The 53,537-nt window shown below is 64.2% G+C and carries 70 protein-coding genes, 4 tRNA genes and 3 pseudogenes; 47 read left to right on the top strand and 30 right to left on the bottom strand.

The features are described 5' to 3' along the window. Positions 1-213: 213 nt before the first annotated feature. From ACWDBB_RS29020 to ACWDBB_RS28955, 14 genes are all read left to right on the top strand, one after another. The gene (locus ACWDBB_RS29020) at positions 214-534 is read left to right on the top strand and encodes a hypothetical protein (protein WP_449792412.1); all 321 of its coding nucleotides are present in this window, start codon (positions 214-216) and stop codon (positions 532-534) included. A gap of 27 nt (positions 535-561) precedes the next feature. Beyond that, complete coding sequence (locus ACWDBB_RS29015) at positions 562-789, top strand: hypothetical protein (protein ID WP_449792411.1); 228 nt, start codon at positions 562-564, stop codon at positions 787-789. A 75-nt stretch (positions 790-864) separates the two neighbouring features. Beyond that, positions 865-1,104: a hypothetical protein gene (locus ACWDBB_RS29010; RefSeq protein WP_449792410.1), complete on the top strand. Its 240-nt coding sequence runs from the start codon at positions 865-867 to the stop codon at positions 1,102-1,104. 18 nt (positions 1,105-1,122) lie between these two features. Further along, entirely contained in the window at positions 1,123-1,917 is a 795-nt protein-coding gene (locus ACWDBB_RS29005; protein WP_449792409.1) for a hypothetical protein, read from the top strand. Between the two features lie 19 nt (positions 1,918-1,936). Beyond that, on the top strand, positions 1,937-2,128 hold the full coding sequence (locus ACWDBB_RS29000) for a hypothetical protein (protein WP_449792408.1): 192 nt from the start codon (positions 1,937-1,939) through the stop codon (positions 2,126-2,128). Positions 2,129-2,204: 76 nt separating this feature from the next. Next, a complete protein-coding gene (locus ACWDBB_RS28995; protein ID WP_449792407.1) occupies positions 2,205-2,369 on the top strand; it encodes a hypothetical protein in 165 nt (54 codons plus the stop codon). A gap of 90 nt (positions 2,370-2,459) precedes the next feature. Further along, positions 2,460-2,945: a hypothetical protein gene (locus ACWDBB_RS28990; protein ID WP_449792406.1), complete on the top strand. Its 486-nt coding sequence runs from the start codon at positions 2,460-2,462 to the stop codon at positions 2,943-2,945. Positions 2,946-3,044: 99 nt separating this feature from the next. After that, positions 3,045-3,839: a hypothetical protein gene (locus ACWDBB_RS28985; protein ID WP_449792405.1), complete on the top strand. Its 795-nt coding sequence runs from the start codon at positions 3,045-3,047 to the stop codon at positions 3,837-3,839. Between the two features lie 293 nt (positions 3,840-4,132). Next, positions 4,133-4,468, top strand: a complete 336-nt coding sequence (locus ACWDBB_RS28980; protein WP_449792404.1) for an Lsr2 family DNA-binding protein — start codon at positions 4,133-4,135, stop codon at positions 4,466-4,468. Further along, positions 4,465-4,716, top strand: a complete 252-nt coding sequence (locus ACWDBB_RS28975; protein ID WP_449792403.1) for a hypothetical protein — start codon at positions 4,465-4,467, stop codon at positions 4,714-4,716. The genes ACWDBB_RS28980 and ACWDBB_RS28975 overlap by 4 nt, the downstream gene beginning before the upstream one ends. Before the next feature lie 355 nt (positions 4,717-5,071). Beyond that, complete coding sequence (locus tag ACWDBB_RS28970; protein ID WP_449792402.1) at positions 5,072-5,323, top strand: hypothetical protein; 252 nt, start codon at positions 5,072-5,074, stop codon at positions 5,321-5,323. Between the two features lie 339 nt (positions 5,324-5,662). Then, positions 5,663-5,854, top strand: a complete 192-nt coding sequence (locus tag ACWDBB_RS28965; RefSeq protein WP_449792401.1) for a hypothetical protein — start codon at positions 5,663-5,665, stop codon at positions 5,852-5,854. A 20-nt stretch (positions 5,855-5,874) separates the two neighbouring features. Beyond that, the gene (locus ACWDBB_RS28960) at positions 5,875-7,395 is read left to right on the top strand and encodes a DUF3987 domain-containing protein (RefSeq protein ID WP_449792400.1); all 1,521 of its coding nucleotides are present in this window, start codon (positions 5,875-5,877) and stop codon (positions 7,393-7,395) included. Next, a complete protein-coding gene (locus ACWDBB_RS28955; RefSeq protein ID WP_449792399.1) occupies positions 7,392-8,519 on the top strand; it encodes a hypothetical protein in 1,128 nt (375 codons plus the stop codon). Before ACWDBB_RS28960 ends, ACWDBB_RS28955 begins: the two co-directional genes overlap by 4 nt. A 379-nt stretch (positions 8,520-8,898) precedes the next feature. Here the strand turns inward: ACWDBB_RS28955 and ACWDBB_RS28950 are convergent, their stop codons facing one another. Beyond that, positions 8,899-9,105, bottom strand: a complete 207-nt coding sequence (locus tag ACWDBB_RS28950; protein ID WP_449792398.1) for a DUF397 domain-containing protein — start codon at positions 9,103-9,105, stop codon at positions 8,899-8,901. Further along, the gene (locus ACWDBB_RS28945) at positions 9,062-9,841 is read right to left on the bottom strand and encodes a helix-turn-helix domain-containing protein (protein ID WP_449792397.1); all 780 of its coding nucleotides are present in this window, start codon (positions 9,839-9,841) and stop codon (positions 9,062-9,064) included. The genes ACWDBB_RS28950 and ACWDBB_RS28945 overlap by 44 nt, the downstream gene beginning before the upstream one ends. A 265-nt stretch (positions 9,842-10,106) precedes the next feature. Here ACWDBB_RS28945 and ACWDBB_RS28940 point away from each other — a divergent pair, with 265 nt between their 5' ends. From ACWDBB_RS28940 to ACWDBB_RS28900, 9 genes are all read left to right on the top strand, one after another. After that, positions 10,107-10,367 (top strand): hypothetical protein, encoded by a 261-nt coding sequence (locus ACWDBB_RS28940; protein WP_449792396.1) that lies wholly within the window; start codon positions 10,107-10,109, stop codon positions 10,365-10,367. A gap of 274 nt (positions 10,368-10,641) precedes the next feature. Continuing rightward, positions 10,642-10,854 (top strand): hypothetical protein, encoded by a 213-nt coding sequence (locus ACWDBB_RS28935; RefSeq protein ID WP_449792395.1) that lies wholly within the window; start codon positions 10,642-10,644, stop codon positions 10,852-10,854. Between the two features lie 269 nt (positions 10,855-11,123). Continuing rightward, positions 11,124-11,567: an NUDIX domain-containing protein gene (locus ACWDBB_RS28930; protein ID WP_449792394.1), complete on the top strand. Its 444-nt coding sequence runs from the start codon at positions 11,124-11,126 to the stop codon at positions 11,565-11,567. A 220-nt stretch (positions 11,568-11,787) separates the two neighbouring features. After that, positions 11,788-12,273, top strand: a complete 486-nt coding sequence (locus tag ACWDBB_RS28925; RefSeq protein ID WP_449792393.1) for a DUF6082 family protein — start codon at positions 11,788-11,790, stop codon at positions 12,271-12,273. A gap of 269 nt (positions 12,274-12,542) precedes the next feature. Next, a complete protein-coding gene (locus ACWDBB_RS28920; protein ID WP_449792392.1) occupies positions 12,543-13,541 on the top strand; it encodes a radical SAM protein in 999 nt (332 codons plus the stop codon). Then, positions 13,528-14,313, top strand: a complete 786-nt coding sequence (locus ACWDBB_RS28915; protein ID WP_449792391.1) for a hypothetical protein — start codon at positions 13,528-13,530, stop codon at positions 14,311-14,313. Before ACWDBB_RS28920 ends, ACWDBB_RS28915 begins: the two co-directional genes overlap by 14 nt. A gap of 55 nt (positions 14,314-14,368) precedes the next feature. Next, complete coding sequence (locus ACWDBB_RS28910) at positions 14,369-15,172, top strand: hypothetical protein (protein WP_449792390.1); 804 nt, start codon at positions 14,369-14,371, stop codon at positions 15,170-15,172. Then, positions 15,145-15,756: an AAA family ATPase gene (locus tag ACWDBB_RS28905; RefSeq protein WP_449792389.1), complete on the top strand. Its 612-nt coding sequence runs from the start codon at positions 15,145-15,147 to the stop codon at positions 15,754-15,756. Before ACWDBB_RS28910 ends, ACWDBB_RS28905 begins: the two co-directional genes overlap by 28 nt. A 71-nt stretch (positions 15,757-15,827) precedes the next feature. Further along, positions 15,828-16,232: an NUDIX hydrolase gene (locus ACWDBB_RS28900; protein ID WP_449792388.1), complete on the top strand. Its 405-nt coding sequence runs from the start codon at positions 15,828-15,830 to the stop codon at positions 16,230-16,232. A 58-nt stretch (positions 16,233-16,290) separates the two neighbouring features. Here ACWDBB_RS28900 and ACWDBB_RS28895 read toward each other — a convergent pair whose 3' ends face one another. The 26 genes from ACWDBB_RS28895 to ACWDBB_RS28770 form a co-directional block, all read right to left on the bottom strand. After that, positions 16,291-16,551, bottom strand: coding sequence for a hypothetical protein (locus ACWDBB_RS28895; protein ID WP_449792387.1), 261 nt, complete (start codon positions 16,549-16,551; stop codon positions 16,291-16,293). A 29-nt stretch (positions 16,552-16,580) separates the two neighbouring features. Continuing rightward, positions 16,581-17,885, bottom strand: coding sequence for a peptidoglycan-binding protein (locus ACWDBB_RS28890; RefSeq protein WP_449792386.1), 1,305 nt, complete (start codon positions 17,883-17,885; stop codon positions 16,581-16,583). A 62-nt stretch (positions 17,886-17,947) separates the two neighbouring features. Beyond that, complete coding sequence (locus ACWDBB_RS28885) at positions 17,948-18,208, bottom strand: hypothetical protein (protein ID WP_449792385.1); 261 nt, start codon at positions 18,206-18,208, stop codon at positions 17,948-17,950. Between the two features lie 7 nt (positions 18,209-18,215). After that, complete coding sequence (locus ACWDBB_RS28880) at positions 18,216-18,791, bottom strand: hypothetical protein (protein WP_449792384.1); 576 nt, start codon at positions 18,789-18,791, stop codon at positions 18,216-18,218. Position 18,792: 1 nt separating this feature from the next. After that, complete coding sequence (locus ACWDBB_RS28875) at positions 18,793-19,230, bottom strand: hypothetical protein (protein WP_449792383.1); 438 nt, start codon at positions 19,228-19,230, stop codon at positions 18,793-18,795. A 385-nt stretch (positions 19,231-19,615) separates the two neighbouring features. Further along, positions 19,616-20,263, bottom strand: a complete 648-nt coding sequence (locus ACWDBB_RS28870) for a hypothetical protein (protein ID WP_449792382.1) — start codon at positions 20,261-20,263, stop codon at positions 19,616-19,618. A gap of 126 nt (positions 20,264-20,389) precedes the next feature. Continuing rightward, positions 20,390-21,445: a hypothetical protein gene (locus tag ACWDBB_RS28865; protein ID WP_449792381.1), complete on the bottom strand. Its 1,056-nt coding sequence runs from the start codon at positions 21,443-21,445 to the stop codon at positions 20,390-20,392. Next, positions 21,445-22,674 carry a siphovirus ReqiPepy6 Gp37-like family protein gene (locus tag ACWDBB_RS28860; protein ID WP_449792380.1) on the bottom strand — a complete coding sequence of 410 codons (1,230 nt, stop codon included), beginning with the start codon at positions 22,672-22,674 and terminating at the stop codon, positions 21,445-21,447. The genes ACWDBB_RS28865 and ACWDBB_RS28860 overlap by 1 nt, the downstream gene beginning before the upstream one ends. A gap of 3 nt (positions 22,675-22,677) precedes the next feature. Continuing rightward, positions 22,678-23,676, bottom strand: coding sequence for a phage tail domain-containing protein (locus tag ACWDBB_RS28855; protein WP_449792379.1), 999 nt, complete (start codon positions 23,674-23,676; stop codon positions 22,678-22,680). Positions 23,677-23,691: 15 nt separating this feature from the next. Continuing rightward, positions 23,692-28,368, bottom strand: a complete 4,677-nt coding sequence (locus ACWDBB_RS28850; protein WP_449792378.1) for a transglycosylase SLT domain-containing protein — start codon at positions 28,366-28,368, stop codon at positions 23,692-23,694. 13 nt (positions 28,369-28,381) lie between these two features. Continuing rightward, on the bottom strand, positions 28,382-28,753 hold the full coding sequence (locus ACWDBB_RS28845) for a hypothetical protein (RefSeq protein WP_449792377.1): 372 nt from the start codon (positions 28,751-28,753) through the stop codon (positions 28,382-28,384). 38 nt (positions 28,754-28,791) lie between these two features. Further along, complete coding sequence (locus ACWDBB_RS28840; protein WP_449792376.1) at positions 28,792-29,073, bottom strand: hypothetical protein; 282 nt, start codon at positions 29,071-29,073, stop codon at positions 28,792-28,794. 72 nt (positions 29,074-29,145) lie between these two features. Beyond that, complete coding sequence (locus tag ACWDBB_RS28835; RefSeq protein WP_449792375.1) at positions 29,146-30,066, bottom strand: phage tail tube protein; 921 nt, start codon at positions 30,064-30,066, stop codon at positions 29,146-29,148. A gap of 668 nt (positions 30,067-30,734) precedes the next feature. After that, positions 30,735-31,118: a hypothetical protein gene (locus tag ACWDBB_RS28830; RefSeq protein ID WP_449792374.1), complete on the bottom strand. Its 384-nt coding sequence runs from the start codon at positions 31,116-31,118 to the stop codon at positions 30,735-30,737. Then, the gene (locus ACWDBB_RS28825; protein ID WP_449792373.1) at positions 31,115-31,462 is read right to left on the bottom strand and encodes a hypothetical protein; all 348 of its coding nucleotides are present in this window, start codon (positions 31,460-31,462) and stop codon (positions 31,115-31,117) included. Before ACWDBB_RS28825 ends, ACWDBB_RS28830 begins: the two co-directional genes overlap by 4 nt. Further along, the gene (locus ACWDBB_RS28820; RefSeq protein ID WP_449792372.1) at positions 31,459-31,785 is read right to left on the bottom strand and encodes a hypothetical protein; all 327 of its coding nucleotides are present in this window, start codon (positions 31,783-31,785) and stop codon (positions 31,459-31,461) included. Before ACWDBB_RS28820 ends, ACWDBB_RS28825 begins: the two co-directional genes overlap by 4 nt. 355 nt (positions 31,786-32,140) lie before the next feature. After that, positions 32,141-33,220 carry a hypothetical protein gene (locus ACWDBB_RS28815; RefSeq protein WP_449792371.1) on the bottom strand — a complete coding sequence of 360 codons (1,080 nt, stop codon included), beginning with the start codon at positions 33,218-33,220 and terminating at the stop codon, positions 32,141-32,143. A 16-nt stretch (positions 33,221-33,236) separates the two neighbouring features. Continuing rightward, complete coding sequence (locus ACWDBB_RS28810) at positions 33,237-33,797, bottom strand: hypothetical protein (RefSeq protein WP_449792370.1); 561 nt, start codon at positions 33,795-33,797, stop codon at positions 33,237-33,239. Positions 33,798-33,856: 59 nt separating this feature from the next. Beyond that, positions 33,857-35,311, bottom strand: coding sequence for a phage portal protein (locus tag ACWDBB_RS28805; RefSeq protein WP_449792369.1), 1,455 nt, complete (start codon positions 35,309-35,311; stop codon positions 33,857-33,859). Between the two features lie 25 nt (positions 35,312-35,336). After that, a complete protein-coding gene (locus ACWDBB_RS28800) occupies positions 35,337-36,404 on the bottom strand; it encodes a hypothetical protein (RefSeq protein ID WP_449792368.1) in 1,068 nt (355 codons plus the stop codon). Continuing rightward, entirely contained in the window at positions 36,343-36,948 is a 606-nt protein-coding gene (locus ACWDBB_RS28795; RefSeq protein ID WP_449792367.1) for a hypothetical protein, read from the bottom strand. Before ACWDBB_RS28795 ends, ACWDBB_RS28800 begins: the two co-directional genes overlap by 62 nt. Positions 36,949-36,964: 16 nt before the next feature. Then, a complete protein-coding gene (locus ACWDBB_RS28790) occupies positions 36,965-37,402 on the bottom strand; it encodes a phage terminase small subunit (RefSeq protein WP_449792366.1) in 438 nt (145 codons plus the stop codon). Between the two features lie 51 nt (positions 37,403-37,453). After that, positions 37,454-37,526: transfer RNA gene (locus ACWDBB_RS28785), tRNA-Ala, on the bottom strand. A 59-nt stretch (positions 37,527-37,585) separates the two neighbouring features. Further along, positions 37,586-37,658 (bottom strand) — tRNA-Trp (locus ACWDBB_RS28780). Between the two features lie 28 nt (positions 37,659-37,686). Next, positions 37,687-37,761: transfer RNA gene (locus ACWDBB_RS28775), tRNA-Pro, on the bottom strand. A 10-nt stretch (positions 37,762-37,771) separates the two neighbouring features. Beyond that, entirely contained in the window at positions 37,772-38,089 is a 318-nt protein-coding gene (locus tag ACWDBB_RS28770) for an HNH endonuclease (RefSeq protein ID WP_449792365.1), read from the bottom strand. A gap of 391 nt (positions 38,090-38,480) precedes the next feature. On the opposite strand from ACWDBB_RS28770, the gene ACWDBB_RS28765 reads away from it, so the two are divergent. The 21 genes and pseudogenes from ACWDBB_RS28765 to ACWDBB_RS28665 all read left to right on the top strand — a co-directional run bounded on the left by ACWDBB_RS28765 (position 38,481) and on the right by ACWDBB_RS28665 (position 50,036). Beyond that, complete coding sequence (locus tag ACWDBB_RS28765; RefSeq protein WP_449792364.1) at positions 38,481-38,984, top strand: hypothetical protein; 504 nt, start codon at positions 38,481-38,483, stop codon at positions 38,982-38,984. Between the two features lie 227 nt (positions 38,985-39,211). Continuing rightward, the gene (locus tag ACWDBB_RS28760; RefSeq protein ID WP_449792363.1) at positions 39,212-39,544 is read left to right on the top strand and encodes a hypothetical protein; all 333 of its coding nucleotides are present in this window, start codon (positions 39,212-39,214) and stop codon (positions 39,542-39,544) included. Between the two features lie 22 nt (positions 39,545-39,566). Next, entirely contained in the window at positions 39,567-40,316 is a 750-nt protein-coding gene (locus tag ACWDBB_RS28755; RefSeq protein WP_449792362.1) for a PD-(D/E)XK nuclease family protein, read from the top strand. 100 nt (positions 40,317-40,416) lie between these two features. Next, positions 40,417-41,232 carry an AAA family ATPase gene (locus tag ACWDBB_RS28750; RefSeq protein WP_449792361.1) on the top strand — a complete coding sequence of 272 codons (816 nt, stop codon included), beginning with the start codon at positions 40,417-40,419 and terminating at the stop codon, positions 41,230-41,232. 10 nt (positions 41,233-41,242) lie between these two features. Next, entirely contained in the window at positions 41,243-41,581 is a 339-nt protein-coding gene (locus ACWDBB_RS28745; RefSeq protein WP_449792360.1) for a hypothetical protein, read from the top strand. Between the two features lie 136 nt (positions 41,582-41,717). Continuing rightward, complete coding sequence (locus ACWDBB_RS28740; RefSeq protein ID WP_449792359.1) at positions 41,718-42,014, top strand: endonuclease VII domain-containing protein; 297 nt, start codon at positions 41,718-41,720, stop codon at positions 42,012-42,014. After that, a pseudogene (locus ACWDBB_RS28735) lies at positions 42,011-42,196 on the top strand (CHC2 zinc finger domain-containing protein); the annotation flags it as partial. The gene ACWDBB_RS28740 and the pseudogene ACWDBB_RS28735, both read left to right, overlap by 4 nt. Before the next feature lie 49 nt (positions 42,197-42,245). Then, on the top strand, positions 42,246-42,914 hold the full coding sequence (locus tag ACWDBB_RS28730; protein ID WP_449792358.1) for a topoisomerase: 669 nt from the start codon (positions 42,246-42,248) through the stop codon (positions 42,912-42,914). A 35-nt stretch (positions 42,915-42,949) separates the two neighbouring features. Next, a complete protein-coding gene (locus tag ACWDBB_RS28725; protein ID WP_449792357.1) occupies positions 42,950-43,099 on the top strand; it encodes a hypothetical protein in 150 nt (49 codons plus the stop codon). After that, on the top strand, positions 43,096-43,317 hold the full coding sequence (locus tag ACWDBB_RS28720; protein WP_449792356.1) for a DUF3310 domain-containing protein: 222 nt from the start codon (positions 43,096-43,098) through the stop codon (positions 43,315-43,317). The genes ACWDBB_RS28725 and ACWDBB_RS28720 overlap by 4 nt, the downstream gene beginning before the upstream one ends. Further along, positions 43,302-44,114: a metallophosphoesterase gene (locus tag ACWDBB_RS28715; protein WP_449792355.1), complete on the top strand. Its 813-nt coding sequence runs from the start codon at positions 43,302-43,304 to the stop codon at positions 44,112-44,114. Before ACWDBB_RS28720 ends, ACWDBB_RS28715 begins: the two co-directional genes overlap by 16 nt. Positions 44,115-44,122: 8 nt before the next feature. Then, complete coding sequence (locus tag ACWDBB_RS28710; RefSeq protein ID WP_449792421.1) at positions 44,123-44,677, top strand: hypothetical protein; 555 nt, start codon at positions 44,123-44,125, stop codon at positions 44,675-44,677. Then, positions 44,674-44,883 carry a hypothetical protein gene (locus ACWDBB_RS28705; RefSeq protein ID WP_449792354.1) on the top strand — a complete coding sequence of 70 codons (210 nt, stop codon included), beginning with the start codon at positions 44,674-44,676 and terminating at the stop codon, positions 44,881-44,883. The genes ACWDBB_RS28710 and ACWDBB_RS28705 overlap by 4 nt, the downstream gene beginning before the upstream one ends. A gap of 10 nt (positions 44,884-44,893) precedes the next feature. Beyond that, a complete protein-coding gene (locus ACWDBB_RS28700; protein WP_449792353.1) occupies positions 44,894-45,406 on the top strand; it encodes a hypothetical protein in 513 nt (170 codons plus the stop codon). 70 nt (positions 45,407-45,476) lie between these two features. Further along, a complete protein-coding gene (locus ACWDBB_RS28695) occupies positions 45,477-45,617 on the top strand; it encodes a hypothetical protein (protein ID WP_449792352.1) in 141 nt (46 codons plus the stop codon). Continuing rightward, positions 45,617-45,796 (top strand): hypothetical protein, encoded by a 180-nt coding sequence (locus ACWDBB_RS28690; RefSeq protein ID WP_449792351.1) that lies wholly within the window; start codon positions 45,617-45,619, stop codon positions 45,794-45,796. The genes ACWDBB_RS28695 and ACWDBB_RS28690 overlap by 1 nt, the downstream gene beginning before the upstream one ends. 72 nt (positions 45,797-45,868) lie before the next feature. Next, entirely contained in the window at positions 45,869-47,602 is a 1,734-nt protein-coding gene (locus tag ACWDBB_RS28685) for a DNA polymerase (protein WP_449792350.1), read from the top strand. Positions 47,603-47,729: 127 nt separating this feature from the next. Beyond that, positions 47,730-47,975, top strand: coding sequence for a hypothetical protein (locus ACWDBB_RS28680; protein ID WP_449792349.1), 246 nt, complete (start codon positions 47,730-47,732; stop codon positions 47,973-47,975). Next, entirely contained in the window at positions 47,956-48,138 is a 183-nt protein-coding gene (locus ACWDBB_RS28675) for a helix-turn-helix domain-containing protein (RefSeq protein WP_449792348.1), read from the top strand. Before ACWDBB_RS28680 ends, ACWDBB_RS28675 begins: the two co-directional genes overlap by 20 nt. Before the next feature lie 60 nt (positions 48,139-48,198). Further along, positions 48,199-48,753, top strand: coding sequence for a hypothetical protein (locus ACWDBB_RS28670; RefSeq protein ID WP_449792347.1), 555 nt, complete (start codon positions 48,199-48,201; stop codon positions 48,751-48,753). A 41-nt stretch (positions 48,754-48,794) separates the two neighbouring features. Then, complete coding sequence (locus ACWDBB_RS28665) at positions 48,795-50,036, top strand: tyrosine-type recombinase/integrase (protein WP_449792346.1); 1,242 nt, start codon at positions 48,795-48,797, stop codon at positions 50,034-50,036. An 83-nt stretch (positions 50,037-50,119) separates the two neighbouring features. Here the strand turns inward: ACWDBB_RS28665 and ACWDBB_RS28660 are convergent. Then, positions 50,120-50,207 (bottom strand) — tRNA-Leu (locus tag ACWDBB_RS28660). Between the two features lie 291 nt (positions 50,208-50,498). Between ACWDBB_RS28660 and ACWDBB_RS28655 the strand changes: the two genes are divergently transcribed. The 3 genes and pseudogenes from ACWDBB_RS28655 to ACWDBB_RS28645 form a co-directional block, all read left to right on the top strand. Then, positions 50,499-51,830, top strand: coding sequence for a M20/M25/M40 family metallo-hydrolase (locus ACWDBB_RS28655; RefSeq protein WP_392914098.1), 1,332 nt, complete (start codon positions 50,499-50,501; stop codon positions 51,828-51,830). A 290-nt stretch (positions 51,831-52,120) separates the two neighbouring features. Beyond that, a complete protein-coding gene (locus ACWDBB_RS28650) occupies positions 52,121-52,360 on the top strand; it encodes a chaplin (protein ID WP_449792345.1) in 240 nt (79 codons plus the stop codon). Positions 52,361-52,600: 240 nt separating this feature from the next. Next, positions 52,601-53,227, top strand: a pseudogene (locus ACWDBB_RS28645) (chaplin); the annotation flags it as partial. Between the two features lie 192 nt (positions 53,228-53,419). On the opposite strand, the pseudogene ACWDBB_RS28640 reads toward ACWDBB_RS28645, so the two are convergent. Continuing rightward, positions 53,420-53,537, bottom strand: a pseudogene (locus tag ACWDBB_RS28640) (thiolase family protein); the annotation flags it as partial.

The raw sequence follows: 53,537 nt of genomic DNA, 5'->3' as shown, positions 1-53,537 counted from the left end.
GCACAGTCGACAGCCCTTGCCACTGTAGGGGCTGGCCTCACCGGAACTATGGGCCGGTACCTCTTGCACATGTGGTGCGGGTATATGAGGCAGCGCGGCAGGGAGCGCCAAAACTACCCTGCGGGGCCGTATATGGGTCACACCTATGCGGCTCTCGATGGACCTACGTGTGGTGGGTCCAGATTCAGGCCGGCATCAGACCCAGGGAGAAGTATGTCCGAAACGCTCGTGAAAGCCTCTTGCGGCTGCGTCATTCGAGGCGGATTCCACACGCATGAGTACCGCATCTACACGGTTGAAGTGCAGGACCGGTCCGGCGGTTTCGTTCGGAACTTGGACGTCATTGCGACCGGGGACGATTCGGCGGTCGCTGCGGCACGAGACGGCCTGATCCGGCGCAAGCTCGACCCGGAGCGCAACGGGTGGCAGTTTGAATCCATTGGGTTCCTCACCGCCCGCGCATCGTGCTGCATCACTCGTAATCGCTGCCTTCCTTGCCGGATTAAGGCCAAGCGTCGGTCCGTTTCTGTCTGACCGTCGAGTTGCTTCGAGGAGGACCCAATGCATCAGCTTCAGTATGTCGAGAACCTTCCCGTGGTCGCGTGCATGCGACACGACACATCTCCCACCGCCAAGTCCGTGGTGGTCTGTGAGGAGCGCTACAAGGGCCCTTACGTGGTCTGGGAAGTCGAGGAGTGGGAAGGGCGGCTCAGGGTTGATAGGGGGCATCTCGGCATCGAGACCTACGGCGAAGCGCTGGGGATCGCGGCCACGCTGGCACGGGGATAAGTCCCCCTTTTTTTGCCTCAAAACTTGATTCGAGGATGGCGCCTCGGTCGAGATCTAGCGAAAGGAAGTAAGGCAATGGCTTTGGAGTACGTGGTCTGGAACGAAATCGGGGACCTGTTCGGGGTGCACCGTAAGAGGGAGAGGGCCGAGGAAACAGCCGAGAGGGCGCGTAAGGAATGCGCGAAGCACTGCGGTACTGACGGGGAAGAAGTAACCCCCGGGCGGGGTGACTTCCGGTGCGGTGTGCTGAGCCCGCACGGGATCTCCATTCAGGTGGTCGACGGCGAATACGACGTCACCGGCCACATCTACTAGTCCGAGAGGGAATGAATCATGTCTGGAACCCGCACGCGCCGTATTGCCCGAATCCGGGCCGTCATGCCTTTCGCGGCGAAGCTGGCAGAGCTTTCCGTGGAAGCACACAAGGGGCTTTCGTTCCACGTTGACCGGGACCACTTCACCCGCATGTGGTACGCCACTCCTTTCATGCAAACCCGGGACGCTGACGCGTTGGAGGAGAGTAACTGGGTGGTCATAACCGAGGACCTGGAGAAGAGGTTCCCGGAGTCCGTGGAGGTGCACTCCTTCGCGCACTTCGCTCGCGGCTACTACGAGCGTCTTTACGTCCGCACCGATGACGCGCTGGCAATTCGCGCTGTCCAGGAGTGGACGGGGCGCCTGGAGGCGTATGCAGTGGCGGACGAGGAACGCTATTCGGCTCTGGAGTGGGAGCGCAACCATTCGGACGAATTCAAGTGCGGTTCGGAAGACCCGGATTGCAGCTGTGAGGCGAACACCCATGTCTGCCGTGAACAGCTTTGGGGCACCGTTGAGCAGGCGGGGGCAATCGACCTCCTGGCGGAAAGCTACTGGTGCCGGTACTGCAATGAGCACATTGATATGACGGACGCCGACCGTACGGAAATGCTGCGTCGGCTTTACGGACGTCGGAAGTGGTCCGACTACAGCCGGGCGGATTTCGACCCCCAAGCGGCGGCCAAGTACGCACACGCCCAGGAGCGCTACCGCCGAGAGGTCCGTGCGTGGCAGCAGCGGGGACAGCTTGACCTCTTCTCGGATGAGCCCGCGCCGACCGTGGATGAGTTGATTGAACTGATGGGCCTGTGAGGTCGGAAATGGGGATTCTATGCGTAACTTCCTGGCCCGTGCCGCACTTCTGGGCGCCATGGTGGGCTCGTTCTACATCGGATATCTGGCCGATTGTCCGCCCGCCCCGGATGCGTCTGTGAGCACGTTCAATGTCGGATTCGCCGACTCCAAGCAGGATGACTGCTACCAGGGATTCCAGCCTGCCTGTGACTGGGTTTCCGTTCACTGAGTGACGCGCTTTGGTCCGGCCGGGCTCGGCCCGGCCGTTCCATGGCCTTTCACTCCCTAGCTAAAGGACGGAGCACGTGATCAGCAATTCTGAACTCTCCCTCGAAGCCTTTGCCGCAGAGCATGAGGCACGGCAGGCAATCCGAGACATGTGGAAATACGGATTTCCGCGTTGCCCGCTCACCCGGTACGCGGAGAGCGTCGGGAAGCTTGCGGACGAAATGGCAAAGCAAAACTCCTGACGTGCTTTGGTCGGGGCCGGTAATCCGGCCCCGGGCATGGCCTGTCAGCCGACAGATAACCGCCTCTACCATCTGCCGAAAGGGGCAGTCATGGCCAAGCGAAACCGTCACACCGCCCAACTCCTTAAAGCACAGAGTGAGGGTGCCGCCCTCCAACACTGGGGCTCCAAGGCCCCGATGGAATACAGGCCCAGGAGCACTAACGACGCCTACCCGTGGGCCGTCTTCAATGAATCGTTTAATTGGTACGTCCACATGTCCGCCCGGTACTGCATCGCGGTTTGGCCCGATGGCCGGTGGACCAATTCGACGGGCGACGTCGTAACCCGTGAGAAGCCCTGGTCTCCCTTCACGGTCGTCTTCCGGTGGTCGTGTCGCTACCTCGAAAAGAACTCTGACCCGAACTTCCCAGACCCTAAGGGGGTCGCTTTCCAAGTGTGGGCGAGTGACGGGGATTATGCGTTCGACTTCGCGGAAGCTGAGGCGGCCGTGAGGTTCGGTAAGGAGGCCGATTATCTGGAACACGTCGTGTGCCTCCACGGCCATGCCTATGAGGTCGGCGGAACGGATTTCTGACGTTCGTCTGACCCGCTTTGCTCTAGGCCGCTCCGACCACGGAGCGGCCTTTTGCATGGCCTGTCAGCCGACAGCCAATACCTAGCCGAAGGCGAGAAGATGAGCAACTGGACGGATAGCCGGGACGGCTTCGCCCGGCTCGGGGCCGAGTACACCCCCGACTACAGCGGATACGTGATCAACGTTCGCGATGAGGGCGAGGACTGGTACGTCTACGCGTGGGATGAGCGGAACGGCGTGACCGCCTACCTGGCTCGCGCTGCCACGGAGAATGCGGCCCGGGAAATCCTGGAGATCCACGCGGGCATTCAGCGCTCCGGGTTCCTCTGCGAGGTGTTCGTCAGTGACTCGGTCGGTCACTGCCCGGAGGGTGCCACTGGGGTCCGGTGGACGGACTCCAAGCGGACCGGTGAGCGGGTCCGTGTGCTGCTGTGCCCGCATCACGGCGGGGTGTTCGACGACTGGGCATGGACTCCTATCTCCACGTACCGCGATGAGTGGGGGATCGACCCGACGGACACCGGGATCATCGGCGGTCGACTGGGCCCCATCCGCGACGGTGAGTGCACGTGGGCGGTGGAGGTGGACCACGTCTGCCAGGCCCCCTACGTCAGGAACACGCTTCGCCGGGCCCTGGCCAAGACGGCTCCCACTTGGTCCAGCTCGGACTACGTGAGCGCGGCCCGTGCGCTTGTGAAGACCCTTCCGGGCGAGGGCCCGTGGTACCTGACGCGGGTTGAGCTCCACACCACCCGGATTGCCCTGGAACGACGTCGGGCCCGGTACGTGCAGTGCACGGCCCCCGGCACCTGCGACGCGCACACCGCCATTACGGATCGGATCACCGAGGCGAGCGAGCACGCGATCCGACGTCGTCAGCAGGGGCTCAGCTAGTCGCTTGCGTGACCACCAGATCCGCCGGCCCGGGGAGAAGTCTGCCCTGAGGCCGGCCGCGGGGGCCTGGTGGTGGCGCTGGCCACTAGACGAGAGGAACGGTCAATGCCTTACCCGAATAACTACGAGGGCGGTTGCTCTAACAACTGCGGTCGAGAGGCAACCCATTGGGTCGGAATCGCACGGTTCGGGGAACCATTTTTTGCCAGATATCCGCATTGCGAGCCGTGCGCTGGTGAGATGGTTTCAAACCCGGCTATGGGTGCCACCTCGAAGCCGATTCGGAGGCGGTAATGCCGACGGATGACGAAGTGCGCGCGTTCATGGTGGAGGTCGGATTGCGTGATGCCAATGACACCTCGGAAGTAACACCCCCGGAAGTCCGCTACTTCCACAACTACAAGCCCTCTCACGACGCCCGGAAAGCCAAGGAGACGGCTGCCCGGGAACTGATGGAGGAGGGGTGGAGACAGGCCGATGAGTCGCGCCAGCGCGCGGAACATCACGCCCGCCATATGCGGCTCTGCCGCGAGTGGGGCAACGCGAACGGATTCACGGTGGGAACGCGTGGGGCCATCCCTAAGGCTGTGCGCGTGGCATACAAGGAAGCGACAGGAGTAGAGCTGTGAGCATGATCAAGACTTTCCTTGAGGACACGAATACGTTGCGTGCTGCGGCTACGGAAGTTGCCGCGATGCAGCCCGGCGAGGAGCGCGCAATTGCACTCACCCAGCTTTTCGCATCGTGCGGAGAGCTGTCCTTGACCTATGCCTGCCCCTCCAAGGTAATCGGGCTTCTGGTGGGAGTGGTGTCCGAGGCGTATGGGGCCGAGCGTAAGCGCCTGGGAATCCTGCCAAACTTGGAGGTTGTGGCGTGAGCAGCCGACACCACCCGATGTTCGGTCGGGTAGTCAGTGACCCTGACGGAAGTACGGCGGTGCCGGAGTCGTGGCAGGTATTCCTTCTGGGATTCCTGCCACTTTGCATTGCGGACCTCCGTGGAAGGTCGGAGAACGAGATGGAAGCCTTGCGGCTCGCGGCGGTTGAGCAGATCGCCTCACACGGGGACGTCGCGCAGTTCGGGGGGCCGGGGCGGGCTAAATCGCGGGTTGGTATTGCCCAGGGCCTCGCGGTCCTGGCTTTCGCGGAGGGCGGGGTTACAGCCCTCGGCATGCATGCCTGCGTCGAACCCCACGAAGGGTGCCCTGGAGACATGGAGAAGGAGAGCTAGAGATGACCCGAGCAATTGTTACGTTGCAGATCAACAACGCCTATGAAGATGGCGTTGAGATCAACACCACCGTGATTACGAAGGTCGCTGTTCCGGTGCCCGAAGAAGGGACCGTTGAGAGGGACGAGTGGGAAGACGAATATCTCTACCCGCACACCGGGACGGGGCGGAGTGGGGAGTCGATGAAAACGGTTGAGATCACCGAGTCCAGCGCGTTCGGGTTGGTCGGGATCGTGGCCGAGTTCGGCGGATAACTGCGGTCGCTCTTGGTGATGGCCGGGCCCTGGTGGTCCGGCCTTCGCCATGAACGCTCGCACATTCAGGAAGGTCAGGAGAGTTGCAGATGAGACTGCGTAAGGCATTCGGATTCGTTCAGGCGGACGGCTTCATGTGGACAGGGGACTGTCCGAAGTGGGCGGCCGAAGTCCGCCGTACCAGGCCGGACCTACGAGAGATTCGCGTGATGACCATGGGCAAGTCGGGGTGCCCGGCTTGCTTCCAGGGATTCCACTGACGGTTGATTTTGGCGAGGGCCGGACCTCGAAGAGGCCCGGCCCTCGCTATGAACACCCGCACACACGAAGGAGTGACTAATGGCCACGAAGCGCATCGTGCAGGTCTTTTGCAACGCGTGCTGGAACAAGTCGGGGACGGTGGTCGAGGCCGTGGAACGGCTCACCCTCGGGGACCTGGATTGGGACCTGTGCGAGGAACACCGGGACCGCTTCGGCGGAATGCTGAGCGAGGCCCTGGATATCAACGAGCCCATGACTGTCAGCGCGTAGAGAGAAAGGAATTAAGGGAAATGAGTGCCTTCGAGAGCATGAAGTACGGCCCGATCGGGGAGGCGGTGGCAGCCGCAGTTCCAGAGTCGGAGGCCGATCCGGTCGGTATCTACGCGGCCGTCCTGGCGCTGTACTCCTCCGCCTTGGCGGGGTACGTGGTGATGGAGAACGGTCGGCCGGCGGTGGTCTGGACGGTGCTCGCCGGCCGGTCCTCAGCGGGAAGGAAGGGGTACGCCCTCGGGACGGCGCGGAAGGTGCTGGCGAAGAGCATCGGTGGCTTCCTGGACGCTCGGACGTTCAGCGGGATTTCCTCGGGCCCGTCGTTGGTGAACCAGCTCTTTCAGCTGGAGCTGGAGACGGCGGGCACGGAGACAGGACAGGACGGACGCGCGCTGCTGCTTGAGGAGGAGTGGCCGGTCGTCCTCAAGAGGGCCCGTAGGTGCCCGACGTTCAGCCAGCACCTCCGAACCGCGTGGGACGGGAAGCGCATCAGCAACATCGTCAAGGGCAAGGGCGGGGACGGGGTTCAGGAGGTCGAACGCCCGCTTCTCGGAATGCACGCCCACATCACGCCCGGTGAATGGGCGCGGTACGTGGACGGTACCGATGCCCTCGGGGGCAGCTTCAACCGCATTTTGCCCGTGATGGTGGAGACGTCGAAGCGGCTGCCATGGAACCACCGGGAGCGGATCGAGGAGCACAGGGCGCTGACGGCGGCGTACCGATGGGCTCGACGTGAGCCCCGGGTCATGCAGCTGATGGCAGAGGCCGGCCGTCGGTACGACGAGCTTCGCGACCTGATCGAAGAGCGGTTGGCCGGCCTCCCCGAACGGGTCTCCTGCTACATGGAGCGGTCCGCGGAACAGGTACTTCGGGTAGCTGCCGTCCTTACTGCGGCCGAGATGAAGACCAAGATCAGTCGGAAGGCCATTGAAGCGGCTTGGGCCTTTGTCTCCTACTCGATGAACTCGGTCGAGCGACTGGTAAGTGAGGCCGCCAACGGCGCCGGGTCGCGCGAGGTGAAGGAGCTTCCGGATGTGATCAGGGAGATCCTGGCCCGCTACGACGGTGAGGCCACGGGGACGATGATGCTGCGGGCGCTGGGGGTGAAAGCCAGCGCGGCCCTTCTCAAGGCCACTGTCGAGGGCATGGACGACGTGGTCATGGTTCGGGAACGGCTCGGTGGTCGCGGAGCACCCGCCACGATCTACCGCCTGGTGGAACCGGGACCGGCGGTGGTCGAGCAACCCAAGCCGACCAAGCCCGCGGAGGTGGTGGCGACGGTTGAACCGTCCAAGCCGGTGGTGATTCGAACGGTCGAGTCCGTGGTCGAGCCCAAGACGGTCAAGGCCAAGAAGCCGAAGACGAAGAAGGCCGGGAAGTCGAAGAAGCTGGCGGCGTCCAAGCCCCGACTGTCGGTGGTCGCCGGGGGACCGGAAACGGAGCGGCCGGCCCCCAAGCCGAAGGCGGCCCGGAAGGCTTCCCCGAAGCCCTCGGCGCCTGCTGAGAAGTCGGTTAACCCCTTCCTCGCGCTCCTGTGAAGCACATCCTTCGAGGACGCCCGCAAGGGCACCTGCAATGCACTGAATGCCGGGCCGGCTTCCTGCACAAGGAATCGGCCCGGCGGGCCCAACAGCCCTGCTATGAACAGCCGTTGCCGCACGGACACCGCTACGACCGAGAGCACGTCGTCTACCCGACCTGGTACGACCAGGGCAACGGCCATGGGCCGGATCGGCTGTGCGACGAGCCCGGGTGCATTTGCGTACAGCACACCTGCGATTGCGACGTGTGCACGGAACAGCTCCAGGTGCCCGTACTGAACATCCTTAACGACAGCCAAGAAGGCCAGACCGGAAAGAGAGATGCCATGAGCCACGAGATTGAGACCCACCTGCCCGCCGCACTGCGGAAGTACGTCGTACGGCACCTGGAGTGCGAGACGCAGGGACAGGTCGACCTGATGACCGCCTGCAAAAACCTGGACATGGGGAACTCGAACAACTCCGCCAAGATCCGCCTGACGAATGACGCCCTCGGGGCACTCCTGGACATCTGCCGGGAGTGGAAGGCCAACAGCACCAATGGCGCCGAGGTGATGGCTTGGAAGTCGGTCCTCACGCGCCATGAGCTGGACTACCAGCCCGAGGACCCGCGTCAGCGGCGGCATGAGTTCAAGATGCCTGGCTCGCTTGCCTCGGGTATGCCCGGTCAGTACTGGACGCTGAAGGACAACCCCGAGATCCTGGCGGACCTGGAGGCCTGCACCTGGGCGAAGAACGGGGGCAGTGGTCGGGTCACCTACGCCACGCTTGGATGGCTGCTGGATCGGGCCAAGTCCTACAGCGTTCACGGGACCGGTGCCGCTCAGCGGGCCGGGACGAAGTTCCTGGACACCTACACCGAGGCGTACGAGGAGACCGTGCGCCTGGTGAACGGCTACCTCGAAGCAGCCGACGATGAGCCGGCCGAGGCCGAGGTGATCGAGGACCAGGCGCCGGCCGCCGACGTCGGCCAGGAGTCCGCAGAGGGGGCCGCTCCCGTGCAGGCCGGAAAGTCGGAGGTCGGTCCGGTCCCGGAAAACTTCGTGTGGATGGCGGAGCACGCCGACACCGAGACGGCCCGCGCCTGGTGGGCCCGGAGGGTGGCTTCGTGGGGTCGGTGAGCCCGAACGCCATGCCGTCGAAGCGCCCCCGGTTCGTCCGGGGGCGCTTCGCCTCATTGGTAGCTCGATGGGGTGACGGGGTTTGGCACGAAGCACCGTCCGTGTCGGTGCCAACCGCTACGGTCGGTACGGAAGCCCGTGTGAGCGGGAAGAGGAGTGAGGGCACAGGATGAGCAGGTTCAACCCGGATGGGGGCGCTGAGGTCCTGGGCATCGCCGAAGAGCACTGGTTGACGAGTGACCGGTAGGTGGCCGACTTGGCCCGTCCGACCCGGTTGTGTCGGAGGGGGCGACCTCGTCCCGTTCCGACCGGCTCCGAGTAGCCGAGAGGCCCCCGCCCGGATGGGCGGGGGCCTTCGTGGTGGCCCTGGTGGTGCGGCTCAGACGTTGCCGAACTCGCCAGCCCGGACACCGGCAACGAACGCACTCCAGGCGTCGGCCGGGAAGGCAAGGACAGGGCCGTCCGGGTCTTTCGAGTCACGGACGCGGCCCGGGATGGCGTCATCCACTTCGATGCAGTTTCCGCCGTTTCCGTTGCTAAAACTACTCTTCCGCCACTGGGCGGGGGTGATGTCGGGGGATGGCATCGGTGAATCCTTCCAGTACCGCACTGATCATCGCTTCGGTGTCTCGTGGAGACAGAGCCTGGGCCCTCAGCAGATCGTAGAGTGCCTGGCGGTGCGACACCTCGTTTGCGTCTTCGAAGAGGGTGCCGGATCGGCTGCCCTCCTCGTACGCGGCAACGAAACGGTCGGGCTTGGTCAGGAGAGTGAGCGAGCCGCCCATCTCGGAATGCTGGCCAGCGCTGAACGGCAGTATCTGAATCGTGACGTGTGACAGTTGGCAAACATGCAGCAGCCGCCTGAGCTGGGCTGCCATGGCCTCTGGGCCGCCGATCGGGCGTCGGATGACACCTTCGTCGAGGATGAACCAGTACCGGCAAGGTGCGGGCTGTCGGTTAAGACGGCGCTGGCGACGAAGCCGCTTGGACAGCCAGTCGTCGATCTCCTCTTCCGCGGCAAACGGTTCGCCAGCCTGAAGAACGGCGCGGGCAACATCCTCGGTCTGGAGGAGGCCCGGAACGGTGGTCTCGTAAGCCTCGTGGCAGATGGCCTGCTCGGAGAGCTCCATGAACCGTTTGTACTTGTCGGGGAAGTCTTCCTTGCTGGCCAGCGGATAGAGGCGGAGGAACGAGCCGTCGGTGCCGAACGCGATGTCCAGCGCCTCTGACATACCCTCCGGCACCTTGGAGTCTCCGCCTTCGATCCGGCTGAGGTGGCCCTTCGAGACGTTGAGGATCACCGCCAACCGGTCCAGGGACATGCCGTGGAGCTTCCGGAGTCGTCGAACCTCAGATCCGTAGAGGTCCCTCGCGGACCTCTCAGGGTGTAGCTCCCGCTCAGCCCAGCCCATTCGGACACCTTGCCTTCCATGCTTCCCGCTGGAGAAGCCATGTTTCTTGCGGTCAGCCCCATGTTGCAGGAAAGGAGTTGAAACATGGCGGACCTTCCGATGGTAGGGCGCTGCGGTCCACCATGGCTACACGAAGCGACAACGCGAGAGCGAAGCGCAACCTACGGAGACCCCCATGCCCGAAGTCGCAAGACCGCAGGCCGAGTACCAGCTCCACCAGGTGGTGCTGGATCTGACCCGCACGGAGAACAATCAGCCGCGTGAATTCGTGTTTGTGGGACTGGAGTTCGGACGGGCGGTCCTTCGCCCGTTGGGGTACTCGGCCCCGGAGCACCGGGTTGACCTGGAGTCCGTCCGACCGGTCATCCCGATCGAGATCGCGGCCGGCACGGCGGGGCGGTCGCACCGGCACCGGATTGACGGGATCTCGGCGTGAACGCCGGCGTCGAAGACCTGGTTGCCATCCCGCAGGCCGCGCCCCTCAAGGGTGCGTCGGTCACCGACATGCCGACTCCGGCCCAGTATCGGTTCGGTCAGTGCGTACCCTGCTTGGGTCGTCCGACCCTGGTCGCTCCGGGACTCGGCTACATCCGGGCAGACGGCAAGCTCGTGAGCATCCCCACGTGCGAGGACCATCACAAGGCGCTGGTCAGGTACGTCCACCAGGTAGCCATGAGAGCGGACCTCGCTAACGCGGCGGAGCGGGTCTGATGAGCGCTGACGAGACGGTTTCTAGCGACCTCGACGCCGAGTTCGCCATGATGCTTGACCTCAACGGGGGCGCGTCCGGGTTCGTTCGGAGCGGTCGCCGCGAGCTGCCGTCCAAGCTCGGTCGACAGGTCCCCCGCTTGCCGGACAGCGTCCGGGGGCTCTGGGAGGGCGGCCTGGGAAGCGGGCTGTGGTTCATCGGCCCGCCGGACTGACAAGCTCCCGCCACCGAGGGTCCTGTGATCCCCTCGGTGGCGGGCACCATCCCGGCCCGTCGCCCAGCGGGCCGGTATTCGGCAGGTGTCCCGCATGCCGCCTGCCGGCCGCTCCGGGGTCCACGCCCTGTTGAGCGCCCGCCACTCCTCGCCAACCTCCCCCCTGTTGGCGGGGAGTGGCCCCAAATCGTCAAGTCGCTTCGGTTGGAGGACAGTTGAGCGGCAGCGCGCTTATGCGGAGGCCGCCCGAGCGGCGGTCCGGTCAGCAGGTGTTCATCCTGCGCGAGACCGAGGAGGAGCGCCAGGTGCTTCTGGTCGATCCCGTCTACATGGACGGGTTCGCTCTCCCCGGAGGCAGCGCCGAGAAAGACGAACTGCCGCACCTGGCGGCCCGCCGGCACACGGAGACCGGGACCGGCCTTGTCCTGCCCCTCCGCACCATCCTGACCGTCGACTACATGCCGCGTCTGGAGTACCCGGAGGGTCTGACCCTCGTCTACGCGGGCGGCATGCTCGACGCGCGTCAGATCGAAGTCGTTCGCCGCCACCAGCCGTCGGCGGAGATCCGCGGGTTGCACTGGGTGCCCCGGTCCGAGGTCATGACCGTGATGCAGCCGGGCCAAGCCCTCCGCGTTCTCGACGCGTGGGATGCGTGGGAGAGCGGGCACGGCAGGCCACTTCTCCTGAGGGGAGTGGCCGTTCCGGCCGCCTGATGAGCCCGGTTGAGGAGTCCTGACCTCCTTCAATCGGAACCCCCGCCCCGGGGACGGGAATCGGTCAGACCGGATGCTCGGGGCGGGTCAGACTCCCGGCGCAGGCTTTGGACGGCTGGAGCGTCGGGACAGGGCCGTCTCCCCTACCCCCGTAGGGGAGACGGCGCCCTGTACGTGGTGAATGAAATCGCCCGACTTAATTCACGCAAGGAAGAGGCGCATGAAACTCGGCACCGCCGTTATGGTCCTGGCCGGAGTAGTTGCCGGAGGGGTCATGGTGCACCACTACCAGCACCGTCAGCGCGTAGCGCTGGACCTCGGGTTCGATCACCTGCGGCGCATCGACTGGTCGATGGAACACCCGCAGGTCGACGAGTACCGGCCGTTCGGGGGCGAGGCCGGGACGCAGGAGGAGCAGCTGTCGAACCTTCGGGCCAACAAGACGCTGTCGGCGCTCTTCCTGAAGTTCAACCTGGGCGTGATGACCTACAAGGAGTTGCTGGTCAACTTGCAGAGCCTCGCCAATGTTCCGATCCAGCAGGCCTACTGGCGGCGGTGGGGATGGTTCCGCCTGGAGGAGGCGTCGGCCGGCAACCGGAAGTTGCAGGCCTTCGGCGGGGCGTTGCTGAAGGCCTTCGGCGAGCCCCTGAGGCCGGAGTCGCTCTCGGAGCCGGAGGCGGCGACGCCGCAGTCCACGGCCGCGTGAACGCCTCAGACGGCACACCGCCTCAGGCGTTGACCATCGAGGAGATCTCACAAGGGCTGCAAATGACCCTGGAGATGAACCTTAGGTTCGGCGTGCCCGACCTCAGGGACGCCCTCGAATCGACCGTCCGACGGGACGCCCCGCAAGGGGTGAGGAACAGCACCGACCGCCCTGGCCACGAGGTGGAGCAGGGCGGGCACCATGCACAACGGTTCGTACTCAACCACCAGTTAGCGGTGCATCGCGCACCGCTGCTACAGGAGGACGAAATGACCGATCTCGGCCTGCCGACGATTCCGCCCCGCCGCGACCTGCCGATGGGTGACGGGCTGGCCTTCGCCGCCCACGGGCACCACTTCACCGCCGCCCCGGGGACCGACATCGAGGCCCTGGCCCAGAACTCCACGGGGCCGCTCTCGGTGATCCTCCAGGTCACCAAGCGCTGTGACTTCGACTGCTCGTTCTGCTCCGAGACGCTGCAACTGCCGGACCCGAAGCTGGCGCAGTTGGAGACGATGAGGGACAACCTCAAGGGAACCAAGCGGGTCTTCCTGTCCGGAGGCGAGCCGCTCATGCGCCGCGACTTCGGCGAGATCGTCGACATGTTCGCGGACGAGAACTTCGTCCTGGCCGTCCCGACGAACGCCACTCACGGACTCCAGCACGCGAGGCGGATCGCCGGCAAGGTGGCGTTCGCCAACATCGGCCTGGAGGGGCCCCGCGGGATCACGAACCGCGTGCGCGGGGACTACGACAAGGTGATGCCCGGCATCCGCGCGCTCCAGGACGAGGGGATTCCCATCTCCCTGTCCGCCGTCGTCTACCGCTCCACCCTGGCGGCGCTCCCGTTCACGGTGCAGATCGCCGACGTCCTCGCCGCCGGCAAGGTGAAGCTGATCATGCCGCTCAGGAAGGGCAACGCGCTCAACCTGGACGAGAACGAATTCATCACCGACGAGGAGGCCAACGACACCTTCGGCCGACTCCTGGAGCTGCGGGCCACCATGCAGTGGAGCCCCGCGATCCGCCTCACCACATGGACGCCCGAGAACGAGGGCCACATGATCGTGGTGGAGCCCAACGGTAAGACCAACGCCTGGCCGGTCTACGACCGCAAGGACCTGTTCGAGCCGATCGGGAACCTGTTCGAGGAGCCGATTCAGGAGGTCTGGAAGCGGTACCGGTTCAAGGAGAACCACTACCGCAAGTACCTGGGCGCGTCCATCCGCACGGCAGCCCACTCCGGGGGCGGCCATGCCGCTGCGTGAGTACACCAACCTGGCCTGGCCCCAGACCCCGTACGCGGCGGACAAGCGTCCCTTCGCCAAGCACGTGCGCCTGCTCACTGCGATGAGCATTCAGTGGGCCGACGCGGGTGACAAGGTCGTACCCATCGGCGCCGCGGCCGTGTTCGTGCCTGTGAAGCGGACCGCCCGGCGCGAGATCACGGCCAGCACCGGCCACTTCGGCTACCGCGCTGTGGCCGTCGAGGAAGACAAAGACCCGGTCGACACCGAGATCCTCAAGTTCGTGGACAGCGTGCTCGTCCAGGCACGCCGCGAGGCCGAGATCATCGCGTGGCACTCCTTCCCGGACGACTTCCACGTGCTTCGCCCCCTGCTGACGGCACCCTGCGCGGGCATCGACGCCATGGCGGAGGCGTGGGGCGACCGCTCACGTCGGGAGCGGTCCACGGCGCTGTTGGTCGACACAGCGGATGACGGGATGCAGCTTGACAGTGCGCTTGCTGCGGCGCGCGTCGACTTCGGCCGGGAACTCTGGCAGTTCCGGGCGCCCGCAATCCTCCAGCAGACGTACGAGGACCTGTGGGCGCCGGCCAGCCGGCCGGAAAGCCGGGAGTGGAACACCCAGCACATCGGTGCGGCCGCGGTCATGGAGGCCCTGGCCGTGTCCCTGCTGGCAGGCCGGCAAGTCCAACGGCTGAGCTGGAACGGGGTCTTCAACGCAGCCAAGGTTCTCGAAGCGGTCGCCTGGGACGTCTTCCCCCTGGTGCTCGCTCCGAACGAACTCCAAGGCTGAACCCCGCGTACCGTGGGCCCGGCACCGGTGCCGGGCCCACACCGCAAGGAGCATCGTGATCATCGTCAGCAACCTGCCGAAACCTGGCCGCCTCCCCAAGAGGTCCGCACGGACGTTCCGCGTGGCCTCGCTGGATGTCGAGTGGACCAAGAACTATCGGGTGAAGAACGGGAACCGGGCCTTCTGCCTGTCGCTCTCGATCCTTGATCTCCCCGCCACGGTGACCCCGGGCAGCCTCTCGAAGCTGCCCTTCGGCTACGTGAGCTTGTACGTGGAGGACGCTGGCGAGACCGGGGAGCTGGTGACGGCAGCTGCCGGAATCGTCTCGCGGACGTTCGCCGACGCCGACCTTGTGACCGGGCATCAACTCTGCTCGGACCTGGCCGTTCTGGTCGCCAACCGCGACGACGACGAGCCCGCACTCAATGACGCCCGAACCGCCTGGTCGCGCCGCCGCGACCCTGCGCACGACAGTCCGCGAGTCCTGGACACCCGATACGACGCCGGCCATCTCCTCAACGGCACCTCCCGGCGCCTGGTGGACGTCTGCACGGAACTCGGCCTCGACGTCACGCAGCCGGAGCTCCGAAGCACCTCCATGACCAACCTGCACCGCCGGTGGCTGGAGAAGAACGAGAACGAGGCCCGAGAACGAGTGAGCGTCCTGAACTTGCGACACTCCCTCTCCACCGCTCTCGTCGCCGTCGCTGCGGCGGGTCTCGGGAACTGGGGCGAGACCACGTTGAACGTGAACCGCATGATCGCCACTCACGCCGACGGTGCGTGGGGTTGGCTCCGATCCCGTACCTTCCAAGACCTCCTGGGGGAATCGTGCCCATCCGAGACTGTACGGTCGTAGCGATCGAGGGGACGGCCGCGGCCGGAAAGACGACGCTCGTCCACGCCCTCACGGCCCACTACCGCGAGCAGGGCGTCAATGTCGCCGCCACCGGAGAACCCGCACGGGTGAGCCCGTACTTGGAGGAGATCGTCCTTCACAACAAGGGCAACTTCGACCTGACCGCCGAAGTCGACGCCTTCGCGGCCCAGCTCACCACCACCATGCGCGCCGCGCGCAACCACCGCCTGCTCATCACCGACAAGACGCCGGCGAACGTGTTGGCCTACGCCCGGCTCGTCCTCGACCAGGAGGACCCGCAGATCCGCGCCGTTCTGCGGTCGATCGAGTCCCTGTGCAACTCCTGGATGCCCCTGGCGTACGAAGTGGTGATCCACTGCCGTGACCACTACGACCAGGAGGCCGGCGGCGACCGCTTCCGTGGGAGGGTCCTTCACCTCCAGAACGAGACGGAGACGGCCGTCTACGAGGCGATCCAGGCCGCCAACGTGCCGATCCTCGACCTCCCCCAGGGTCTTACCACGCAAGCTCGCGTGGAGTGGATCGCCAAACACCTTCACCTCATGGGAATCAGCGTCCACTGAGGTGTCCTATGGTCCTCCTAAGACACACTCCGGAGGACCAGGTGCAGCCCCAACGCCCGATCAACGACGCCATGCTTATCCTCGAACGCAACGGCCTCGTCCTACTGGCTGAACGAGCCCACACGGGCTACAGCGACGGCCAGCTGAACCTCCCCAGCGGGAAGGTGGACCAGGGCGAAGACGTGATCTCGGCGGCGATCCGCGAGGCCCGAGAAGAGGTAGGTGTGGAGGTTCACCGGGAGGCCGTCCGGATCGTCCACGTGATGCACTACCGTAACCCCGAAGGGGAGACACGCGTCGGTTGGTTCCTCGCCGCCTCGGAATGGGTCGGCAGGCCGTACAACGCAGAACCCCACAAGTGCGCTGGCATCGGGTGGTACCCGATCAATGATCTTCCCGAGAATGCCCAGCCGTACAACGCAGCCGGGATCGCCCGGTACCTCAAGGGTGAGCCGTTCTCGGTCGTGGGCTGGTAGGCCGGAAACACGAAAAGGCCCCTCCCCGAAAGGGGAGGGGCCTTCTTGGCGTCCTGGATCAGGTGGTCAGGTCCAGCTCCTTGCGGGTCAGCTCGGCCTGGAACTCGGCGGCCTGGTCGCGCGGCGAGACCTCGTGCAGGGCGAGGTTGGTCTTCGTGTCCTCGTGCCGCTGGGCCAGTTCACCGGCACCGAGCAGGGCCGCCGCTGCGGCCACCAGGGCCTCCCACGGGATCGAGGGGTACCAGGCGGCGAGGAGCGGAATCAGGGCCGCAACGGCGGCCACGAGTCGGACGACGTGAGTGGAAATGAATGAAGTCATGTGTCTCCTTGGGTAATTGATTCGCTCAGTCAGCGCATGAGGCGGGACCAGGTGAGCGGTCCCGGGTAGCCGTCGGCAGCGGGACCAGCCCAGCCCTGAGCGCGCTGGAAGGCCTGCACCGCACGCCGGTCAGCCTCGGACCAACGGGGACCAGGTCCCTGCCGGTAGTACTGGCCGTAGCCGTGTCGGACGAGGGCCTTGCCCAACGTGGTGACGTGCGAGTTGACCGAGCCCGGCCGGAAGCGGGTGGCCCCCGGGAAGGCCGACGTTGCGCTCGGCTTGGTCGAGCTGGCGACCGGAATGTCACGGCCCTGGTGGTTGATCAGGAGAGCCCACGTCTGCGGACCGGGGATGCCGTCCGCGGAACCATCCGTCCACCCCTGGGCCAGCTGGAAAGCCCTGACGGCCTGGCGGTCGGCCTCGCCCCAACGCGGGCCCGGACCAACCGAGTAGAAGCGGCTCCCGCCGCGCTGGACCAGGAGTTCGCCGAGCTTCGTGACGTTGGTGTTGTTCGCGCCTGGACCGAACTGGCCAGCACCAGGGAAGGTGGTGGAGTTCGAGGCCGGCGGGGAAACCGGCGGCGGAGTCAGGTCGGGCTCCTGGACGTCGTCCGGGGCAGCCGGCACGGTGATCGAGTCCCCTGGGTGGATCTGGTCCGGGTGGTCCTTGACGCTCGGGTTGAGCGAGAGGAGAGCGGCCACGCTGATGCCGGCCGCAACAGCAATGGCGGTGATGGTCTGACCGGCCCGCACTGTCACAGTGCGGGTGGTCGACGTCGGGCCCGAGTTCCCGGCCGGGCCCGACGCGGTGGCCGAGTAGAAGTAGCCAGCTCGGCCCTTCAGAGCCGGGTCCGAGGTGGTGATGCCCTCGGAAAACTGGGGGAGGCCGTAGCCGTAGACATACGCGTCACGACGGCGCCTCTCCCTCTTCATCACCTTATTGCCATTTGCGTCATTAGTGAGGGAGGTATTTCCCTCGTAGGTGTAGATGGAATTGGCGTCATATCCGTAGACGATTCCGGTGTGAGTGCCACCACCAGGCCCATAAAAGACCTGGGCCCCGATTGCCGGGTAGGCAGAGAACCGGCCGCGATCCCGGAACCACTCGACTCCGTTGGAGCACGACGCGGTACGGGGGTAGAGACTTGGGACACCTGCCTTAAGGGCCACCCAGGAGCACCAAGTGGCGCACCATGGCTGGTAGTTGGACCACTCAAGGCCGGGAACCTGTCCGCTGTACTTTTGGTGGCCGCTAGGGCGCTCGCCCGGGGCGCGCTCGGCCTGATAGCCGACCTCGGCGGATGCAACTCGGAAGACGTCGGATACCTGGCTCATAAGCCTCCTATGGGCATGCAAAAGGGGCCGGTCAGACGGCCAGCCCCTCGGGGATGAACGAATTAGAACCCGGAGCGAATCCGGGAGGGATCGAGCGTCGTAATCAGCTCGACCAGTCGGCGGTTCTCCGCCTCAATTCGGGTCAGGCGATCCTTGATTTCATTCAGATCATCCTGAAGGCGATCGGCTCGGGTCTTCTGTGCCTCCGCCTCGCCCTTCCAGACCTGAGCAGAATTCATCTGCCAGGAAGCCCGGACCATGACCAGAGCGGCGACGACCGAGGCCGCGGTGCCCGCGAATCCGAAAACGTCAGTCGGGGTCATGGGCCTCCTAGTTCGAGATCTTCTCTGCGGTCAGATTCCACGATTCACGTTCGTCGCCCGGGCCATTGTCGGAACGGAATGGGGCCCACCAGCTGACCACGTAGGCCGCGAACGCCTCACCTGCTCGCAGGCGTACAGTTGTGGTGAAAGAATTCGAAGCGGCGTTTCCGTCGATGGGCGGGTAAAGGATTCCACCGATCTTTCCGGCAGGAGAGTAGATCCACGCGCGAACCTTGGGCGCTGTAAATCCGTAACCCCAACCACCCCAACTCATGGTCAGTCGGTAGACACCAGCCTCAGGGACGATAATCGTGCCGCCGTCCGGAGAATCCCAGCGACCCACCTTAACTACCGGGTTCGATGTGTTCCAGTAGACAGTTGTCGCCTGATTGGTGTCTACGACGACAGGGTTCTGTAGATTCAGAGAGATAACCGGGTTTGCCCGGAGCTGGTTGATAAACGCTTCGTGGTCGTTGGCAACCGTGTACAGGGCAGTGTGGACGTCATAGATCTGGGAATTCATGTCGGCTGGGCCGATCACCTGACGGGATACCCAGCTCTTCAGGGCAGGGAGTGAGATCAATTCAAAGCTCCAGGATAGTAGTGGTGCCAAGTTCAGAGCCGATAGGGTCGCCCAGAATCCAGGTGGGCTTTCCGTCCGACTTTCCTGGAACCGAGATGAGAACCACGGCAGCAGAAGAGACTGTGGTGTCGAGCTGTACAGCACCGGGGGAACCGCCCGCGCCCGGTGTATCCGCGACCATCAGGCTTACCTGGTCCGATCCGAAAGTGCCGAGCTGCTGATCGCGGCCGGAAACTCCGGACGGCCAAGAGAGGCCTGTAAGCTTGCTGGAAATCGTCACAGCCGCGTAGAGATTGCGGTAGCTGGTCGAAGGCATCAATGGTAGGGAATTCGTATTGCTGTACTCGCGAATGCCGACTACCGGGGTGAGGCCGATATTGGAAACGTCGCCGTTGCGGTACACCAGGTTCATCAGGGCGGCATTGTGTGCGGTGCCCACATCCCATACCACGGAGGTTCCTCGGGAGGGTTCCCATGGCCAGACCGCTACCGCCATCAGCAGGCCGCTAGCGAGGGTGTACTGGGTCGCGATAGCGCCCGCAGGGGTGAGTAAACGGGGCGCTGGCGCCGAACCCGAGCTGACGCAGATCGAGACCACGAAATCATTCGTTCGTACGGCTGGAAGCGCCAGCTCGGCGAGGGCCTGGTCTACAACGAGGGCTCGGGTGCTGGAGACGAAGGCCGGGAACTCCCGAGGCAGCGGGGCCGAGCTCATCCACTCGGCCCCGTCCCAGTACAGGGGAGGCCGCGGGCTCCACCTGGTCCCGTCCCAGACCTGCGGCGTCTTGTCGACCCAGGTCGACCCGTCCCAAACTTTCAGTTGATTAGGCATACTGCACCCACACGTCTCCGGGCCGAGGGCTGGACGGTGCGTTGGGCCCGCTGAAGACGCGGGCGGACCCGACGTTCGTCGCTGTCACGGTGCCCGAGCTGACCACCGAACCGTCACCCTGAACTCGGAAGACACTGGCTGTAGTTGTGGTGGTGGCCTTCGAGTTGGTGACGTTGATGACGACCTGGCCGGCACCGTACGCGGGGGCGCCGATGCAGAGCGCGGCGCGGACGCCGATGGTGTCGATCAGGAGAGCACCGCTGTTGCGGACGCGGGTGTACTCGGTGCCGTCCGCCGTCTTCAACTTCCAGGCAGAGCCGGCGGTGTCAGGAGTGGTCGGCACGACCCAGCGAGCCCAGTCCGTACCGGCCGGGACCTGGAGGTCGGCGCCGGACAACGGGAGGAAGTTGGCCAGCCTCTCATTCACGTACGCCCGGTCTTGGTGTGGGTCGGGGGCCGTCTGGTGCTGGACCAAGCGCTCGCCGGCCGTAACCGAGACGAGGCCGATCCGCCCGGCCCCGAAGTCGACCCACAGACGCTCTGCACCGGTGGCTGGCCCGTAGAAGCTGGGAATCATGCCTCGCACGTCGGCAACCAGCTGGATGATCGGGGCGCCGGTGGTGTCGGTCAGGTCGGTCACCTGGCGGGCGCCCTCCGAGGGGCCGTCCCACACAGTTCCGACAGCACCCGGGATACGGGCACCGCTGACGCTTTCCGCAACGTCGGAGCCCGTACCTCCGAAAAGATTTCGAGCCATGCAGCCTCCTTACTGAGTGAAGACGTCGGATTCAACGGTGCCGGACAGGTGGAGCGTGGAGTGGGCGGGAATGCCCTGGAGGACAACCAGCGAGTCTCCAGAGGGCGTGAAGAGGTTCACGGTCGAGGTTCCGGGGCCTTCCCACGCGACCCCCTTGACCGAGGTCATCCACGGCTTACCGCCACCGCCAGCAGGGTTGTCGATGTACCCCTCAAAAATCTGGGCAGTCCGGCCACTCGCCGGATTTGGTAGTGAGGTCTGCATGTACCAGCCGGTAGTCACGATGTCGGCGGAAGTCGGGTTCCTGAGCTTCATATTGAAGTGGTAGGTGTTGGGCGCGATCCAGCGCCACCAGCAGACGCGATCCACCTCGGCCGGCTGAGAGTTCACACCCCAGAGGCTCGGGGTGTACGGCCGCGCCTTTCCGAGGTGACGGGTCACCATGTAGCCGTCCCGCCCCGCAAAGGCCTCGTAAGGGCTGTCTCCACCGTCCTGGTCAAGGTCGTAAATGAAAGTACCCTGAGGCACAAAATCGGCGGTGCTTCGAGTATTCCAGGGAGTTGCCACCGGGCGAGGCATATCAAAGGAGGCGCGGGAGTATACCGAGAGAGCGCCGTTGGCGGCCGGCACGTCCACTTCGAGGAGCACCATTTCCCAGATGCCGCCTGGGGATCGCTGAGGCCGCGGAGCGATGGGGGAAATGCTGGGCTGCCCCTTGACGGCGGTGATGTTCACCGATCCCTTAACGACGTCCGCCCTGATAACGATCGTGTCCTTGCGGGCCCGGTCAGTTGGGTTCGGGTCGATATCGACATTTAGCGGCGCGGTGAGCTGGTAGTAGAAGCCTCCGACCCACGCATTACCGGCCTCGATAGAGATAGTGCGGCCGTTGATCACGCGCCAGGCAAAAGGGAGTGTGTTCGGGTCCAAGGTCGAGCTGGTGAGCTGGTAATCAACTCGGTCTCCGCCCCACAGGTGTGCCATCTGCTGCCACTGGACCTGGGACACCATTTCGGTTCCGCCGGAGGCGTTGGCCTGGGAAAAGGGGTAGCTGACTTCTGCCATTACATCCTCGCTTCGAGCTTCCGCAGCTTCTCGCGAAGCTCAGAAACGGTCTTGTACAAGTTCAGGGGGTCGCCCGACCCCTGTTCGCCGATCTTCGGACGAATGGTGAGGTTCTTGCCGGCGTCCTCCACCGAAATGCTGACCTCGCGGACGATATCGACGTACTCAACACCGTCGATTGCGACCGTCACCAGATCACCGACGAAGTAGTCCCGGCCAAACTTCACCTGCTCGGTGTCGATCGGGTAAATCTGAAAGTTTCCGTTCTTCTCGCCCTGCTGGAGAAGGTTGTTCGCTGCTTCCACAACAGCCTTCTTCGCGTTCGCGAATTCCTCGTCCGTCGTGTCCTCGCGGGCCTTCATAGGCTGACCCGTAGCCGGGTCGGTCTTCAGAGGGAGATCCCGGCGGTCGAGAAACTGTTCAATCTGAACGCCCCACTCGGCTTCGGCCTCGGCATCGATCTGCTGGTACAGATACCGGTCTTCGCCTTCACCCTGGCAAGCCACGATGACGCGAGTAACGCGTGGAGCTGTGAGCGTCCAGATGTACTCTCGAAGATTCCCGAGGTCCGGGCTGAATCGCACGTCCCGGGAACGGTCACGGGGCTTGTAGATCCGGAGCTCGATCTTCTTCGAGTCGGGGGTGTAGATGAAGCGGTACCCGAGTTCTTTGCTCTCGGTCCACTTCTCGATGACGGTCCCGATGACGTCATAGCGGAAGCTGTCGTGGACCTGGGCCCCGAGGTCGGCTGGCTCGGGTAGAGCCAGGCCGGGAATCCTCCGATCAGGGAGAGCCGACGCACCTACAGCATGCTCCAGCTCCCACCACAGGGCCTTGCTCGCCGGGCCGGCGGCCTGACGCGTGGCGCGGGCCCTGTACTGCTCAGCAACGGGCACCGCGGGCTCGGGGAAGGCGAGACGAGAATAGGCGAGCTTGTTGTCACACTTACCGCCCACGTAGAGACTTCCCGGACCCGTGTGCTGTTCCACGGTCCAATAACTCTGGAAAAACTCGATCTGCCCCGTCAGAAGCGGCTCAGGAACGCCCTCCTGGAAGATGGCGATTCCGCCACCCTTCTGCAAGAGGTTCGCCTGATCGGTGCCCGCCTTGACGAGAAGCTGAAAAGAGCCCTGCTGGCAGAATCGGACGATGAAATCCAGCTTGATCCACGTGTCTATGACACCGATTCGGTTAAGGTCTCGGTCTCTGACCTCTATTCGGTAACCCATGTGTCAGTAGCTCTCGTAACGAGGTCGGAATGTGAGCTTGAGAGAGGCGGTGGAGCTGCCCGCCGTGAGGTCGACGGAGACGGAGGACTTCCCGGCCGGGATGGGCCAGAGGGCTGGACCCGAGTCGACTCGGGTCCAATAGTTGGTGCCCTGGTCGTCCTTGAGCGTCTTTATCCCGGGCCTGGTGTCCACGACGAGGACGCGGCCCGCCGGCACGGCGTCAGGGCTCCCTGTGCCACCCGCAGCAATGCCGAAGGACTGGCCGTCCGGACCGGTCATCTTGAATCCGCGGACAGGGCCCCTGAGTTCCCAGGTAGGCCAGGCCTCGACGTCGCCCGGATTGATGATCGGAATGTTCTTGCTGGACAGAATGCCCTTACTCAGACTGAGAGGGAACAGGGCCTTCCCGGTCTTCAGGAAGGGCTTCCCTCCGCCGAACTGCCACTCGGCCACCTGGAGATCAGGGCCATACCACCACGGGTCGAACGCGGTGAACTGGAGCCCGTACTTCATGAACCGGAACCCGGCGTTGTCAGTACCTTCGTCGCCCTCCATGCCGCCCTTGTAATAGGCGTAGAGAGTGCGGGTGAGGGAATCGCCCTCGGTGAATTTGAGGACGCAATATCCATTCTTTGGGTTGAGTGCCGCGATCAGCCGGCGCTTGAGGTCCTTCAGGGTCCGTCGATCAACCCCGTGCAGGTACACCGGAATCATGATCTGCCGGGCTGCTACTCGGGAACCTCGATAGATCGAGCCATCCAAGTTGGGGCTGTCATCAGCATGCAGTTCGACCGGTGGCATATCCAACCCGGTAGCCCCGGCCTGAATGAGGATGGCCGGCCACTCCCGGGTAGCGAAGGCGGTCAGGGGAATCTCCTCCCCCTGACCGCTCGATCCCGTGATCGTCACGTGAGTATGGCCCCATGCCACCGGCTGAGGTGGCAGCGGCAGGGGCGCCGGCTGCTGGTCCAGAACCAGCGGCTTAATCGCCGGAATTGGCATGGGGCCTCCAAATGACTACATGGCTGACATAACCTCCGCGTACTGGAGGGCGCGCAGAACCGCGCTGGTGGTGTCCTCGCTCTTGGCCTCGTGGATGTGAATCTCGTAGCTCTTTCCCTGGAGCATTCGCCGGGTATCCCCGGTATCATGCACCCGCTCACCTCCACGGAAATTCACCAGCTCTGGCCCGTGCTCGCCAACAAGGCGGAGACCCGGAGACGCGCTGAGCGTTCCGGACCAGTACCCGGAGTTCCCGGATAGGGCCTGTGGCCACCCGGCGCCGTAGCGGTGAGTGGCATAGTTCAGGCCTGCGTAAATCGAGGCAAGGCCGTTCAGTCGGCCAAGATACTTGTACGGGCCGGCGTAGGCATCAAAAGTCGCCTGGATCGTCTGCATGAGACCCGCGCTCGGGCCGATATTCGGATTGAGCGCGTTGCTGTCCCACATGTTGACGGCATTAGGGTCACCACCGGACTCAACCTTGATTCGATGCAGAATCAGATCCGTGTAACTCTGGTCAATGCCTAGCTCGGAAAGCACCCGCTGAACGGTCGGACGCCAGCGGGTAACCTGGTCTCCGGTCGGGTCGAGGTGCCCGCCCACCATGTCCCGCCAATCCAGATCGGAAACCGGGATGGTGGCCGACAGCTTGGAGCCCGAGGAGAAATCAAAAAGGCCCTCGGTGTTTGGCAAGGCCTCCTTGGCGGTGCTCATCACGTCCTCTAGGACGGACCAGGCATAATCGTCTGGCGCGTCGTAGATATCCTTGACGGCCTGGACCATGTCAACGACCTGGTCGACCTCAGCTGTGGCCATATCCCAGACGCCGTTAACGCCTTCCTTTACGGTCCCGATGGGGTCGGTGATCAGGTCCTTTGCACTGCCGACGACCGACTTGATTGAGTCCCAGATCCCACCGCCGAGATTTCCGATGACCTCCTTCAGGGTGTGGGCAGAGAACGTGTCTCCGAGGAAGGCCTTTCCTCGGTTGAGGATGTTGCCGCTGCCCTTCCACACGTCGTCCCAGAAATACTGGCCGAGTACCGGAGAAATACTTCCGCCGACGATTCCGGCGACCTGACCAAGGACCGTAGGAACTCGGCGGAGCATGCTCCACGAGTCCGTAGTCACGAAGCGGTAGATGTCCCGGAACCGGTCTGCGACGCCGCTCCCGACCCACTTTGAGGCGTTAGATCCAACCCGCAGAAGTCCACCCTGGGCCTCGCCGCCGATATCGTCGGATGCCTTGGAGTAGGTCATGACGTTGGCCGCCGCGCTGGCGTACGGGAAAACATTGCTGAGCTGGATTGCGTTGCGGATCTCATCGAACCCAAGCCGACCCGCGATACCGCCGCCGGCGAACCGGGACAGCTGCCCCTTACGGGCAGCAGCATTCCATTGGTGGATCAGCGCCGGCCCGAGAGCCGCGGTGACCTCTGGGCGAAGGATCGCTTCGCCCGGGGAAAGCATTGCTGGGATCGAGTCGACGCCGGGCGCATAGCCCGGGAGTACGCCACCGGTCGCGTACTTCTTTTTCGGTGGCTCAGAGGGCTTCGAAGGGTTGGACGAACCCCCAGAGCTTCCACCGGGAGCCTTCTTCGAGATTTTGTCGATGCTGGCGTCGAGGTTATTGGCGTGGCCGTGCGCCGTACTCAGCGCAGAACCCAGCTTCTCAACCTGCTCCCGGATGCTCGCCAGCGAGCGGCCATTCAGAAGACCTATTCGGCCCGCGAGAGACCCCTCGCCGGTACCCTGACCAATTTTAGTGAACACCGAATCAGCAGCGCCGTGGACATTGGTGAACTCGGCCTTCAATGCGCTAAGCGAGCGCTGATTCAGGAGACCTATTCGGCCGGCCAAGTTCAACGAACCCGTGCCCTGGCCCACCTTTTCGTGGACCAGGTCCACCGAGCCGTGCAGCTGGGTGAACTCGTTACGGAGGCCCGATAGGGACCGCTGGTCGAGCAGGCCGATCCGACCGGCGACGCTGAGCGCGCCGGTGCCCTGGCCAACCTTCTCGTACAGGGAGTTCGCCGCGTTGTGGACTTGGCTGAACTCGCCCTTGAGCTGGTTGAGGTTCTTCCCGTCGAGCTGGCCGACAGCCAGCGACGTGTTCTCGATCTTGTTCTTGAGGTCGCCCACCGAGCCGTGCGCGCTGTCGACAGTCACCTTGAGGGCGGTCAGCTTCTTGTCGTTGAGCTGGCCGATCTCGCGCTGAGCGTCCCTGACGACGGCGGCCAGGCGCTCGGCGTCCTGGCGGGTGTTGGTGAACTCGGCCCGCAGGCCGGACAACGAGGCCCGGTTCAGGGGCTCGATCCCCTGGGTCTGGACCTGGCGGACCTCGCTCCGAGCAGACTGGGCAGCACTCTCTACGCTGTGGCCTCCACCAGACAACTCGCCGATGAGTGAACGAAGCTGGGTGCCGTTGAGCTGCTGGAGGTCTCGGCGGAGCTCAGCAGTCCGAGCGTCCGCCTGGCGGATCTGGGCTTCCAGCTCTCGGATCTCCGAGCGGACCCGGCGCTCGTCGCCGCTGGTGCCTCCGCTCAGCTCGACGCGACGGTTCCGGTAACCCTGAGTGAAGCCTTCTCCGGCTTCCCGACTTTGCAGGCCTGCACGGGTCTGGCGGACGACGCGGGACGCTCCGCGGACCCCACGGCCGGCAGCCATGACCGGAGCAGCCACGACCGAGGCCGCAGTGCCGACCAGCTTGCCGGCCTTGCCGAGCAGCTTCAGCAAGACGCCTGCTGCAATGGCCATGGGGCCCAGGACCGCACCCAGTTCGGCGGCCTTGAGAACCATGTCCCGGAGTGCTGGGTGGGACTCCAGGAATTCGGCGGCCTGCTTGATCCACTTAGTGAAGCGACTCAGAGCATCGATGAACTTCTCGACCATCAGTTTGAGGGTCGGGAAGACATCCTTGCCGATGTCCTGGACGTCATTGAGGAGGCCGCCCTCAAAACGGGTACCCTTCTCGTCCGTAACCTTGTGGCCCATGATTTTCTCGCCAAGGCCGGTGTAGTTGTAAGAGCCGTCTTCGCCTTCGCTGTAAAAGAGCTGGCCAAGGCGGAACTGGGCCTGCTCCTTCATATTCTCGATGCGACCGCTGATCGTCGCACCACCCATGCGCTTTGCGGCACCCTGGATATTGGGGTCGCTCTGCCAGTGCTCCAAGAGCTTCTGGATAAGCTGTTCGCCGGAGAGACCTCCGGTGTCCTTGGCATTCGCCATGAAGTCCATCAGCTGTGCGCTGGCTTCATACGTGTGCGGCGGGTCCAGGTCCGCGCCAGCGTCCTTGGCCTGCTTCTGCTTTGCTTCAAGCTCGGCTGGCGTGAATGCCCGGTCATGAAACCCCACCAGCTTGGCGATCTGCTGGGCCGGAATGCCCGTCGCCCTCTCCAGCTGCTTAAGGTTGCGAAGCGGAGTACGGCCCATGTCCTGGATGACTTCCAGGGCGTACATGCCCTGGGAAACCATGGTCGGGTCGAGGACACCGCCGTAAGCGGCGCTGTCACCGATCATCCGAACCATGTCGACAGATCGCTTGGCGACTTCCTGAGAACCCTCAGCCTTCACCAGCGGATCGGAGCTGGCGAACTTTTCGTTATGAGCTGCATTGGCCCGCGCATATCGCGTGCCATATTTCAGCATGTCATTGACGGAGTACGGGGTCTCAATGCCGTACTGAGTCATGTCCTGGAGGAGGGTATTGACGTCCTTGAGTTCAATGCCCATTCCGCGGAGGCCGGTTTGAGCCGAGATCATGGCGTCAGCGGACTTGACACCAAAGGTCGTTGCAGCCGCAGCTGCAAGACCGAGGGGAGCCACCAGATTATTGGTGATCAGGTGCCCGGACTCGGAAAGCCCCGTACCGAACTTCTCGATGCCTTCGAACGTCTTCTTCCAGCCGCTGCGTATCCGCGTCATGACTGACGTGTGAGCGGTCTCCATATCGGAAAGGGCGTTCCGGGTAACAGCGAGCTGCTGGCGGAGTCCGTCCCGCATAGCGGTGGTCTGGGAAATCTGGTCCCGAATGGCCTGCTGCTGGGCCTGCTGGCGAATCCGAGCAGTCTCCCGAATCGCGGCCTGAGTTTCTCGTTCAAGGCGAAGACGAGTGGCCTCGATCTCCCGGTCGATACGGGCCTCGTCTTCGAGGGCCTGCTGTCGAAGGGCTCGCTCCTCGCGGGCAGTCTGAGCGGCTGCCTCGGCCTGGCGGCGGAGGCTGGTGATGCGTTCCCGCTCCTGCTGCTGAGTCACCCGGCTGCGAGCCGTTGCAGCCTCGGTCTCCTGAGCAACAGCGGTGCGAAGGGCCCGCTGAGTAACCGTGCTGGTCTCCTCGGCGAGCTGCTGCTTCTTGACCTCCAGGTCCCGAGCTTCCTTGAACCGGCGGGCGGCCTCGGCCCCGAACTGGGCCGTCAGCTCCCGCTCGATCCGGGCCAGCGTCTCAGCGGAATCCTTGCCCTCCGACTCCACCGCAGCGGAGGCCTTCTTGGCCGCCGTCGCGGCAGCCTTCGGCAGGGTCTCGAAGCCCTTGGTAGCGGCCGCTGACAGTGCCTTGCCGGCCTCGGCACCGGCTTTCTCCATCTGCCGAGTCATCTCCGCGCGGAGCTTGGCTACCGACTCATTACTGAGACTGGTGCTGATCTCGATATAGCCGGAGCCCACCTTGATCGGGCCGCGGGTAGATGGCGCCATGCGGCCTCCAGGGTCAGAGATTGCTCATGCGGGTGAAGAAGTCGGCGAGCTGGTCACCAGATGCGAAGTCAGGTTCCGGCGCCGGGAGTTCGAGAGCTTCCGCGCCGGGCCGGGGTATCGGCTCGGGAATCGGCAGGTCAGCCGAAGACTCCGAATTGGCCTTGATGAACAGGTAGTTGGAGAGTTCAAGGGCGTCACTCACTCGGGCCATCAGGTGCTCCGCGGTGCCCCACTGCGTTGTCTCGTCCAGTTCGGCCAGGAGAACAGAGCGGCCGGGCTTGTGCATCAGCGAGGAGATCAGCACGTGCACACGACGGAGAGAGAGCCGCCCACGCCAGAGGTCCAGGAGATCGACCCCGTAGAACTCCAGAAGATCGGCCTCCAAGGCCTCGCTGTGCTCCTGGATGACGTGGACGGTGGCGATCAGTTTCCCGAGCCGGCCTGAGCCTGGTTGACCTTGTCGGCGAGGGCCTGGAAGTCGCGGATGGTCGGCCGGGTCTTCCGGTACTCGGCCCAGGCCTCGTCACCGACGATCAGGCGGACCGCCTCCAGCTCGGATTCGGCCTCCAGCAGCTCAAGAGGCATGTCCAGCGGAGCCGGTACCACGAACGTCACGCCTGCGTGCTCAAATGAGCTGGGGGTCTCGGTTGCCTCGGCCTTCACGGCAGCGGTCTTCGAGGCAGCGGTCTTCTTGGCAACGGCCATGGGGGGACTCCAGCATCTAAAAGGGAAAGAATGGGGCCGGGGTATTGCCCTCCCCGGCAGGGCCATCGGCTGTTAGCCGGTCACAACCGTGCAGGTCTTGGAAGAACCCACCTGCGTCTTATCGGCGACGGTGTAGCAGTAATCCACGCCAGCGTGAGTGATCTTGAGTTCGGCGGTTGCCTGACCCTTCGGAATGGTCACGTCGAAATTGCCGTCAGCGTTCAGCGTGGTCTGAAGCTGGAAAGCGCTACCCGCACCATTCAGCAGCTTTACGGTCGCCGGGCTAGTAACGCCGGTTACGGTAACGCGGGCAGTCCAAGAGGATGCCGCCGAATCATTGGATGCGTAACCCGGAACAGCGACCGTGGGAGTGAATGGGGCCGGTGGGGTAACACCACCACTGACGCCCTTAATGTTGTCAGTCGTGAGCACGTAACCCAGGCTTCCATTGGCATCCAGGGCGCTGATGGTCAGCTCATACTTCTGGGCCTCGGTTCGCTGAAGGGTAATCGCGCCGCGGTCAGAAATCATGGCCCGCGGAATCACGCATCGGTACAGAGTGCCCTTCTGAGACCAGTCCACCACCAGGCTGATCTCCTGGAGGTCAGGGGTCGAGGAAAGGTCCAGCCGATAGGTGCCGGTGTCCTCACCCTTATCGTTCTTCACGGCCACCCAAGGGGCGCCCCAGAAAAGCTCACTGGTGAGCTGATTGGTCTCCAGAAGGGTCGCCTTGATCTGCATCGAAGCCGACTTGACGTTGTACAGAATTGGGGTCGCCGACTGCCAGGCGTTAACCGGGTCCGTTTCAATGGACGGCGTAATGGTGACGCCGCCCTCATCGACATAGCCAAACGCCTTGTAGCCGGATGGGACGGCCTTGCCGTCGCCGACATCCACCGGGAGCTGAGTGCTACCGGGCAGGCCATTAGGGGCGGGTGCGACAAAGACGCCGCCGTTGGGAGCGAATCGGATCTTCTGGGCGTCATTAGCCATAGGCTCGGTCCTCCGGGCATGAAAAAAGCCCCGAGGCCGGATGGCCGCAGGGCTTAATTGGGGTGACAAGTAAAAAGCCCCGCCGGAAGGCGGGGCTGGGAGATGGGCGGTGCGCGGGCGGTCGAGAGGCAGTTCACTTGAACCACCGCTCAAACAGCTTAAGGATTTGCTTGGTCAGCTCGTAGGCGTCTCTGCGTCGGTCAGGCCTCCTAGACCAAATGCACGGCAGGAAGATCCCGAAGAACACCAGCAAGAGAAGACTGACGAGGGCCAACCAGAACCACGGAGAGGCTGCGATCGTGGCAGCAGCAGCACTACCAACCAAGATCTTCAGCCCCCGCCTCACGGGGAGGAGGCGCTGGCCATGCGCAAATTCCTTTCGATCAGGGCACCGGTGGCCCCGGCCGTGGCGAAGCACGGGGGATCGGTGCCGGGATGAACACGCCTTCCACGTTCCCTGTGGCGCTGGGCAGTCGTTGGAAGCAGAGCAGCCATTGATCGGATACCTCTGCCTGCGAGAGCGCTCCGTGAGGCCTGGCCTGGCCTAAGTCGCGACTCCGCATGGTGGCAGCGGCGTTAGATATCTTGCCGTCCGTCTGTGATGCTTGCACGACGTGAGGTCGGGCGTCCAGCGGAACTCAACGCGCGGCTGCCGTAGTTGACGGCAGCTAGGTCGCGATGTAGAAGATGCTGGCCTCGCCACCGTACATGTGCTCACGGCTCACGCTGTCCGGATAGTACCGGGGCCGGGAGATCTCGGCGACGTCGAGCACCAGGGCCTCGCCGGCCTCCCGGCCCGGCAACCCCTCCAAGAGGGCCTGGCGGACCAGGAGCGCGAGGCGCTTAGCCTCTGCGCGATCTTCGGCGTACACGTCGTACTCGACGTCCGCTCGGTCCATGCGATCCCGGACCAGGCGGAACCCGCCGGATTCATTCAGGTACACGGTCGTCTGGCCGGCCTCGCGGCCCACCAGGTCCCCGGTGACACTGCCCTGCGGCAGGTCGGAACGCGAACTCAGGTACTCAAAGAGGATGTTGACGGGATCGATCACTCAATCCTCGCCTTCTCCAGAGCTGTCTTGAGGAAGAACCTGCCCGGATGCCGACGGCCTCGCCGGTCCCTCCAACCGCGCTCCTGGAGCATGGCGTGACGGACATCGTGGTCGAACTCGATGACCACCTGGCCGTACCAACCGCTCTGGTAGAGGGTGACCATGGCCTCGATGTTCTTCTTGATCGAGTTCCAGTTACCTCGGGTCGCGCTCGCCCGCGGCGCCTCCTTGATGGCCAGGGCAGCAACGTCCGCAGTGTGCAGCTCGACAATCTCTCGGGCCTGGGGGAGAGACAGAACCTCGCGCTCCCAGTTGCGATCCATCCGAAGGGTGAACCTGGTCATCGGCGGACCCTCACAGCCTTGATGGTGACGTGGGACAGGACGCCGGCCCGCCAGTGGGCGGGCTCGTCCTCGATCTGGTAGGTGATCCCTCGGACCGTGATGCGGTCCGCGGAGTCGACAGCGGCAGAAGGCGGGAGGTAGATAAGGAGCCGGTCAACCGTGGTCTCCCGCTCCGGGGACCGGACTGTGTACGGCCTGCCGGGCTGGACCGAGGCAAACCCCGACCAGACAAGGGTGGAGTTCTCCCAGTCCCGCCGGTTGGTGTACGCGTCCGCCACAAGGGCGGCACGGTGGATTTCTACGGGCTCGGTGTACCGGGGCATGGCGGTACCTCCCGCGTGAGGTGGATAGAGGAGAGGCCTCGCCGGTAGCGGCGAAGGCCTCCTTTGGCAGCCTCGGACAGACCGGTCACGGTGGAGGAGGCCGCGAACTGGACCTCCAGCTCGCCGGTCCTCTCGGCGACCACGCCGGGAGTCACCGAGAGCCAGCGGATCACCTCGTGACAGGTGACCACGCGGAATGTGGCGGGCGGTGCAGCTCGATCCCAACTACCCGTGCAGTACTCAGAGATGAGGGTGGAGACGTCGTCCAAGAGAGCGTCAACCCGGGGCTGCTCGTCCGCGAGGACGGGCCGCCCGAGACGGGCGGCCACGTCTTCAACAGTGGCGAAACGTGTCATCAGCCGGAGGCCGGCGGGGTAGTGATTGCGGCGTTGTGCGTCTTGATCTCCGCCTCAACGCCCTGGGCAACGAGCAGCTGCTCAGGCCGGCAGATCTTCGCGTCGTACAGCACCCGGGACTTCACGGCGCCGGTGAACTTCTTCTCGGGCCGGTAGGCCTCCATCTCTGCGAACGGGACGACGACGGAGACGGCCGAGGTCGAGCCCATGAAGAGGTCGACACTCTTGAACTTCTCGTTGCCCTTCCGGATCACCGGGGAGTTCGGACGGGCGTGGTTGCCCAGCGCGTTGGCGACGATCACGGGCAGGCCGAGGATCGTACCGATCTGGCCGGAGGCCACGACCGAGCCGGAGCCACCGTGCTGGGAGGCATCGATGAACTTCGGGTCGCGCAGCAGCATCGAGCGCATCCGCGGGGAGATGAACAGCCAACGGTCCTGCGGCGCCGAGCGGGTGTCCAGGACTTCCAGCATCGAGACGACGTAGTCATAGACGCTCAGGTGCTCCTTGACGTCCCGGCCGGTGTCGGCCGCCTGGACGGTGGAGATCGGGCCCAGCTCCAGGTTCGGCAGGCCGGAGACGGTGGCGTTGCGGTCCTCCGAGCCGTTCAGGTCCTTGCCGGCCAGTCCCGCGAGCAGGGTGAGGGCCACCAGCTCATCGACGGCGAGCGCAGCGGCCCGGGCGCGCTGGGCAACCAGGTTGGTCATCAGGTCGATGCCGCTCTTGGTCTGAAGCTGGTGGATCGAGTCGATCTCCAGGTGGAACGAACTACCCTTGGCGACAACCATCTTCATGTACTCCAGCGCCGCGTGGTCGGGCGCCGCGATCTCGCCGTAGGCCTTCACCAGGCCCTTGTCGGAGACCGTGTTGTCCACGAAGTGGGGGATGCGGACGACGTCGCCCTCGCGCCTGAACTCGCCCTCGTAGTCGCGATTCGTGAAGGGGGAGGCGCTGAGAACCAGGTGCTCTTCGAGGTCGCTCAGGAGCTGTGCTGTCCAGACCTCGGGGATGAAATGGCCGGTGGTGGTCTGGTACTTACCGGCACCCGGGTTGTTACCGGGCTGGGAATAGAAACTCAAGCAGTTACCTCACGTCTCAAAGGGCGCCGCGCATCAGCGCGTCCAGGAGTCCCGCCTTACGGGCCTCCTGGATTTCCTTGGGGGTCATGCGGGACAGGTCACCGCGGGACAGCTGGCCGGCTCCCGGACCGCCCTGGCGGCCGAGGCCGAGGTTCTGGGCGTAGAGGGGCTTGTCGCCGGATCGGCTCTTGACGAACTCGCCGACCAGGTCCCGGTTGACCTTGCCGTCCTGGTCGAGGAACTGGTTCAGGTCGGTGAAGCGGAGGTCTCCGATCTCAATGCCGGCCTTTGCGGCCTCCGTGGTGATCGCGGCCTCAACCAGCTGCGGGCCCATCTCGGCGAGCACTGCCGTACGGGTGTCGGCCCGGATCTTCTCCGTGGCCTTCTCGGCCTCGGTCATCTGCTCCTGGCGGAGCGCGTCCAGCTCGGCACTGGTGTCGTTCCAACGCTTCTCATTGGTCCGGGAAAGTGCCTTCCACTTGTCAACCTCGGTCTGAAGCTGCTCGACGGTCGGTAGGGTCTGGGAGGTGGAAGGCGGCTGACCCTCGGGGTCCGGGGCCGAAGGATTGGCGGTCATGGGCTACTCCATTCGTCAGAAACGGAAAGGGCCCCATTTCGGGGGCGGGCTTGGCGCGGTCAGACCTTCGAGGCACTGAGCTTCCGGGCGGTGTTGCCGGAATTGCCCTGCGGGGGCTTCGTCGCCGCCTTCTTGGCGTCGAGAGCAGCCGTATCGTGCTGCGGCTGGAGATCGGGGCGCGGGTACTTCTTGGCCAGTTCCATTTCGGCCTTGGCCTCGTCCTCGCGCATCTGCTTGAACCGAGCGATCTGCTGCGGTGTGTAACCGGCATCAGAAAGGAGCTGGTCCATGGGAACGCCGATCATCTTCAGCTTCAGCAGGGCATCCATGTGCTGGGCCTCGGTGCGGTTTTCCGGGTCACGCCAAATGACCTCGGCACCCCAGGCTTCTGCCCGCTTATCCCGGAGGACCTTGAAGCAGAGGCGCATGACGCGCTCCCAGGATTCCCCGAAATGGAGCATGCGCTCACGGGTCTTGGCAATGAGGCCGGCCTCGGCAGCCGTGATACTTTCGCCGGACGGGACGACGCCGCCGTTCAGGAAGTAGTGGAACGGAATTCGGCTGGTGCTGGCCATGTGCTGGACCAGCATGTCCGTCAGTTTCACATAGTTGCCGAGGTCGGCGGCGTCGAACTGGCCGAATTTTGCCTGGGGGTCCTCGGCCTGGAGAAGCTTGTCGACAGCGACCTTGAACGGTTCCACGGGGTTACCCGCGGCATCCTCCATGATTTCAAGGCCGGTCACGTACTTCTGGGGCCAGGCCGCGAACTCGGAGGCTAGTAGCGCATCCGAAACAACCTTGTTCGTGGCGTCCTGGAGCGGGATTACCGAGGCCAGGTCGGAGAACGGGTTGCTGGTTAGTCGGGACCGGTTGTTGAGCGGCACCACGGGGACTTCCCCGAGCGGATTCCGCTCCGAAGAGGCGGCACCCTCGGCCCAGCCGAAGGTGCCCGCTTGCCAGGTGTAGATCCGGTCAGGGAGCCAGAGTGTTGCCCATTCTCGGCCCCAGTCGTCCGAGAAGAATTTCGCCGCTGCATCAAGCTGCCGGCGGGAACCCGGTTTGTACTGCACAACCAGGTGCTCGGCCGACTCCATGGTGATCGTCGGTCGACCGTCCTCGCCCGCCCACACCACGGCGTAGGCGGAGCCCTGGACCATGGCGTCCAGGTGGCCGGCGTTGGCCTCGGCGTCCATGAAATTCCGCTGCCAGATGTCCCGGGCATCCTTGTCGGCATCCGGTTCGTCGGTCATGCGGAACCCGTCGATGGACATCCGTTCATTGACGGAGTCGATGATCAGGCCGCAGAAATTGTCCCGCCACTTCTCGAAGACGTGGCCGAACTCGTTGATGTGCCGGGCCTGGGCGTAGGCCAGCCGCTGATGGTTTCCGTCATAATAGTCCGAGTAGAATCGGAACTTCGGCCGGTCCCGAATCAGCTTGCTCTGGAGATAGTCGAGCCACTCGCGTGGGGTGGTCGGTGCGAAACCGATCCCCGGTATCGAAAGTCCTGGCAATAAGACCCCTCTCTCTGCGGGGTCTTCAGAACCCGACTACGCGCTTGCGCTTAACCTGCAATCGACCATCGGCAATGGCATCCGCACGGGCCTCGAAGGCCAGGATTGCGCAGACCGCGAGGTCAATTTTTTTCTTGGATCGGGGACTGTCCTTGGTAATGAGGATTCCCTGTGGGACCTCTCGGGTTACCGCATTCAACACGTGACGCGTCAAATCCTCGTCACCGTCTTGGGAAAGATCCTGGACTGCAACCGCGGAATGGAATCGCTCGGTGGCCTGGACCATGCGGGTAGGCCGGTTAGTCCAGTACTCGAAAACACGGTCGGCGCCGTGCTCGATCGACCACCGGCCGATGGCCTCCTGCCAGTACGGCGGATCGGCGTACATCCACTCGACCCGGTAATCCCGGAAGGTTCGGCCGACAGCGGCCTCGACCGCCAGAACGTCAACCTCCCAATCCGGTTGATTCGGGTCGCGGGGGTTCTCTTGGAGGTGGATCGTGAAGAGCCGGCCGTCCCGGAGGCGGCAACCGACAATCCCGGTTGCGTCGCCTCGGAGAGAACCATCGAAGCCGATGGCGATCTGGTCGCCGGGGCGAATAGGGTCGTCCTCGGCGAAGCACGCCAACCAGGCGTCCTTGGAGATCCAGCCGTCCGCATTCTCCTGAATCCGGTTCAGATAGAAACGGTAAGCAACTGCCGGGGGAGTACGGGGGTCCTGGATCGCATCGGCGATCCCGTCGACATCGACCCAGGTCGAATCACCGTAGGCCGCGCAAACCGCTGCGACGACCTGTTCGCGGTCCTTGAAGTCGATTTCCCCAAGGGCCTCGACGCAGTCGTAGAGAAGGCGCCCGGCACCCGCCAGGACGGCTTCGTGGGTGCGCTGGGCAATGGACGCCTCATTCGGGTTGTAGGCGTTGGTCGTCTCGATGAGCCGACTGCCGGCACCCGCCGTCTTCTGGACGTTGCGGTCCAGGGTCTCCCAGACATAGACACCCTGATTGGATTCAATCCAGTGGTGTACCTCGTCACAAACAACGAAGACATGGCTCGGCCCCCAGCAGGAATGCTTCTGCCGGGGGCCGACCAAAGGTAGGCCTCGCCCCCTCAAGACCGCGCGAGGAGGACGTGACGGGCTCAATACGGCCGGGGCGGCCGTCCTTGAACTGGATCAGCCCCTTACCGATTTCGATGCCGTATTCGGCCTCAGCAGGGGATTCCGCGAGCATGCCGCGGATCATGTCCCGAGTGTTGGCCGTCTGGTCGAGGCTGGTGGCAGCGATCTGCACCAGAGGCAGCGGGACGCGCTTTCCAACCGGCATGCCGTTCTCGTCGAAGTGGGAGAACCGGCACGGGCCGATGAATTCTACGATGCAGAGTGCTGCGAGAAGAGGAGTCTTGCCCCAGCCTTTCGCGCGCCGAAGCGCGGCCGACCGATAGAGCCACCGCCCCTGGTCATCAATCGCATACATCCACAGGACGAAGCGAAGCTGCTCGGGACTGAAGCGGAACGGCTTGCCGGCGTTCTCGCCGTCGGGCTGGAGAATGTACTTCTGGGCCCACCGGATGATCTGGTAGCCGAGGGAGCGGGACGGGTGCGGGACACCCGGGGGGATGTTGCCGGTCTGCGGCACCCAACCACCCCCTTGTTCAGCTGTCCTGCTGGTGCTCCTCGCTGAGGAGCTTGAACAGCTCCTCGTCCAGGTCGTACGCCTCGGCCGGGGCCTGGTCGGCGTCCTCGGCCTGGTCCTGGTCCTCGATCTTCATCCGGAGGCGGGCTCGATCCTCGGTCGTGGCGCCCCACTTGCTCGTTCTCTGCCGGATCTCCCCGGCATGCCGAAGGTCGCCCTGGTACAGGGCGTCCACCAGACGGGTAGTGATCTCCAGTTCGGCCCAGTCGGTCTCAACCCATGCCACCGACTGCGGCGAGGTCGCCCAGGTCCGCCAGAACCTCTTGGCCCCGGCCGTTTTGATCCCGAGGCCGCGGGGGAGTTCTCGGCCGGGCTGGGCGCCAGCGCGTAGCTCCTGGGCGTGCGGGTGCTTGTTCCGCCGAACGGCGCTGCTCTTCGGCTGCGGCCCTCGTGTCACGGTGCCACCTCCGGGGACGACGAAGCCCGCCACCAGGGTGGGCAGTTGAAGTGTGCTGGACCGGATTCGAACCGGTGCCGCCTCCCTGCTCGGGAGGAGTCCTAGGCCGCTGGACGACCAGCACCGCCCCTCTGTCCCCTGGTACCGGGGGAGTTTCGGGGCCTGCGGGAGCGACCCGCACGGCAGGAGTGAGAGGACTTGAACCTCCGGCGAACGGCTTTGGAGACCGCTGCTCTGCCAACTGGGCTACACCCCTGAAGCCCGTGTTACGCGGCACGGACATCGTCTGGACGGCAGGACTCGAACCTGCGACCTCCCGCTCCCAAAACGGGCGCTCTACCAACTGAGCTAGGTCCAGATCGCCAGGGCTCATCCCCGGCTGTACGTCTTCGAACGGTGACACGGCTTACAGAGCGTCCACAGGTTCTCCATCGCCCAGGAACCGCCCTGGGCCACCGGAACCAGGTGATCAACCTCCAGGGCCTCGCGAGTTCCGCAGCGCTGGCACCGCCAACGGTCCCGGGCGAGTACCCGGACTCGACGGGACGACCAGTCGCCCGGCCGGCTCGCGTTGCGGGCCGAGGTCCGATCCCAGGAGCGACGGAGCTGGTGGCCGACACACCGGCCGTCGCGGGTTGTCCGGGAGGTACACCCGCTCACCAGGCAGATAGATGCGGCTCTGGGCATGGTCACCTCCCGGTGGTCTGTGGCCCCGGCCGGATGCTGGTCTGGCAGCCGGGGCCGTTGGCTGGACTACAACCTTGAAGATTCAAATCTCAACAAGGGAGTCAAAACAGCACGTTCGGTTTATTTTTGTGACTCTCTGTACGGGGCGAGGATACTTTAGTGAAACCTTAGTGCCTGTTTGAGACTTCATCTCTTGTTTGTTCTCTCACTAAAGACGTATGTGTCCTTTGGGGAGGGCCCAGGACACAATCCGTTGAAGTGAGACGCGGGTCACATGATGGGTCGAACAAGCTTTCGACTGAGAAGGGTACTTGATTCGAGGTCACGGCTGGGCTAGGGTTGCCTGCACTTAACGAGGCGTACTAGCCGAAACTGGCAAGGGGAACCAAGAATGGCGAAACTGCCAGACGACTTGGAGCTTTCAAGGCTTTTTGCTCTCGGAGTTAAAAATAAGGAAATCGCCAAGAGGTACGATGTAACAGTTGCTGCCGTTGACTACAGGCTTCACCGACTCGGCTTGTGGAGAATGCCCACAATCAATCAGGTGAATTCCTTGATTGGCGAAATCTGGAAGGTGAAGGCAACAACTGGAGCGGGATCGCATCATAACCAGGGGCCGGTTCAGTATCTGAAATACTGGCTGAGGAGTCGGCTGGGGGATGCCCAGATGAGCGACCAGCAAATGGCACGGGGCTACCGCTTTGAACAGCGGCTCAGGAAAGAGCAGCTGGTCGTGGCTTACGACCCCGACTCGGTGGCCGGCTTCTCCTACGTGGCACGGCGTCCCAGCGATCGGTCACTAGTTGTTCGCTGGCCCGAAGGTTTGCCGGACCTCGCACCGGAAAAGATGGCGCTGTTGAGCCTTCCTGAGGATCATTCAGCCCCAGAGGATTAACGGGTCATCTAACCGTAAGACGACAGGTCCCACAAGTGTGGGGCCTGTTGTTTTTTCTGACGCTCCGTCGGATTACGGCGCGCCGACGGAGTGGTAACGATCATATAACGCGAGCGCCGGTGACCCTCACCACACTTGATTCGAGGTCGATGTCAGTATCGTGTGGGATAAGTTGTGGACGTCTCGCACTGAACGTGTCACGCTGTGTGGCCAAACGAGGAGGGGCAGTGCTTATCACGACAGCCAAGGATTCGAGCACCCACTTTGATCGGACTGCGTCAAGTCGACTGCGCGTGATGCGGTCGGACGGTCTTGTTGTGATCTATCACGCAAAATCCTCGATAGGGGAAGTCTGGGATGTCTGCTACGCCGACAATCTTGGCGAGGGAGATATAGCGGAACTAGTCGATCTGGAGGGGCAGTTGCTCGCCCGGTATGGTCGGCGGCTTGATGAGTTGATCGTTCGGCGGCTTGAGAATGCTTGGCCACACCCCGACTTCGCTGGCAGCCAAGCGCACACCTTTGTCCGAATATGCCCGAAAGTTGCACTCAATGTCTGATGTTCGAAATAAGCCGCGCTCTGTGAGCCAGGTTCTGTTGTACGAGGGCTGTGGAGAGCGGTACCGGCTCGGACGCGTGGAGGGGGAAACCCCTTTGCCGGCTGCCTGGTCTCACCATGGCACCGCGTTCCATGCGGCGGCCGAGGCCATCGAGCGCTCGGGGCGGCAGATGGGCGAGGAGGAAGCGGTCCAGTTGTTCAGTGACGAGTACGGGCGGCTGGTCAATGCGGCTTTGGATCGGGAGCCCAACACGAACCGCTGGCTGTCGGCGAGCGGAGGCGGCGGTCAGGACATTGAGCACCGGTACGTACTCGGCCAAGACCAGACCCGGCAGTACTGGGCGTGGACGCAGGAGCACCAGCCGGCCATCTGGGCTACGCCCGACGGTGAACCAGGTCTGGAACTCGGCTTCAACGTTGAACTGGGTGGCATCCAGGTCCGCGGCTTCATCGACCAACTGTTGACGGAGGTCGACGGCGCCGTACGGGTTCGGGACCTCAAGACGGGCAGCACCAAGTCGAGGTTCCAACTGGAAACGTACGCCGTTGCAATGCGGCTCGTTCATGATGTTGAGGTGCGAAAGGGGGACTGGTATCTCGCGAAGAGGGGAGGCCTGTCGCGCCCCGTGGACCTGAGTGAGGTGACGGGGGAGCAGGTTGGCGAGCGCTTCGCCGCGATGGATGGCGGGGTGAAGCGTGGGGATTTTCCGGCGAAGCCCGGGTTCCTCTGCCGCTTCTGTGACCTACAGCACAAGTGCTCTTTTTTTCGATAAAAACTTGATTCGAGGACACTCGCTCGACTAGGTTGTTCATCAAGGCGCCCCCGGGGGCTTTTTTTATCCAGCCAAACTTGATTCGAGGATGCAGGTTCGAATGTACTCTCTGGCACAGTCCGTAGCCATCAAGGGGGCGGCCGGCGAACCGATCCCGAACCCGTTCAAGGGCCTCAGCCAGATGGAGGTGGAGTTCCGGCGAGGCGAGTTCTCAATGGCGGCTGCCGGACCCGGTACGGGCAAGAGCTTGTTCGCTCTGAACCTCACGCTCGACGGCAACATGCCGGCCTTGTATTTCTCTGCCGACTCTGGGGCGGCGACGCAGCTCAGCAGGGCCACGGCCATCATCGCCGGGGCCGACGTGAGAGAGGTCAAGCGCCGGCTGCTGGAAGGTGACTTCGATGAGTACGCCGAAATCCTCGGTAGGCGCTGGTGGGTCCGATTCGTTTACGAAGCCAGGCCTTCGCTGGCCGACCTAGAGGTGACCCTCGCGGCCTACTTCGAGGTCTTCGGGTGTTACCCGCATCTGATCGTCGTCGACAACATCACCAATATCGATGTCGGAAACATAGGCGATGCGGAAAGCTTCACTTTCAGCCTGGAAGGGTTGTGTGAATACCTCGCCGAGATGGCCCGGGAAACCCGGGCTCACGTCCTCGCACTTCACCACGTGACGGGCGAACACTCCGACGGCACGAAGCCTATTCCGCTTTCCGGAGTGAAGGGCAAGATCGGCCGAGTCCCATCGCTGATCCTGACCATTCACAAGGAGATCGACGGCATGGACGGGAGGCTACTGCACATCTCGCCTGTGAAAAATCGCGAGGGATTCGAGGATTCCTCCGGCCAGACCTACAGCAGTTACGAACTTGACCGCGTCAGCCTGCGCCTCGTGCCGGCCGACGCCTCATTCTGAGGGGGATTCAATGAACGCGTGCGGTTACACCATCGACCGGGAGATCGTGGATGTGCTCCTGGACCAGGAGCCGACCATCACCGCTGAGGCGATCCGGGAGGCCGGCGGGGGCCTGGTCGCCGTGGTCCTCACCGTGGAGGACCGGCGCCGGCTCCGGCTGCGACGTCTGGCGAAGGACCTGCTTCGACTCGGCGACTCCTTCCAGGTCGCGGCCATCTCGGTCCGCAGTCGTGACGGCAAGCGCGATTGGGCGGTGGTCCCGCTCAGCATGCTCCAGGGACTCGCCCGGGATCTGACCGACCTCCAGCAGCAGCTGTACCTGGAGGCAATGCTGCGGAAGCGTGGCTGAGCCGCGCAAGGGCTACCGACTGTGCACAGGCTGTGGAAAGCACCGGGCGGATCGGTTCTTCACCGGTACCCGAGGCCGTGTCTGCTTGACCTGCAAGCGGGGCCGGCGAAAGACGGCAGCCCGGAACGCGCGCCTGGTGGCCACCTACGGACTGACCTCCGAGGAGTACGGCCTCCTCCTGGCCGCCCAGGGCGGCCGGTGTGCGATCTGTCAGGAGACCCGCCGCGGAAATCTGGCGGTCGACCACTGCCACCGGACCGAGGCAATCCGGGGCCTCCTCTGCAACCGATGCAACGGACAGCTGCTCGCCCGAGGGGCGAGAGACCGTCCCGACGTACTGCGGCGGGCCGCCGATTACCTGGAGGACTTTCCGGCCTGGCGCGTGCTGGGGCCGCGCTACACCTACGACAAAAAGCATGAGGGGGAGGGATGAAGCCGCCCATTGGCGCTGTGCTGGAGCACTTCTACGGAATCCAAGTCGACACGGCCCGGCCAGGCTGGCAAAAAGTTCTTTGCCCTCTGCACTCGGAGTCACATCCCAGTGCTTCGGTGAACACCGAGAGGGCTCGGTGGGGCTGTTTCGTCTGTGACGTCTCGGAGGACGGTATCGACGTCATTCGGAGGGAGTTGAGTATTGGGTTCAGGGAAGCGTGTGAATTCGCACGTGAGCGGTTCGGTGGAAGCGGCGAAGAGCTACCACCAGCAGTACCGGGGAAGCCCGGCCGAGGCCTATATGGCCGCCCGCGGACTGGCGGAAGTGGCGCCCAGGTTTGGGGTGGGGTACGCCGGTTCGGCTCAAATTGGCCATGAACGATACCGGGGCATGCTGGCCATCCCCTATCGACGGCCGGCAGGCGGCGAGCACGGAGTAGCCACCATCCGATTCAGGTGCATCCGAGATTCCTGCGTGAAGGACGAGACCGGAGCCTACCTCGCGCCGAACCGTAAGGAGAAGCACGAGGGGCACGGCAAGTACCAATCCCTCCCCGGGGATGGTCCTCGGCTGTACAACACCGGTTCTTTGATTATCCCCTCTCCCTATATTGCGGTCTCCGAGGGGGAGTTCGACACCCAGGCGTCGGAACTGGCAGGGGTGCCCTGTGTGGGCGTTCAGGGAACAGGAGCATGGGAGCCCCATTTCTCGCTCCCATTGGTTGGATATGAGCGCGTCTTCCACGTAGCCGACGGTGACGAAGCCGGGATTAAGGCAGCGGAGAAACGATCGACTCAAACGCCGAATGGGGTTGTGATCCAGCTCGGCGACGGCCACGACATCAATTCGTTCATCCACACGGAAGGTGTGGATTCCTACCGAAAGAAGCTCGGCCTTTGATCAGCAAGTGGAAGACCTCTGGAACTCGCGTTCGCGTGACTGCGGACGACCCTACTCAAGGATGGCTCGGCACCATCCACGTGCCGAACTACGCCGAGTTCCTACCCGCCACGTCCGTACTCCTGGACGACGACCCGGACCCGAGCCCTGCCTTCTACGCGGATGACGAACTGGAGGCCGTATGACGGGTGACCCGGTAAACCATCCGGACCACTACACGTGGCTGCCCGTGGAGGTCATCGAGATCACCCGACATTTCAGCTTTGTTCGGGGAAACGCCCTCAAGTACCTGCTACGAGCCGGGAGGAAGGGTGAGGCCCTCCAGGACCTCCGGAAGGCCCGCTGGTACCTCAACGACGAAATCCGACAGCTCGAAAAGGAGGCCGCTTGCGGCGGATCGTAGTAATCTCTGACCTCCAGATGCCGTTTGAGGACAAGCGGGCTCTGAGGAATCTCATCCAGTTCATCGCGGAATACCAGCCCGATGAGGTCGTACAGATCGGCGACGCGACCGACTACCCTGCCCCGTCCCGGTGGTCAGCCGGCACCGCGGCCGAGTACGACGGTGGTGTGCAGCGGGATTCGCGCTACACCGTTAAGAACCTGATCCAGCCGATCAGCGAGGTCTTCGACGGACCGAAGAAGATCCTCGGGGGCAACCACGATGAGCGCCCGGAGAAGTACCTCCTATCGCGCGCACCGGCGCTTGGCCGGGACGATACGGCATACAAGATGGAGAACCTCCTAGCTCTAACAGAGCACGGCTGGGAGAAGGTAGCCCCGTATTACCCGATTGCACCCGGCTGGGTGGCAGTGCACGGCCACGAGTCCCCGGGGATGAGTCAGGTACCCGGGGCAACCGCGAGGCTGAAGGCGGTGAAGGCCGGTACGAGCGTGATCATGGGACACACTCACCGGCTTGCCATTTCTCCTCACACCACCGGCCACAACGGGCGGCTGACCACGATCTACGGATTTGAAGTCGGTCATCTGATGGATGTCCGGCAGGCCGAGTATTTGAAGAACGGCCCTGCCAACTGGCAGTCCGGGTTCGGCCTCCTCTACGCCGGAAAGTACTCGGCTACTCCGCAGGCCATTCCGGTGGAACGAGACGGGAGCTTCGTGGTCGAGGGCCAGCGGTATGGGGAGATCAAGCGGACTGGAGGAAGGTTCGCATCACGAAAGGGGGAGGCTGCCTAGTGGCAGAAATGGACTGGGAGAAGGTTATCGACATCTCCCGCAAGGTGGCCGGTGAACTGGCCCGGAAGTGGCCCGTGGTCGAGGCGGACGACGTCCACCAGGAGATCATGCTCCACATGATGGAGCAACGGAGCCATCTGGAAACGCGAGCCGACGACCACGATTTCCTACGGCAGGTCGCGTGGAGGACCGCAAAGTCCTATGCGTCTCGGGAACAGATGCAGAAGGACCTGATGGACGGCCAGTACTTCTATACGCCGGATGAGGTTCGGATGACCCTGCGGTCTTTTATTTACACGGATGAGGAAATCGGGGAGATGATCGGCAGGAAGGACGATCTCACTCAGTGTCGAATCGGCGACAACATCACGAGCGCCAGAATCGACGCCGGGGTCGGCCTGCGGAAGCTGAAGCCCGAATACCGGGAGGCCGTGACCCGGACCTACATCTACGGTCTCCCGCCAGCCTCCGCTGGCGAGGCCAAGACCGCTCAGCGGGGCGTTGATGCGCTCAGCGTTGCGATGAACGCCCATATCCGCAGCAAGACGCGGGCGGGCCGATGACCGAGACGCGCAAGCAGTACACCAGGGCATCCGATACCGCCAATTTCGCGGCCACCGTGATTTACGACAACAAGCCCGACAGCCAGACCTATCTGATGATCTCCGCCCCGTCCGGGGTCCTGGAGGTACTGCTCGCCGACGAAGACGTGCGGGCGCTGGTCCGGATGCTGTCCGAGGCCGAGTACGCCGTTCCCGCCCCGTTCTGAGGAGCATCAGTTGAACTACCCCAACCCGTTCGATGAGAAATCGCCGTGGGACGAGCCGTCGTCCCCGACCGCAAACTCCACCATCCCCAACGCCGAGGAGGCGCCTGTGACCCAGACCCCGACCAACACCCAGCCCCCCGAGAACGTCACGCTCTCCTTCAAGGGCGGGGCCGGCTACGACGCCTCGCTCCTGGTGCTGCGAGCCGGCAGCGTTGGCGAGATGGACGCGCTACTTCGCACCGAGTCCGCGGCACTCAAGAGCCTGCTGGAGCAGGCCGCCAAGGTGCAGGCCTTCAACACCGGCCTCAACTCCCCGGCTAACGCCGGTACATCCCCCAAGAAGTTCGAGAACGGCAAGGTCGTCAGCAAGTCACCCGCGGGGCTCGGTGACGACACCTGCGAGCACGGCCGGAAGCTGGTCGACAAGGGCACCTGGAGCGCACTGTTCTGCCAGGCCCCGAACAAGGCCGCACAGTGCCCGCCGCTGTGGAAGCAGGACGACGGCAGCTTCAAGGCGAAGTAGCAAGAGGGATACCCCGCGACCTCGGGGGCCGGGACTCTGCCCGGCCCCCACTTCATCCCCAAGGAGCCCTTTGCACAAGGCATTTGCCGCCACCGTGGCCGTACTCGCGCTGCTGATGTCATCCCTCTGGATCTGGGCCTCGGCACCCTGCTCGCTGTGGTCCTGGTCCCGCGTCGGTGACATGCCGGCCCGCTGCCTGCTGGAGCGCTGATGGGCGCTGACGAGTACCTGGTCGAGGGCCTGGACAACGGTGGCGTCGTCCTGACACACGCGCTCTGCGCTGGCCTCGCCGCAGCCGGCGGCTGCTACTGCTGCGACGACAACACCGTGACCCTGGCTCAACTGGTCGTAGCCAGCGAACTGCACTCCTGCGAGGAGGAACCGATTTAGGAGAAACCCATTCAGGTCATCACCTACCGAATCAAGCGACAGGCGGTCCGAATAAACGTCTGCGAGGACGTGATGGACCTCTGGCCCTTCATTGACTGGGTCCAGGAGAACCCGGTCCTGGGCTACGACACCGAGACCACCGGCCTCAACTGGTGGGACTGGGACCGGGATTTCCGGTGCCGACTCGCACAGTTCGGCAATGCAACGGAATCCTGGGTACTCCCCGTTGAGATTGACCCGGAGTTCGCCGAGGCCGCTGCCTGGGCCCTCCGGCGAGCTCATCGGGTCATTGCTCACAACGCCAATTTCGACGCACACGTGGCCGAGGTTGCATTCGGAGTCACCCTGGAGGAACTGGCCCCGAGACTTCTCTGCACCAAGATTTCCGCGCACCTCGTTGACCCTCGGGCCGTCAAGGAGCACGGGCCCGGCCTGAAACTGGAGGAGCTGACCAAGCACTACATCTCCGCCTCGCTGGCTACCGAAGTCAAGGGCTCGATGACCCAAATCGCCAAACGCTACCGGGTCAAGAAGGAGGAGATCTGGTCTCGGGTCTGGACGTTTGATGAGGAATTCCTCCTCTACGCGGGCATGGACCCCGTTCTCGCCTATCGGCTATTCCACATCCTGTACCCGCTGATTCCGCTCCGGTCCAAGCGCAAGGGGCTGTTCAGTTGGGAACACCGTTTGGCCTTCGTCATGGCGCTGGTCGAACGAACCGGCTACCTGGTGGACGAGGAGTATGCCGAGGCTCGAATAGCGGAGCTGCTGGCCGAGGAAGAGAAGTGGAAGGAGGTGGCCCGGAGCTTCGGCGTTGAGAACGTCAACTCGAACCAGCAGCTGATTGAGGCCTTCACCGGATTCGGCGTCAAGCTGACCAAGCGGACGGCTAAAAAGAACCTAGCCATGGATGCGGAAGTCCTGGACTCCATCGACCATCCGCTCGCCGAGGCCGTCAAGAAGGCCACCAAGGCAGGTAAGTGGCGGGCCACCTGGTTCGAAAATGCCTTGAAGGGCCGGGACTCGCAAGGGCGGGTGCACGGATCCATTAATTCCGTCGGTGCCAGGACGGCACGGATGTCAATCTCCGGGAGCATCGCGGCACAGACATTCCCCGCAGGAGACGGTTATGTGCGGCATATGTTCCTGGCGGAAGAAGGCCATGTCACAGTCTCGATCGACTACGCAAACATGGAACTCAGGTTCCTGTGTGCGGAATCCCAGGACCCAGTCATGATTGACGCCTTCCTCCATGACAAGGACCTCCATCAGATCACCGCGGACGCCGCCGGCGTTTCCCGGAAGATCGGCAAGATGGCGAACTTCCTAACGGTATTCGGCGGAGGTCCAAGGGCCCTGGCCCAGCAGGCCGGCATCAGTCAGGTGGTTGCAAAGAGAACCCTTGACGCCTTCAACTCGACCTATACCCGTGTGGGTGAGCTGGCCGACAAGCTCTCCCAACAGGCCCGCAAGTGCGGGCACATCTTCACCGTCACCGGTCGAAGGCTGCCAGTCGACCCGGGGCGCGTATACGCGGCCCAGAATTACTATGTGCAGTCGGGAAGTCGGGACATCACCGCTCGTGGGGTCCTGGAGCTGCACAAGGCAGGCTACACACCGTGGATTCGGCTCGTAATTCACGACGAGATCGTTTTCTCATTCCCGAGGGAACGAGCAGGGGAGCTGACAAAGCAGGCCGCCGAGATCATGGGATTCACCGTCCGCGGAGTCCGGGTGCCCGCGGAGGGCGAAATCGGAGAACGAAGCTGGGGAAGTGTGCTCGACAAGGAAGGGAGCAAGCACTGATCGAAGACGATATCCAGGACTGCGAGTGGTGCGAGAACAACGAGTCGTACGGGCTTTTCGATCTGAACGGCGGAGAAGCTGGCCTGTGCTGGCTGTGTGCGGAAGACAACGGAGTGGGGGACTGCGGGTGAGCGAGAACAACGAGAACGAGGACTTTAGCCAACTGCTGGCCGGCCTGGAGGACCAGTTCGGCAAGGCCCTGCTCGTGCAGCGGGCCGAGACCGCCGTCCTGGTCGCAGAGTTCTCCGGAGCCGTCTACCGGGCTGCCGTCAGCAGCGGCGTCCCAGCCGAACTGGCCCAGGCGATGGCGGCCGGCTACTGGGACGTGGAGATGGGCGAGGCCGATCCTCAGGATGCAGCAGAGGAGGAGTGACCTGGACAGGATGCTGAGCGTGGACGACGTGGCCGCCTACCTACGGAAACCGCGGTCGTGGGTCTACGGCAACTGGCGCGCTGTTGGGATCCCGTTCAAGCGGGTGGGCAGCCAGTTGCGGTGTCGGCCTGCCGACCTGGAGCGGTGGCTCGACGACCTCTGAGTGACACGTATCACATAATGAACCTGCGGCAATGAGTTCAATATGATCTAAGGTCATGACATGACCTCAGGAACGAGCGAGCCGCACGTACAACGGGACGCCGGCGGTGGGCTGGTGTGGGAGGCCGACTACGGGCCTTGGCACGTGGAAGCCCGCATGCCCTCCGCAGGCGTCCCGTTCATCGGACCGTCTGAGCTGACCATCCGTCTGTCCGCTGGTGGGGCTGACGGGGCGGTGGCCCAGGCGCGGGAGACGGACGGTATCCCGGCCAGCTTGCTGCGGCAGATTCCCCTAGCGGAGATCAAGACCCAAGCCCGCGCCATGCTGGCGCAGGAACAGGGGCAGGGCCCGACACCGGACAGGCCGTGGCCGGTGCCGGCGCGTTGCCGGACGGAGCTGGACTACGCCCTTCTGGTGGCCGAGTTGGTCCGGATGAGGGCGACAGGGACCACGGCACCGCAGCAGTCCCTTGCGGATCGCCTTGGCATCGGCAAGCCGACCCTGTCGGAGCGCGTGAAACGGGCCCGGACGCTCGGCCTGTGGGATGGGAAGCAGCTCACCGACAAAGCATCGGGACTGCTTTCCGAGTGGAAGAAGGAACGAGAGGAGCAGTAGGAGCAGTGGCGAAGCGCGGTAACGGGCTCGGGGGGACTCCAGTGGAGATCGTCCGCAAGGGCCGGCCAAACACCTGGGGCGTCCGAACGCCCGTTCACTTCAATCCCGCGGCCGGCAAGAACGATCGGTATTGGATAGGTCGCAACTACAAGAACAAGACCGAGGCAGAGAAGGCCCTCAGCAAGTGGATCGCTGACTTCGAGGAAGGAGACCTCACCCCTCGGTCGGACATGACCGTGGGACAGCTCATGGACCGGTGGCTGAAGCAGCACCGAGGAGAAGACACCACTCGGCAGGGATACGAGCCGAAGGTACGGCTGCACATCAAGCCACACCTTGGCTCCGTGAAGGTGGTGGAAGTCACCGATGATCGACTGGATGACTTCTACCGGATGCTGGAGACGACTCCGAGCCCGACGAAGGGCGGGAAGCCGCTGGGGCCCAAGAGTGTCCGGCACATCCACAATGCGCTCTCGGCCGCCTTCGAGACCGTCACCGGTCCCCGGAAGCTGTTGAAGACCAACCCGGTCCACACGGCGAACCCCCCGACCGAACGGCAGATCAAGGCCGCGGAGCCCACCTTTCCGACCCTGAACGATGCGGAAACGGCTCACTTCCTCGGCGAGATCTGGAAGCCCTGCGGCAACAGGGCCTGCGATGGCCGCACACATCACTGTCTTCGGGATGCACCGCTGTGGACCTCCTACGCGGCAACCTCGTGCCGTCGGAGTGAGGTGCTGGGGTGGATGTGGGACCTCATCGATTGGGACACGGGCTCTATCAAACTCAGGTGGGTGGTGGTCGAGGAGGGCAATACCTTCCGGCTTCGGAAGCTGACGAAGGACGGGGACGACGATGCAGTGATCTACGTGGACCCGGCGCTCCTGAAGGTTCTGAGATGGCAGTGGGAGCGCCAGCAGGAGGAGAAGGCCCGGCTGGGGTCGACTTGGGTGGAGCACGGCTTGGTGTTCGCCCGGGACGGTTTCAAGCTCCAGAAGGACCGCCAAGCTGGCGGCCCGCAGGACCCGGAGAAGGTGTCCGCCCGGTGGCGGACCGCTCGGAACAGGCTCCACCTACCGGAGGACTTCCGGTTGCATGACTGGCGAGGGTCGAAGATCACGAACGACCTCGACAACAAGGAGAACCCGGTAGAGGTCTCCGCCAATGCCCGGCACCACTCGCCGGGCTACACGATGGCCCGGTACGGGCGTCGGCGTCCCGAGGGCGCCATCAAGCTGGCCGCTTCGAGTGCCAGCCGGATTGGTCTCGCGACCCTGGTCTGACCAAGATCATTTCTGTTGGTCATCCTGTTGGTCACGCGAGTGTCCAGAAAAGCAAAAAACCCTTGATAAACAAGGGTCCCTGCTGGTGTCCGAGGGGGGACTTGAACCCCCACGCCCGATAAAGGGCACTAGCACCTCAAGCTAGCGCGTCTGCCATTCCGCCACCCGGACCGGGTGTCGTCCTCGCGGCTTCCGATCTCTCGTCCGTCGCGCTGACAGATGTAACTGTAGCAAAGATCGGCTTGGGGTCCCAAAACGGTTCCCGGAGGAGCGGCGGGACCGGTGGCGGGGGCAAGGGAAGGTGTGTGGCGGGGGCGTGACCAGGGGGTTTCGGGAGCATGCGGGGGGTGGATCGGGATCGGGGGCTGGGGGAGGATGGGCGGACGTGCTCGTACGGCCCGGGTGCAGATCCCGGGGGTGGCGCGCTGGTGCGTCGGTGCGGGCCCAAGACGAGGAGTGACCGTGAGCGAGCGGAGCGAGTCGGCGGCGCCGAAGGTGACGGCTGAGTCGGAGGTCGCCGAGATCTGTCGCGATCTGATCCGGATCGACACCAGCAACTACGGGGACGGCTCCGGGCCGGGCGAGCGGAAGGCCGCCGAGTACGTGGCCGAACAGCTCGCCGAGTTCGGGCTGGAGCCGAAGATCTTCGAGTCGGCCAAGGGGCGGGCCTCCACCGTGGTCCGGATCGAGGGCGAGGACCGCTCCCGCCCGGGCCTGCTGATCCACGGCCACACCGACGTGGTGCCGGCCAACGCCGCGGACTGGACGTACGACCCGTTCGGCGGCGAGATCGCGGACGGCTGCGTCTGGGGGCGCGGCGCGGTCGACATGAAGGACATGGACGCGATGACCCTGGCGGTCATCCGCGACCGCCTGCGCACCGGGCGCAAGCCCCCGCGCGACATCGTGCTGGCCTTCCTCGCCGACGAGGAGGCCGGCGGCACCTACGGGGCGCGCTTCCTGGTGGACAAGCACCCGGGGCTGTTCGAGGGCGTGACCGAGGCGATCGGAGAGGTCGGCGGCTTCTCCTTCACCGTCAACGACCAGGTCCGCCTCTACCTGGTGGAGACGGCCGAGAAGGGCATGCACTGGATGCGCCTGACGGTCGAGGGCCGGGCCGGCCACGGCTCGATGGAGAACGACGACAACGCGATCACCGAGCTGTGCGAGGCGGTCGCCCGGCTCGGTCGGCACCAGTTCCCGTTGCGGATCACCAAGACCGTCCGGGCCTTCCTGGACGAGCTGTCGGACGCGCTCGGGGTCGAGCTGGACCCGGAGAACATGGACGAGACGCTGCGCGTGCTCGGCGGCATCGCCAAGATGATCGGCACCACGCTGCGCAACACCGCCCAGCCGACCATGCTCGGCGCGGGCTACAAGGTGAACGTGATCCCCGGTCAGGCCACCGCGCACGTGGACGGGCGCTTCCTGCCCGGCTACGAGGAGGAGTTCCTGGCCGAGCTGGACAGCGTGCTCGGCCCGCGCGTGAAGCGCGAGAGCCTGCACTCGGACAAGGCGATCGAGACCGGCTTCGACGGTGCGCTCGTCGAGGCGATGCAGACCGCGCTGCGCGCCGAGGACCCGATCGCCCGCGCGGTGCCGTACTGCCTGTCCGGCGGGACGGACGCCAAGTCCTTCCAGGACCTGGGCATCCGCTGCTTCGGCTTCGCGCCGCTCCAGCTGCCGCCGGAGCTGGACTTCGCCGGGATGTTCCACGGGGTGGACGAGCGGGTGCCGGTGGACGGCCTGAAGTTCGGCGCCCGGGTGCTGGACCGCTTCATCGACGCCTGCTGAGCGCGTGTCGGGTGCCCTGCTGAGGGCGCTGCCGGAGGCCTGATCAGGCGACTGGGTCGGCCCGTTCCCGGAGCTTCGGGAGCGGGCCGACCGCATTGTCGGAGCTGATGATTGTGGGATGGGAAACAGAAGATCGACAGAAGCGATTCTGCAGAGAATTCCAGGCTGATCATTTGTGCGAGACCTCACCGCTGCGAGTGAATGGGAGATCCGTTCCGTACCCCATTTGCCGCAGCGTCGTTCATCCCTGTGTGGCCCGCCGAACGGGTTGCGTTGTCCATACAGGAGGAATGATGAAGGTCAAGAAGATCGCCGCTGTCACCGCCGCCACCGGCGGCCTGGTGCTCGCCGCCGCCGGTGTCGCGTCGGCTCACGCCGACGCCGAGGGTGTGGCCGCCGGTTCCCCGGGTGTCCTCTCCGGCAACCAGATCCAGGTCCCGGTGCACGTCCCGCTCAACGTCTGCGGCAACACCATCAGCGTCGTCGGCGTGCTGAACCCGGCGTTCGGCAACCACTGCGCCAACGTCTGATTCGACCTCCGGGCCGGCGGGGCCTGTTGAGCCGATTCGATCCGGCCCCCGGGCGGCGGACGCGCCGCACCGGGGGCGTTCGCGTCCCCGACGGATACACGGGGTCCGACACAATCGCTCGATCGGGTGAAGCCGATTCGTTCGACTCAACCTCCCCGTTGGCCCCTCGTTAACTCGTGTGCAGTCGAAGCCCTTGCGTGATTTACGGATCTACCGAAATTCCGACTTTTTTGAAGGTTCATGTCAAGGTCGACACGTCGTCTCGAAATGTCAGGGGAAAACATGAGGAATGTAGCCAAGAAGGGGATCCTCACGGCCGTGGCCACCGGCAGTGTGCTGGCCTCGACCGCCGGCTACGCCTACGCGGGGGGAACCGAGGCACAGGGGGTCGCCGCCGGTTCGGCGGGCGTCGTCTCGGGCAACTCGGTGCAGGTGCCGATCGAGGTGCCGATCAACGCCTGCGGCAACACGCTCGACGTGGTCGGCCTGCTGAACCCGTCCTTCGGCAACCGCTGCGCCAACGTCAACGGCGGCGGGGGCCACCAGGCGTCCAAGCCCTCCCAGGGCGGCCAGCCCGGCGGCTCGGGCGCCACCGGCGGTGGCCAGGCCGGCAGCGGCACCGGCGGTTCCGGCACCACCGGGATTCCGGGTACCAGCGGGATTCCCGGCACCGCCGGGATCCCGGGCACGAGTGGGATCCCCGGCACCACCGGAGTCCCCGGCACCACGGGCATCCCGGCTACCGCCGGCATCCCGGACGCCGCCACGGTGCCGGGTGCGAGCGCCTCCGGTGTCGCCGCCAACTCGCCGGGCGTGCTCTCCGGCAACAGCGTCCAGGCGCCGGTCGACGTCCCGGTCAACGCCTGCGGCAACTCGGTGAACGTGGCTGGTGTCGGCAACCCGGCCTTCGGCAACCAGTGCGCCAACGTCGAGCAGGCCGTCCCGGTCACCCCGGCCCCGCCGGCCGAGGGCTGCGCCGAGGCCTGCCCGACCCCGCCACAGGTCTCCGCCGAGGAGGTGCCGAACGTCGCGCGCACCGGCGCTCCGGACACCGCCGCCGACACCGCCGTCGCGGCGCCCGCCGCGGGACTTCGGCAGCAGGTGCGGGGCGTTGGTCATCGACTCCTGGCCGCCGGCCACCACGATGTCGAACTCGCCGGCCCGGATCAGCTGGTCG

The sequence above is a fragment of the Kitasatospora sp. NPDC001095 genome (genome assembly GCF_053598615.1).
This window is presented reverse-complemented; position numbering and strand designations above follow the sequence as displayed.

What these genes read in the sequence shown, in the direction of transcription:
- ACWDBB_RS28890 (WP_449792386.1), bottom strand. Translation starts at nt 17,885, where the DNA reads ATGAGCCAGGTATCCGACGTCTTCCGAGTTGCATCCGCCGAGGTCGGC.
- ACWDBB_RS28650 (WP_449792345.1), top strand. Translation starts at nt 52,121, where the DNA reads ATGATGAAGGTCAAGAAGATCGCCGCTGTCACCGCCGCCACCGGCGGC.
- ACWDBB_RS28945 (WP_449792397.1), bottom strand. Translation starts at nt 9,841, where the DNA reads ATGTCCCTGGACCGGTTGGCGGTGATCCTCAACGTCTCGAAGGGCCAC.
- ACWDBB_RS28825 (WP_449792373.1), bottom strand. Translation starts at nt 31,462, where the DNA reads ATGACCAGGTTCACCCTTCGGATGGATCGCAACTGGGAGCGCGAGGTT.
- ACWDBB_RS28865 (WP_449792381.1), bottom strand. Translation starts at nt 21,445, where the DNA reads ATGGCAGAAGTCAGCTACCCCTTTTCCCAGGCCAACGCCTCCGGCGGA.
- ACWDBB_RS29000 (WP_449792408.1), top strand. Translation starts at nt 1,937, where the DNA reads ATGCGTAACTTCCTGGCCCGTGCCGCACTTCTGGGCGCCATGGTGGGC.
- ACWDBB_RS28745 (WP_449792360.1), top strand. Translation starts at nt 41,243, where the DNA reads ATGAACGCGTGCGGTTACACCATCGACCGGGAGATCGTGGATGTGCTC.
- ACWDBB_RS28965 (WP_449792401.1), top strand. Translation starts at nt 5,663, where the DNA reads ATGGCCACGAAGCGCATCGTGCAGGTCTTTTGCAACGCGTGCTGGAAC.
- ACWDBB_RS28985 (WP_449792405.1), top strand. Translation starts at nt 3,045, where the DNA reads ATGAGCAACTGGACGGATAGCCGGGACGGCTTCGCCCGGCTCGGGGCC.
- ACWDBB_RS28810 (WP_449792370.1), bottom strand. Translation starts at nt 33,797, where the DNA reads ATGACCGCCAATCCTTCGGCCCCGGACCCCGAGGGTCAGCCGCCTTCC.
- ACWDBB_RS28685 (WP_449792350.1), top strand. Translation starts at nt 45,869, where the DNA reads ATGGACCTCTGGCCCTTCATTGACTGGGTCCAGGAGAACCCGGTCCTG.
- ACWDBB_RS28835 (WP_449792375.1), bottom strand. Translation starts at nt 30,066, where the DNA reads ATGGCTAATGACGCCCAGAAGATCCGATTCGCTCCCAACGGCGGCGTC.
- ACWDBB_RS28915 (WP_449792391.1), top strand. Translation starts at nt 13,528, where the DNA reads ATGCCGCTGCGTGAGTACACCAACCTGGCCTGGCCCCAGACCCCGTAC.
- ACWDBB_RS28820 (WP_449792372.1), bottom strand. Translation starts at nt 31,785, where the DNA reads ATGCCCCGGTACACCGAGCCCGTAGAAATCCACCGTGCCGCCCTTGTG.
- ACWDBB_RS29005 (WP_449792409.1), top strand. Translation starts at nt 1,123, where the DNA reads ATGTCTGGAACCCGCACGCGCCGTATTGCCCGAATCCGGGCCGTCATG.
- ACWDBB_RS28850 (WP_449792378.1), bottom strand. Translation starts at nt 28,368, where the DNA reads ATGGCGCCATCTACCCGCGGCCCGATCAAGGTGGGCTCCGGCTATATC.
- ACWDBB_RS28675 (WP_449792348.1), top strand. Translation starts at nt 47,956, where the DNA reads ATGCAGCAGAGGAGGAGTGACCTGGACAGGATGCTGAGCGTGGACGAC.
- ACWDBB_RS28765 (WP_449792364.1), top strand. Translation starts at nt 38,481, where the DNA reads ATGGCGAAACTGCCAGACGACTTGGAGCTTTCAAGGCTTTTTGCTCTC.
- ACWDBB_RS28940 (WP_449792396.1), top strand. Translation starts at nt 10,107, where the DNA reads ATGCCCGAAGTCGCAAGACCGCAGGCCGAGTACCAGCTCCACCAGGTG.
- ACWDBB_RS28770 (WP_449792365.1), bottom strand. Translation starts at nt 38,089, where the DNA reads ATGCCCAGAGCCGCATCTATCTGCCTGGTGAGCGGGTGTACCTCCCGG.
- ACWDBB_RS29010 (WP_449792410.1), top strand. Translation starts at nt 865, where the DNA reads ATGGCTTTGGAGTACGTGGTCTGGAACGAAATCGGGGACCTGTTCGGG.
- ACWDBB_RS28885 (WP_449792385.1), bottom strand. Translation starts at nt 18,208, where the DNA reads ATGACCCCGACTGACGTTTTCGGATTCGCGGGCACCGCGGCCTCGGTC.
- ACWDBB_RS28980 (WP_449792404.1), top strand. Translation starts at nt 4,133, where the DNA reads ATGCCGACGGATGACGAAGTGCGCGCGTTCATGGTGGAGGTCGGATTG.
- ACWDBB_RS28670 (WP_449792347.1), top strand. Translation starts at nt 48,199, where the DNA reads ATGACCTCAGGAACGAGCGAGCCGCACGTACAACGGGACGCCGGCGGT.
- ACWDBB_RS28840 (WP_449792376.1), bottom strand. Translation starts at nt 29,073, where the DNA reads ATGGCCGTTGCCAAGAAGACCGCTGCCTCGAAGACCGCTGCCGTGAAG.
- ACWDBB_RS28970 (WP_449792402.1), top strand. Translation starts at nt 5,072, where the DNA reads ATGACCCGAGCAATTGTTACGTTGCAGATCAACAACGCCTATGAAGAT.
- ACWDBB_RS29020 (WP_449792412.1), top strand. Translation starts at nt 214, where the DNA reads ATGTCCGAAACGCTCGTGAAAGCCTCTTGCGGCTGCGTCATTCGAGGC.
- ACWDBB_RS29015 (WP_449792411.1), top strand. Translation starts at nt 562, where the DNA reads ATGCATCAGCTTCAGTATGTCGAGAACCTTCCCGTGGTCGCGTGCATG.
- ACWDBB_RS28860 (WP_449792380.1), bottom strand. Translation starts at nt 22,674, where the DNA reads ATGGGTTACCGAATAGAGGTCAGAGACCGAGACCTTAACCGAATCGGT.
- ACWDBB_RS28690 (WP_449792351.1), top strand. Translation starts at nt 45,617, where the DNA reads ATGGGCGCTGACGAGTACCTGGTCGAGGGCCTGGACAACGGTGGCGTC.
- ACWDBB_RS28950 (WP_449792398.1), bottom strand. Translation starts at nt 9,105, where the DNA reads ATGCCATCCCCCGACATCACCCCCGCCCAGTGGCGGAAGAGTAGTTTT.
- ACWDBB_RS28705 (WP_449792354.1), top strand. Translation starts at nt 44,674, where the DNA reads ATGACCGAGACGCGCAAGCAGTACACCAGGGCATCCGATACCGCCAAT.
- ACWDBB_RS28990 (WP_449792406.1), top strand. Translation starts at nt 2,460, where the DNA reads ATGGCCAAGCGAAACCGTCACACCGCCCAACTCCTTAAAGCACAGAGT.
- ACWDBB_RS28855 (WP_449792379.1), bottom strand. Translation starts at nt 23,676, where the DNA reads ATGCCAATTCCGGCGATTAAGCCGCTGGTTCTGGACCAGCAGCCGGCG.
- ACWDBB_RS28720 (WP_449792356.1), top strand. Translation starts at nt 43,096, where the DNA reads ATGACGGGTGACCCGGTAAACCATCCGGACCACTACACGTGGCTGCCC.
- ACWDBB_RS28960 (WP_449792400.1), top strand. Translation starts at nt 5,875, where the DNA reads ATGAGTGCCTTCGAGAGCATGAAGTACGGCCCGATCGGGGAGGCGGTG.
- ACWDBB_RS28895 (WP_449792387.1), bottom strand. Translation starts at nt 16,551, where the DNA reads ATGACTTCATTCATTTCCACTCACGTCGTCCGACTCGTGGCCGCCGTT.
- ACWDBB_RS28750 (WP_449792361.1), top strand. Translation starts at nt 40,417, where the DNA reads ATGTACTCTCTGGCACAGTCCGTAGCCATCAAGGGGGCGGCCGGCGAA.
- ACWDBB_RS28935 (WP_449792395.1), top strand. Translation starts at nt 10,642, where the DNA reads ATGAGCGCTGACGAGACGGTTTCTAGCGACCTCGACGCCGAGTTCGCC.
- ACWDBB_RS28710 (WP_449792421.1), top strand. Translation starts at nt 44,123, where the DNA reads ATGGACTGGGAGAAGGTTATCGACATCTCCCGCAAGGTGGCCGGTGAA.
- ACWDBB_RS28900 (WP_449792388.1), top strand. Translation starts at nt 15,828, where the DNA reads ATGCTTATCCTCGAACGCAACGGCCTCGTCCTACTGGCTGAACGAGCC.
- ACWDBB_RS28920 (WP_449792392.1), top strand. Translation starts at nt 12,543, where the DNA reads ATGACCGATCTCGGCCTGCCGACGATTCCGCCCCGCCGCGACCTGCCG.
- ACWDBB_RS28925 (WP_449792393.1), top strand. Translation starts at nt 11,788, where the DNA reads ATGAAACTCGGCACCGCCGTTATGGTCCTGGCCGGAGTAGTTGCCGGA.